Annotated in this window: 50 protein-coding genes (2 of these 50 only partly in view); 8 read left to right on the top strand and 42 right to left on the bottom strand. The window is 42.9% G+C overall.

The features are described from left to right. The 7 genes from rpmB to HMPREF8571_RS03960 all read right to left on the bottom strand — a co-directional run. Positions 1–27, bottom strand: the 5' end (the start) of a protein-coding gene (rpmB, locus tag HMPREF8571_RS03990) for a 50S ribosomal protein L28 (protein WP_001140948.1). The gene continues 162 nt to the left of window position 1, outside the view; only the first 27 of its 189 coding nucleotides appear in the window; its start codon is at positions 25–27; its stop codon lies beyond the left edge, outside the window. 104 nt (positions 28–131) lie between these two features. Then, on the bottom strand, positions 132–806 hold the full coding sequence (locus tag HMPREF8571_RS03985) for a LiaF transmembrane domain-containing protein (RefSeq protein WP_000725732.1): 675 nt from the start codon (positions 804–806) through the stop codon (positions 132–134). A 5-nt stretch (positions 807–811) separates the two neighbouring features. After that, entirely contained in the window at positions 812–1,258 is a 447-nt protein-coding gene (locus HMPREF8571_RS03980) for a LytTR family DNA-binding domain-containing protein (protein ID WP_000776575.1), read from the bottom strand. Between the two features lie 113 nt (positions 1,259–1,371). Beyond that, complete coding sequence (locus tag HMPREF8571_RS03975) at positions 1,372–1,875, bottom strand: phosphatase PAP2 family protein (RefSeq protein WP_000800916.1); 504 nt, start codon at positions 1,873–1,875, stop codon at positions 1,372–1,374. Positions 1,876–1,969: 94 nt separating this feature from the next. Continuing rightward, a complete protein-coding gene (locus HMPREF8571_RS03970) occupies positions 1,970–3,730 on the bottom strand; it encodes an ABC transporter ATP-binding protein (RefSeq protein WP_000428388.1) in 1,761 nt (586 codons plus the stop codon). Then, positions 3,720–5,489 carry an ABC transporter ATP-binding protein gene (locus HMPREF8571_RS03965; protein ID WP_000731789.1) on the bottom strand — a complete coding sequence of 590 codons (1,770 nt, stop codon included), beginning with the start codon at positions 5,487–5,489 and terminating at the stop codon, positions 3,720–3,722. Before HMPREF8571_RS03965 ends, HMPREF8571_RS03970 begins: the two co-directional genes overlap by 11 nt. Beyond that, positions 5,473–5,934, bottom strand: coding sequence for a MarR family winged helix-turn-helix transcriptional regulator (locus HMPREF8571_RS03960; RefSeq protein ID WP_000360428.1), 462 nt, complete (start codon positions 5,932–5,934; stop codon positions 5,473–5,475). Before HMPREF8571_RS03960 ends, HMPREF8571_RS03965 begins: the two co-directional genes overlap by 17 nt. 190 nt (positions 5,935–6,124) lie before the next feature. Here HMPREF8571_RS03960 and HMPREF8571_RS03955 point away from each other — a divergent pair, with 190 nt between their 5' ends. Beyond that, the gene (locus HMPREF8571_RS03955) at positions 6,125–6,829 is read left to right on the top strand and encodes a hypothetical protein (RefSeq protein ID WP_004239757.1); all 705 of its coding nucleotides are present in this window, start codon (positions 6,125–6,127) and stop codon (positions 6,827–6,829) included. Positions 6,830–6,876: 47 nt separating this feature from the next. On the opposite strand, the gene HMPREF8571_RS03950 is transcribed toward HMPREF8571_RS03955, so the two are convergent. Continuing rightward, the gene (locus HMPREF8571_RS03950) at positions 6,877–7,593 is read right to left on the bottom strand and encodes a YebC/PmpR family DNA-binding transcriptional regulator (protein ID WP_000532892.1); all 717 of its coding nucleotides are present in this window, start codon (positions 7,591–7,593) and stop codon (positions 6,877–6,879) included. 96 nt (positions 7,594–7,689) lie between these two features. Next, positions 7,690–9,060, bottom strand: coding sequence for an MATE family efflux transporter (locus tag HMPREF8571_RS03945; protein WP_004239755.1), 1,371 nt, complete (start codon positions 9,058–9,060; stop codon positions 7,690–7,692). A gap of 109 nt (positions 9,061–9,169) precedes the next feature. Here HMPREF8571_RS03945 and HMPREF8571_RS03940 point away from each other — a divergent pair, with 109 nt between their 5' ends. Continuing rightward, on the top strand, positions 9,170–9,724 hold the full coding sequence (locus tag HMPREF8571_RS03940) for a GNAT family N-acetyltransferase (protein WP_000060290.1): 555 nt from the start codon (positions 9,170–9,172) through the stop codon (positions 9,722–9,724). Between the two features lie 187 nt (positions 9,725–9,911). On the opposite strand, the gene HMPREF8571_RS03935 is transcribed toward HMPREF8571_RS03940, so the two are convergent. The 10 genes from HMPREF8571_RS03935 to rpoB all read right to left on the bottom strand — a co-directional run bounded on the left by HMPREF8571_RS03935 (position 9,912) and on the right by rpoB (position 23,480). Further along, positions 9,912–10,106, bottom strand: coding sequence for a PspC domain-containing protein (locus tag HMPREF8571_RS03935; RefSeq protein WP_000415526.1), 195 nt, complete (start codon positions 10,104–10,106; stop codon positions 9,912–9,914). A 163-nt stretch (positions 10,107–10,269) separates the two neighbouring features. Next, positions 10,270–11,418: a recombinase RecA gene (gene recA, locus HMPREF8571_RS03930; RefSeq protein WP_001085515.1), complete on the bottom strand. Its 1,149-nt coding sequence runs from the start codon at positions 11,416–11,418 to the stop codon at positions 10,270–10,272. A 54-nt stretch (positions 11,419–11,472) separates the two neighbouring features. Further along, positions 11,473–12,729 (bottom strand): competence/damage-inducible protein A, encoded by a 1,257-nt coding sequence (locus tag HMPREF8571_RS03925; RefSeq protein ID WP_000642724.1) that lies wholly within the window; start codon positions 12,727–12,729, stop codon positions 11,473–11,475. A gap of 71 nt (positions 12,730–12,800) precedes the next feature. After that, entirely contained in the window at positions 12,801–13,841 is a 1,041-nt protein-coding gene (gene brpA / locus HMPREF8571_RS03920; RefSeq protein ID WP_025168427.1) for a biofilm formation/cell division transcriptional regulator BrpA, read from the bottom strand. 4 nt (positions 13,842–13,845) lie between these two features. Next, positions 13,846–14,367, bottom strand: coding sequence for a GNAT family N-acetyltransferase (locus HMPREF8571_RS03915; RefSeq protein ID WP_000455509.1), 522 nt, complete (start codon positions 14,365–14,367; stop codon positions 13,846–13,848). Further along, positions 14,357–14,800, bottom strand: coding sequence for a tRNA (adenosine(37)-N6)-threonylcarbamoyltransferase complex ATPase subunit type 1 TsaE (gene tsaE, locus HMPREF8571_RS03910; protein ID WP_000556964.1), 444 nt, complete (start codon positions 14,798–14,800; stop codon positions 14,357–14,359). Before tsaE ends, HMPREF8571_RS03915 begins: the two co-directional genes overlap by 11 nt. A gap of 83 nt (positions 14,801–14,883) precedes the next feature. Continuing rightward, the gene (locus HMPREF8571_RS03905; protein ID WP_000240905.1) at positions 14,884–15,507 is read right to left on the bottom strand and encodes a hypothetical protein; all 624 of its coding nucleotides are present in this window, start codon (positions 15,505–15,507) and stop codon (positions 14,884–14,886) included. A 134-nt stretch (positions 15,508–15,641) separates the two neighbouring features. Beyond that, positions 15,642–16,061: a nucleoside-diphosphate kinase gene (ndk, locus tag HMPREF8571_RS03900; RefSeq protein ID WP_000438278.1), complete on the bottom strand. Its 420-nt coding sequence runs from the start codon at positions 16,059–16,061 to the stop codon at positions 15,642–15,644. Positions 16,062–16,170: 109 nt separating this feature from the next. Continuing rightward, complete coding sequence (gene rpoC, locus HMPREF8571_RS03895) at positions 16,171–19,836, bottom strand: DNA-directed RNA polymerase subunit beta' (protein WP_000228749.1); 3,666 nt, start codon at positions 19,834–19,836, stop codon at positions 16,171–16,173. Between the two features lie 32 nt (positions 19,837–19,868). Next, on the bottom strand, positions 19,869–23,480 hold the full coding sequence (gene rpoB, locus HMPREF8571_RS03890; RefSeq protein WP_000907179.1) for a DNA-directed RNA polymerase subunit beta: 3,612 nt from the start codon (positions 23,478–23,480) through the stop codon (positions 19,869–19,871). Between the two features lie 442 nt (positions 23,481–23,922). Between rpoB and HMPREF8571_RS03885 the strand changes: the two genes are divergently transcribed. Then, a complete protein-coding gene (locus HMPREF8571_RS03885) occupies positions 23,923–27,639 on the top strand; it encodes a pullulanase (protein ID WP_000723761.1) in 3,717 nt (1,238 codons plus the stop codon). 201 nt (positions 27,640–27,840) lie between these two features. Here HMPREF8571_RS03885 and HMPREF8571_RS03880 read toward each other — a convergent pair whose 3' ends face one another. From HMPREF8571_RS03880 to HMPREF8571_RS03850, 7 genes are read right to left on the bottom strand one after another with little or no spacing between them, the layout of a single operon-like run. Beyond that, positions 27,841–28,605, bottom strand: coding sequence for an amino acid ABC transporter ATP-binding protein (locus tag HMPREF8571_RS03880; protein ID WP_000942256.1), 765 nt, complete (start codon positions 28,603–28,605; stop codon positions 27,841–27,843). 9 nt (positions 28,606–28,614) lie between these two features. Continuing rightward, positions 28,615–29,337, bottom strand: coding sequence for an amino acid ABC transporter permease (locus tag HMPREF8571_RS03875; RefSeq protein WP_000350569.1), 723 nt, complete (start codon positions 29,335–29,337; stop codon positions 28,615–28,617). Positions 29,338–29,340: 3 nt separating this feature from the next. Beyond that, on the bottom strand, positions 29,341–30,033 hold the full coding sequence (locus HMPREF8571_RS03870) for an amino acid ABC transporter permease (RefSeq protein ID WP_000255464.1): 693 nt from the start codon (positions 30,031–30,033) through the stop codon (positions 29,341–29,343). A 32-nt stretch (positions 30,034–30,065) separates the two neighbouring features. After that, a complete protein-coding gene (locus tag HMPREF8571_RS03865) occupies positions 30,066–30,944 on the bottom strand; it encodes a transporter substrate-binding domain-containing protein (RefSeq protein WP_000036994.1) in 879 nt (292 codons plus the stop codon). Between the two features lie 11 nt (positions 30,945–30,955). Beyond that, a complete protein-coding gene (locus tag HMPREF8571_RS03860; RefSeq protein ID WP_001290982.1) occupies positions 30,956–31,954 on the bottom strand; it encodes a uroporphyrinogen decarboxylase family protein in 999 nt (332 codons plus the stop codon). Between the two features lie 2 nt (positions 31,955–31,956). Further along, positions 31,957–32,160, bottom strand: a complete 204-nt coding sequence (locus tag HMPREF8571_RS03855) for a hypothetical protein (protein WP_000837736.1) — start codon at positions 32,158–32,160, stop codon at positions 31,957–31,959. Between the two features lie 11 nt (positions 32,161–32,171). After that, positions 32,172–33,176, bottom strand: a complete 1,005-nt coding sequence (locus HMPREF8571_RS03850; protein WP_000157300.1) for a uroporphyrinogen decarboxylase family protein — start codon at positions 33,174–33,176, stop codon at positions 32,172–32,174. Between the two features lie 367 nt (positions 33,177–33,543). On the opposite strand from HMPREF8571_RS03850, the gene HMPREF8571_RS03845 reads away from it, so the two are divergent. Further along, positions 33,544–34,401 (top strand): 5'-nucleotidase, lipoprotein e(P4) family, encoded by an 858-nt coding sequence (locus tag HMPREF8571_RS03845; RefSeq protein ID WP_000703389.1) that lies wholly within the window; start codon positions 33,544–33,546, stop codon positions 34,399–34,401. Positions 34,402–34,632: 231 nt separating this feature from the next. Here HMPREF8571_RS03845 and HMPREF8571_RS03840 read toward each other — a convergent pair whose 3' ends face one another. Together HMPREF8571_RS03840 and glmS are read right to left on the bottom strand one after the other, a co-directional pair. Beyond that, positions 34,633–35,685 carry an LLM class flavin-dependent oxidoreductase gene (locus tag HMPREF8571_RS03840; protein WP_000229781.1) on the bottom strand — a complete coding sequence of 351 codons (1,053 nt, stop codon included), beginning with the start codon at positions 35,683–35,685 and terminating at the stop codon, positions 34,633–34,635. A gap of 110 nt (positions 35,686–35,795) precedes the next feature. Further along, positions 35,796–37,604, bottom strand: a complete 1,809-nt coding sequence (gene glmS / locus HMPREF8571_RS03835) for a glutamine--fructose-6-phosphate transaminase (isomerizing) (RefSeq protein ID WP_000334142.1) — start codon at positions 37,602–37,604, stop codon at positions 35,796–35,798. A gap of 215 nt (positions 37,605–37,819) precedes the next feature. Here glmS and HMPREF8571_RS03830 point away from each other — a divergent pair, with 215 nt between their 5' ends. After that, a complete protein-coding gene (locus HMPREF8571_RS03830; protein ID WP_000264208.1) occupies positions 37,820–38,233 on the top strand; it encodes an EamA family transporter in 414 nt (137 codons plus the stop codon). Positions 38,234–38,271: 38 nt separating this feature from the next. On the opposite strand, the gene HMPREF8571_RS03825 is transcribed toward HMPREF8571_RS03830, so the two are convergent. From HMPREF8571_RS03825 to leuS, 10 genes are all read right to left on the bottom strand, one after another. Then, positions 38,272–39,651, bottom strand: a complete 1,380-nt coding sequence (locus HMPREF8571_RS03825; RefSeq protein ID WP_000911351.1) for a glycoside hydrolase family 1 protein — start codon at positions 39,649–39,651, stop codon at positions 38,272–38,274. 98 nt (positions 39,652–39,749) lie between these two features. Beyond that, complete coding sequence (locus tag HMPREF8571_RS03820) at positions 39,750–41,603, bottom strand: proline--tRNA ligase (RefSeq protein ID WP_000814032.1); 1,854 nt, start codon at positions 41,601–41,603, stop codon at positions 39,750–39,752. 16 nt (positions 41,604–41,619) lie between these two features. Next, the gene (rseP, locus tag HMPREF8571_RS03815; protein WP_000579732.1) at positions 41,620–42,876 is read right to left on the bottom strand and encodes an RIP metalloprotease RseP; all 1,257 of its coding nucleotides are present in this window, start codon (positions 42,874–42,876) and stop codon (positions 41,620–41,622) included. Between the two features lie 15 nt (positions 42,877–42,891). Further along, the gene (locus HMPREF8571_RS03810; protein WP_000159123.1) at positions 42,892–43,695 is read right to left on the bottom strand and encodes a phosphatidate cytidylyltransferase; all 804 of its coding nucleotides are present in this window, start codon (positions 43,693–43,695) and stop codon (positions 42,892–42,894) included. Between the two features lie 8 nt (positions 43,696–43,703). Beyond that, positions 43,704–44,462, bottom strand: a complete 759-nt coding sequence (locus HMPREF8571_RS03805; RefSeq protein WP_000466705.1) for an isoprenyl transferase — start codon at positions 44,460–44,462, stop codon at positions 43,704–43,706. Between the two features lie 206 nt (positions 44,463–44,668). Further along, positions 44,669–45,253 (bottom strand): nucleotidyltransferase family protein, encoded by a 585-nt coding sequence (locus tag HMPREF8571_RS03800; RefSeq protein WP_000633745.1) that lies wholly within the window; start codon positions 45,251–45,253, stop codon positions 44,669–44,671. Further along, positions 45,234–46,232, bottom strand: coding sequence for a Holliday junction branch migration DNA helicase RuvB (ruvB, locus tag HMPREF8571_RS03795; RefSeq protein WP_004239743.1), 999 nt, complete (start codon positions 46,230–46,232; stop codon positions 45,234–45,236). The genes HMPREF8571_RS03800 and ruvB overlap by 20 nt, the downstream gene beginning before the upstream one ends. Positions 46,233–46,719: 487 nt before the next feature. Beyond that, a complete protein-coding gene (locus tag HMPREF8571_RS03790) occupies positions 46,720–47,136 on the bottom strand; it encodes a GNAT family N-acetyltransferase (RefSeq protein ID WP_000626621.1) in 417 nt (138 codons plus the stop codon). Positions 47,137–47,147: 11 nt separating this feature from the next. Next, the gene (locus HMPREF8571_RS03785; protein WP_001144934.1) at positions 47,148–47,843 is read right to left on the bottom strand and encodes a GNAT family N-acetyltransferase; all 696 of its coding nucleotides are present in this window, start codon (positions 47,841–47,843) and stop codon (positions 47,148–47,150) included. A 195-nt stretch (positions 47,844–48,038) separates the two neighbouring features. Then, a complete protein-coding gene (gene leuS, locus HMPREF8571_RS03780) occupies positions 48,039–50,540 on the bottom strand; it encodes a leucine--tRNA ligase (RefSeq protein ID WP_000011797.1) in 2,502 nt (833 codons plus the stop codon). Between the two features lie 314 nt (positions 50,541–50,854). Between leuS and HMPREF8571_RS03775 the strand changes: the two genes are divergently transcribed. From HMPREF8571_RS03775 to HMPREF8571_RS03765, 3 genes are read left to right on the top strand one after another with little or no spacing between them, the layout of a single operon-like run. Next, entirely contained in the window at positions 50,855–51,895 is a 1,041-nt protein-coding gene (locus HMPREF8571_RS03775) for an ABC transporter substrate-binding protein (RefSeq protein ID WP_000728113.1), read from the top strand. 12 nt (positions 51,896–51,907) lie between these two features. Beyond that, positions 51,908–52,999, top strand: coding sequence for an ABC transporter ATP-binding protein (locus HMPREF8571_RS03770; protein WP_001289676.1), 1,092 nt, complete (start codon positions 51,908–51,910; stop codon positions 52,997–52,999). Further along, positions 52,989–54,647, top strand: coding sequence for an ABC transporter permease (locus tag HMPREF8571_RS03765; RefSeq protein WP_000676643.1), 1,659 nt, complete (start codon positions 52,989–52,991; stop codon positions 54,645–54,647). Before HMPREF8571_RS03770 ends, HMPREF8571_RS03765 begins: the two co-directional genes overlap by 11 nt. A gap of 100 nt (positions 54,648–54,747) precedes the next feature. Here the strand turns inward: HMPREF8571_RS03765 and HMPREF8571_RS03760 are convergent, their stop codons facing one another. From HMPREF8571_RS03760 to rplQ, 4 genes are all read right to left on the bottom strand, one after another. Beyond that, complete coding sequence (locus HMPREF8571_RS03760; protein WP_000049293.1) at positions 54,748–55,440, bottom strand: histidine phosphatase family protein; 693 nt, start codon at positions 55,438–55,440, stop codon at positions 54,748–54,750. 236 nt (positions 55,441–55,676) lie between these two features. After that, the gene (locus HMPREF8571_RS03755) at positions 55,677–57,014 is read right to left on the bottom strand and encodes a PFL family protein (RefSeq protein WP_000354873.1); all 1,338 of its coding nucleotides are present in this window, start codon (positions 57,012–57,014) and stop codon (positions 55,677–55,679) included. A 9-nt stretch (positions 57,015–57,023) separates the two neighbouring features. Next, complete coding sequence (locus tag HMPREF8571_RS03750; protein ID WP_000644135.1) at positions 57,024–57,290, bottom strand: ACT domain-containing protein; 267 nt, start codon at positions 57,288–57,290, stop codon at positions 57,024–57,026. A gap of 263 nt (positions 57,291–57,553) precedes the next feature. Continuing rightward, a protein-coding gene (gene rplQ / locus HMPREF8571_RS03745; protein WP_000331493.1) for a 50S ribosomal protein L17 crosses the window boundary here: on the bottom strand, positions 57,554–57,671 show its 3' portion. It continues 269 nt past the right edge of the window; 118 of the gene's 387 nt are visible here — the last part of the coding sequence; its start codon lies off the right edge, out of view — the gene reads right to left on this strand; its stop codon occupies positions 57,554–57,556.

Below are 57,671 nucleotides of genomic sequence, written 5' to 3'. Positions count from 1 at the left end.
ACCTGTAAAGTAACATACTTTAGCCATTGTGTTTTCCTCCTATTAGATCTAATATAGCGGATGTGCTAGCACCACATACCGTACTATGTTATCACACTTTCTTGAATTTATCAAGGGCCTAAACTATTTTTTTATTTAACGTAAACAACTCCAAGTTTACCAAAGGCCACTTCTCCACGAATAATCAAAGTTTTACTAGTCGGTGCTATAGGAGCGTCCGCCTTGGCCGCACCAAAGGAGGTTTCAACTTTCAAGTCTACACGCCAGTGTTGTGGAACATAGACGGTTGCATTACCAAAAGCAACTTCGATATTCAAAGTAGCAAAATCACCTAACATCTCTGCGTTATCATAGTAGATTTTTGCATCTCCAAAAGCGACTTCAACTTGGTCATCTACAAGATCTTGATCTTGTTTATAAAAGGTTCCGCTACCAAAAGCGACTTCCTTATCTGTGACGACTGTTCGCTCACTGTTGTACCACCATTTTTTGCCGTACCAAAACTTACTTGAATGCGTCAGATAGCCAACTCCTAGCACTGCTAAGATACTAGCCCAAAACAAAGACTGGTTTGGAATAGGAAAAATGTTATAAAAATGATTCGCAATCATTAAGGCTACTAGAGCGGTAAAAACTGCTGATGTTAGATGACGACGAAGCAAAGCTTCAACTGATTGGTAAGCAAAAAAGGCGATACCAATTAAAGGCCATATTTTGCCATCCAAAGAAGGGATTCCAAAATTCCCTTGCAGCAAGATCCAGGCTGCCAATACTAACAATACAATTCCAAATGCTTTCTTTTTCATGTCTGTTACCTCATGTTTCTTAGATTTTCTTTTAGGAGGGACTGGTAATGCCGTGAGACATGAACCTCCTTATGAGTCTGATAAAAGGAAATAGTGCCCGTTCCTGAAAAGGACTTGTCCACTGAGTAAATCTGACGGATGTTTGCGATAGTTGACTTGGACACTCGGCTAAAATAGCGGGGCAAGATGGTCTCCAACTCATAGAGCTTGAGGCGAACCTCATAGGCTTCTTTTTGGGTATGGGCGTAGATCTTGCTACCATCCGTTTCAAAGAAGAGAATCTCTGACAGGTCTAGGTAATATTCGCCTGTCCCCTTGTAAAAAGTCAACCTCGGAGCCTTTGACTCTTGCAAGATCCGTTGCAAATCTGCAATTTCATCTGTCAAAGCAGGGGTCTTGATGAGAATTTCAGTTTCTTCTAAATTGTCGTCAATCTCAATTCGTAACTTCATCACATCTCCTTTCTGACTCTACTATATCAAAGCTAAGTTAGGAATACAAGGGCAAAAAAGCAAGTGGTCAATTTGAAGCAGTAAGTGGTTGTAGGACTAGCTTAACTTACATGTCAAAATAGGAAGAAAAGAAGCCCCCACATGAGACCACAAGCATAGCCAACCAAGACATCCTTGGGATAATGAACACCACCTAGTACTCGAACCAAGGCTAAGACTCCTGAGCAAATAAGCAAGATCGTTCCGATCAAAGTCCAAGCATGGAAACAGGCCATGGAGATGATAGTTGCCGAAAAGACATGTCGACTAGGCATCGACTGTCCCGAACTATCTTTTTCAAGCAGGGGGCAGATATCCCAAGTTTCATAAGGTCGCGGGTGGTTGATTTTCTTACGAAACAGGGACAAGATCACAAAACCTGTAGCGGGGACAAGCAAATAGACCCCGACTTGCTGACCAAGTCCTAGCTGCAGGTAAGTGGTGACTAGCAAGATCAGATAGACCAGGGGCATAGCTACTGTCATCAAACGATTGAAATTAAGCAATAGAAATAGAAGGGTGGGATGGTTGATGAGTTTGGAGCCGATATTTTGATACCATTCTTGATAATTTTTCATGTATACTTCTCATTATCATTTTATTTTTCCTCTAGGTGAGGCGCTTGTCTTCTAGTATAGTGCAGAAAAAGAAGGCCGTCAAGCCTTCTGAGGTTTATTCTTCTGCATCATCTTCTGTAAATTGACTATTATAGAGATCCGCGTAGAAGCCAGCTTGGGCCATCAGGTCATCATGATTCCCTTGCTCGATGATATTGCCATCTTTCATGACCAAGATCAAGTCTGCATTTCGAATGGTTGACAAGCGGTGGGCAATAACAAAGGAAGTTCTCCCTTCCATCAAACGGTCCATGGCTTTTTGAATCAACTCCTCTGTACGTGTGTCAACTGAGGATGTCGCCTCGTCCAGAATTAGGAGTGGCGCATCTTTCAACAAAGCACGAGCGATGGTCAAGAGCTGTTTCTGTCCAACAGACAAGGTCACACTGTCATCCAAAATAGTATCGTAGCCATCTGGCAAGGTCATGATAAAGTGGTGGATTCCCACAGCCTTGCTGGCTTCCATCATTCGTTCATCACTAATCCCTGTTTGATTATAGATGAGATTGTCTCGAATCGTTCCTTCAAAGAGCCAGGTATCCTGCAAGACCATTGAAAAGGCATCATGCACTTCTGAACGCGTCATAGCCTTGGTATCCACACCATCAATGCGAATACTTCCCTTATCAATCTCATAAAATTTCATCAAAAGATTAACAATGGTTGTCTTACCAGCCCCAGTCGGCCCAACAATCGCGACCTTCTGACCTGCATGAGCTGTCGCAGAAAAGTCATGGATGATGGTGCGCTCTGGTGTATAGCCAAATGACACCTGATCAAAGACTACTTCCCCTTTCATGTTGCTCAATTGTCTGTCCTTATGAGATTCATCCTGCATCTCAGCTTCAGCTAGAAATTCTAATACACGAGTCATGGCTGCACTCGCTTGCTGCAAGCTCGTAATCCCTTGGGCAATCTGCGATAGAGGTTGGGAGAAGGTCCGTACGTAAACCATAAAGGCTACAATAATCCCTATAGTGATATGTCCTTCTAACGCCAGCGCGGCCCCAACGATGATGACCAATACATAACTAAAATTCCCAACAAAAATCATGGCTGGCATCATGATACCAGAGATAAATTGAGATTTCCAGATACTCTCATGCAAGTTTTGGTTTAAACCTGCAAATCTCACTTTAGTTGAATCCACAGCATTGTAGCTCGTCACAACATTGTGTCCCGAATACATTTCTTCTACATAACCATTGACGGCTGCCAGATTATTCTGTTGGGCCTCAAAATGTCCTTGTGACTTAGCCATAATCACTGATATACCTGCAAAACCAACAAGCGTTGAAACAACTGTTACGAGAGCCAAAATCCAGTTCATCCCAAACATGGTCACTAAAACAGCAATCAGCAAGAAACTAGCTGAAAGAACGGTACCTAGACTTTGGTTGAGAGATTGTGCCGCCGTATCCACATCATTAGTCACACGCGAAAGGGTGTCTCCTTGTGAATGACGGTCAAAGTAGCCAAGTGGTAAACGATTAATCTTTTCAGCGATAGCCGTCCGCAAGCGTTTTGAAAAATGCTGAATGCTCGTTGAAAAGATATAGGCCTGTGTATAATTAAGGATAGCTCCAAACACATATAGGACAACCAAAAATCCAGCAATGTTTGACACAGCTACCAAGTCGATTTCTGTAGCCAAACCATCTGAAATCAAGTTAGTAATTTCTTTAATCTTAGTTGGTCCATAAACGGTAATGATACTTGAAATGACTGCAGCCACAACTGCTATTAGGAGAGGGAGTTGGAGGCCTGCCATATAAGGTTTGCACTGTTTCCAGACCGACACTTTTTTATTTTCCATGTTCCAATTCCTCCTTCGATAGTTGTGAGTAGGCAATTTCTTGGTAGACTTCGTTGGTGGCTAGAAGTTCCTTGTGGGTGCCTTGTCCCACGACTTTTCCTTGATCCAATACTAAGATCAAGTCTGCATCCATAATGGTAGAAATCCGCTGCGCTACGATGAGCTTGGTCATGGATTTTGTCTTCTCTGCTAGTTCTTGGCGCAGGACACGATCTGTCTTGTAGTCCAAGGCTGAGAAGGAGTCGTCAAAGATGAGGATTTCTGGCTTCCGAGCTAAGGCACGCGCAATGGATAAACGTTGTCTTTGCCCACCTGAGAAATTAGTCCCGCCTTGGGCAACTTCTGAAGTAAGACCTGCTTCCTTATCCTCGATGAAGCTTTTAGACTGAGCCAATTCCAGAGCTTGCCACATAGCAGCTTCGCTTAGAGGACTTTCTTGACTCTTACCAAAGTCTAAGTTTCCCTTAACATCTCCAGAAAAGAGCACAGCTTTTTGAGGAATATAGCCAACTTTATTGCGCAAATCTTCTAAGTCATAATCTTGCACATTGACACCATCCACTAGGATTTCTCCATCAGAAACGTCGTAAAAACGAGGCAAGAGGTTGACTAGAGTGGACTTACCTGATCCAGTCGATCCGATGAAGGCCACGGTTTGACCCGCTTCTGCTTTGAAAGTGACATGTTCCACGACTGCTTCAGAGTTTTTAGAGTAGCGGAAAGTCACATCACAAAATTCCACTCGTCCTTGAACTGAAGGATTCGCTGTCTGAGCATGACTAGGATTTTCAATAGAAGAATGCAGATCCAATACTTGATTGATACGTCCTGCCGAAACCAAGGTACGAGGAAGAACAATAAAGAGTGCTCCCATGAGAAGGAAGCCCATCACGACCTGCATAGCATAGGACATGAAGACAACCATATCGCTAAAGAGGGGCAGACGTTCTGTCAAACTTGCGTCGTTGATGATATAGGCACCAATCCAGTAAATAGCTAAACTCAATCCACTTGAAATCGCCATCATGATCGGGTTTATAATAGCCATCAAGCGATTGACAAAGAGATTGAGACGTGTTACCTCATCGTTGGCTGCTTCAAATTTTTCATCTTGGTAATCTTCCGCATTGTATGCACGAACAACTCGAATCCCAGTCAAACTTTCACGAGTGATGCTATTGAGTTTATCTGTCAATTTTTGGATGACCGATTGTTTTGGAAAGGCCAGAGTCATGAGAACAGTGGTCATCAAGACATTCACAATAACAGCCACAACCACTGCCCAGAGCCAGTATTCCGATTTTCCAAGGATTTTTCCAATGGCCCAGATAGCCATAATCGGCCCACGAGTAACCACTTGCAAGCCCATGGTAAAGAGCATCTGTACCTGGGTAATATCATTAGTCGTCCGAGTCAAAAGACTTGGGATTGAAAATCGCTTGATTTCTGTCTGCGAAAAATCTAAAACACGATGAAAAACATCTCTACGTAGATGGGTTGTATAAGATGCCGCAACGCGAGCAGCAAAGAAACCAACTATAACAGATGTAAAGAAAGCCAACAAAGACAAACCAATCATCTTCGCAGCTGGTAACCAGAGTTCACCCAACTGCGTTCCAGACGTTCCGAGTAACTCTGTAATTTGTGAAATGTAGGTCGGCACCTCTAACTCGAGATAAACCGAGAAACAAGTGAAAAGAATCGTAAGGGCGATCATTCCCCACTCTTTTCCTGTAATACGCTTAGCGAGTTTCTTCATTCTCTCCTCCTATTTTTTCTACATTTGCTTGCAGTTTATCAAGGACTTCTTCAAAGATTGCGAGATTCTCTTCAGAAATGCCTTCAAGTAAACTATGGTCAATTCGATCAAAGAATGATTTGATTTGATTTATTTGAGAGCGTGATTTTTCGGTCAAATGAACAAATTTCGCCCGTTTATCACTTGGACTGGTCTCCAACTCCACCAAACCATTTTGTACCATACGCTTGACCAAATTACTAGCAACAGATTTGGTAATATTGAGTTCCTGCTCGATATCCTTAATCAGGACCAGTTCCTCTTTTTGTTCACAATGATCTAAAAAACGCAGAACCTGCCCTTGCGGTCCACCCATAAATTCAATGCCACATCGCTTGGCTTCCTTTTGCACCATGAGGTGAACCTGATGCCCAAAACGTTTAAAGACCAAAATTGGTTTATCCATATCTGCTTCCTCTCAAATAAAAAATAGTTCTCTTGAGAACAATTAAGTTTTCATGAGAACTATTTTATCATTTTCAGAAAAGATGTCAAGAAAAAAGTTTCTATGAGAACTATCCTGGTCAGAATTGACATTAGCAGATATTTTCTCTATAATAAGCACTAACTACTGTGGATTGATATCCATTCACTCGATGAAGGGAGAAAACGTTCAAATGAAACCAGAAGAACAAAAAGTTTTAGGGATTTTGGCAACCATTTTTGGAGCCATTTCACTTTTAGGATCCTGGATCCCGTTTATTAACTATCCATTGTTGTTCATCGGCATCGTCGCTTTAATCCTAGGGATTATCGGCCTTATCGTTAACCTCAAAAAACGAAAAACAATGGCCATTATCGGAACAGCTCTATCAATTGCTTCTATTGTCCTTTTCTTTACAACCCAGATACTGTACGCTAATGTCTACAATGATTTTGTCAGGGAATTTAACCGCTCCTACAGAGAGGCCAGTGCCTCAATGGAACGCGAAGAAGAAAGTGACTTGACAGATGATAGCAGTGATTTCATCCCTGAAGAGGAGGAAGAGGATTCCTTCACTTGGACCCAAAAAGAGTTTGACGACTTAATCGAAGGTGACCTTGACAACAAAGGAAAAGGTGGCACCAACTACAAGGATATTATCAAAAAACACGGACTGCCAGACTCCGAGTTTGACTCCACTATTGGGGGTTACAATACGAGAAAAGTCACCTATATCTCCATTGGTGACAAAATTAAGACGGTTACCCTAACTTTTGCAAAAGATGACAATGGGCGACTCTTGCTCGTCCAAAAACATGCAGTCGGTCTAGGTCTAGGAAAAAACAAGCAACAAAACGATTCTGAAAGCAGAGTCTAAGTTCCAATATAAAAAGCGAACAGCTAGTAAAACTGTTCGTTTTTCTATTAGAATCCATCTACGTTTGTGTAGATCTTTTGTACGTCTTCGTCGTCCTCAAGAACACTGTAAAGTTTTTCAAAAGTTTCAAGGTCATCGCCTGACAATTCCACTTCTGACTGAGGAATCATCTCAAGTTCAGTCACTTGGAATTCTTGGATACCTGACTCACGAAGGGCAACGATAGCCTTGTGAAGGTCAGTTGGAGCTGTATAAACAGTGATTGTTCCTTCCTCTGCTTCTACATCATCCACATCCACATCTGCTTCTAGCAAGAGTTCAAAGATAGCATCCGCATCTTCACCAGCAAATACAATAACACCCTTGTTATCGAAAAGGTAAGAAACCGAACCTGAAGCACCCATGTTTCCACCGTTTTTACCAAAGGCTGCACGGACATTGGCTGCGGTACGGTTGACGTTTGAGGTCAAGGTATCCACAATCAACATAGAACCATTTGGTCCAAATCCTTCGTAACGTCCTTCTGTAAAGGTTTCGTCTGTATTTCCTTTTGCTTTATCAATCGCTTTATCGATAACGTGTTTTGGCACTTGGGCTTGTTTAGCACGGTCGATAACGAATTTCAAAGCAGTGTTTGATTCTGGATCCGGATCACCTTTTTTAGCTGCCACATAGATTTCTACACCAAATTTTGCATATACTTTAGAGTTAGCTCCATCTTTAGCCGTTTTCTTGGCTACGATATTGGCCCATTTACGTCCCATTAGGAATCTCCTTTTTTCACATTTTAATCTTTCTTATTATAACACAAGTCCATCTGATTTTCACTAGAGGAAATGGATTTTCTTTCGTAAATCCAGCTAGGATTGTCCTTTGGCTACCAAGATTGCCTTGCCTTCTTTTATCAGGGGATGGCGGAAAAGTGAAAAGTACAGTTGGATAGTCATAGCAACCCAGATAAGGGGTTCGCAAAGGATAACTCCCCTATAGCCTGCCCAAGGGATAATCAAGACCACAAAAACGATTTTGCCGATTAGTTCGATAAAACTAGATACCAGAGGCAGGATTTTTTGGCCCAAGCCCTGCAAGCAATTGCGATAAATCAACAGAAGACTTAAAATCGGATAAAAGGCTGAACTGATCTGTAAGTAGAGGCTACCATTTTCAACCAAGTAACCATCCGTTGAACTGGCCAAGAAGGAAATCAAAGTCGGACTAGCAAAAAAGAGAAGAATACAAACAAAACCTGCCCAAGACATGCTCAGGCGACTACCGATTCGAAGTCCTTGAACAATGCGGTTTGGTCGCTTAGCCCCAAGATTCTGAGAGGCAAAGGTCGTCATGGCAGAAGAAACAGCCGTCATGGGAAGCAGAGCAAAGGCCATAATGCGTCGCGCCGCTGTTTGCGCACTTATAATCACGGCTCCAAAAGTATTGACAGAAGACTGTAAAATCACACTACCAATAGACACAATCGAACTCATCAAGCCCATAGCTAAACCTTGCTCCAAGAGATCCGCGTACAAGCTCTTGTTCCATTTGAAATGCTTAAACTGTGGCAAGAGTTCTGGAACGCTCTTGCGGATATAATAAAAGCAAAGAACCGCTGATAACCCTTGTGAGATAATGGTAGCAAGCCCCGCAGATTGAACACCCAGTTGCAATTGCGTAATAAAATACAAATCTAGCACCACATTAACCAAGGCAGAAAAAATCAGAAAGCCAAGAGCTGCTAGACTATCACCAATAGACCGCAACAAGCCTGCAAAGAGATTATAGGCGAAGCTGACACCAACACAGGTCACTATCATAGAAATATATTGATAGGATTGGGGAAGGATTTCTGCAGGGGTATCCAGGTATTGCAAGAGTGGATACAGACCGACAAATCCCATCAGCATAACCACAATACTCAAAAGAGCACCTAAAATCCAAGTGGCTGCTACTGCTTCCTTGATTTTAGTGAAATTACGAGCCCCATAGTAGCGAGCAATGACGATTCCCATCCCATTGCCAACACCAAGCGTAAAGCCTATAATCAAGTCAAAAATGGCCGTTGTCGCCCCTACGGCAGCCAAGGAATCTTGACCAAGAAAACGCCCAACAATCAAGACGTCAGCAGTATTATAGAGTTGCTGAAAGATATTAGAAAGCAAGATTGGAAAGGCAAAGCTTAACAGCGCAGGAAGAATAGGACCATGTATCAAGTCCACGGATCGTTTCTTATTCATAAAGCTATTATATCAGCTTTCTAAAGGAGCGACAAGGCTCTATCACTAAGTTTGAAATCAATTGCTTACAGAGAAACAATTTGCTATAATCAAGAAAAGGAGGTCATTTATGAGTTTGACCAGTCAATTAATAACCGAGGCATTTCCAGATCTTGATAAGGTTGAAAAGCTCAACAATGAAGCTTTTCCCGAAGAGGAACGCGTGCCTTTATCCGAATTTTTACGCTACCAGGACCGAGATGACACCCACTTCTTTGCCTTTTATAACGAAGAAGAGTTTGTTGGTTTTGCTTTTGCCATCTCCAATCAAAAAGCCTTTTATATCAGCTTTTTTGCCATCATGCCCCACTTGCGAAGCCACGGTTACGGAAAGGAAATTATCGAAAAGCTGACTGATTTTTACCAGCGAACCATGTTGCTTGAAGTCGAGCGATTAGATGAAGAATGCGATAACTTGGAGCAAAGGAAGGCTAGAATGGACTTCTATCGGCAAAATGACTTTAAAACAGCCAACGCTTTCCTTGAGTACGATGGTTTGAGTTTTGAAATCCTCTATTGTGGCGATCACTTTGACGAAGAAGCCTATCGTGACATCTTCCAGAAGTTGCAAGATGAACATTACTTTGACTTTCATATCAAATACAGACGCTTTAGTGATCATTAGACGAAAATCATCTGTTTACTTAACAGTTCAAACCCTCAGTGTTCCCTAAATTACTTTATGAGATTCTTTATTTTCGTACAGTAATCAGAGAAATTTATGATAGATTTAAAAATGCACGCCCTCAAAAGAGGACATGCATTTTTTCATTTTCAACTGTTATGAATAATCTTTTAATTCTCTATATTGCTTAGGCTTCTGCATTGCCTTCTGGAAGAAGGAAGTAAAGAATAGCATAAGCTAGAATTCCCGAACCACCAAGTAGAGTGAAGATAATCCAAAGTGCACGGACAAGTGTGTGGTCCATGTTAAAGTAGTCTCCAAGACCAGCACAAATACCAGCAATCTTTTTATCTTGTACGTTACGAACAAGGCGTTTTTCCATTATTTTAATCTCCTTTTTTTAAAAAACTAATTTAATTTTAACATCAAATTAAATATATTGCAACGATTTTTTAATTAAATACTCTTTTGCCTCAATCCTTAAATCCCCCAAACCCTTGGAAACATTAAAGAAAAAAGCGGAGAGAGATTCTCCACTTTTATTTTTATTCTTCAATTTCGATTCCAAGATCATCGCCAAGGTCAAGCGTTACTTCTTGGTTAGAAGTCGCCTCCGCTACTGGACTATGATCAGAAGCTTCTTCATCTTCAATCAAGCCATATTGAACACGGACTTGGTGGTCAATGGCGTCAAAGATTTCCGGATGATCTGCCAAGTATTTCTTAGCATTTTCAGATCCTTGCCCGATTTTTTCACCCTTGTAAGAGTACCAAGCTCCTGCTTTTTGGATGATATCAAGGTCACTTGCAATCTTCAAGAGCTCACCAGTCTTAGAAATCCCTTCTCCATACATGATTTCAACAAAGGCTTCCTTGAAGGGTGGAGCCACCTTATTTTTAACAACCTTGATCTTGGTTTCCTTACCGACATTGGTGTCTTTTTGGTCACCAGTTCCCTTAATCTGTGTACTTCCACGAACATCCAAACGCACTGAAGCATAAAATTTCAGAGCACGTCCACCAGGAGTTGTTTCAGGATTTCCAAACATGACCCCAACTTTTTCACGCAATTGGTTGATAAAGATAGCAATTGTTTTGGTCTTATTGATCGAAGCACCAAGTTTTCGCATGGCCTGGCTCATCATACGAGCTTGAAGACCTACGTGGCTGTCTCCGATATCCCCATCGATTTCTGCACGAGGTACAAGGGCCGCAACTGAGTCGATAACGACTAGGTCAACTGCACCTGAGTCAATCAATTTCCCTGCAATTTCAAGACCTTGCTCACCTGAGTCTGGTTGTGATAAGAGCAATTCGTCAATATTCACACCAAGGGCTGCTGCATAGGCTGGATCAAGGGCATGTTCCGCGTCGATAAAGGCAGCGATACCGCCTTCTTTTTGAGCTTGCGCAACAGCGTGAAGGGCAACGGTTGTTTTACCAGATGATTCTGGTCCATAGATTTCGATGATACGTCCCTTAGGATAACCACCTGAACCAAGAGCAATATCCAGAGCCAATGAACCTGAACTCATCACTTGAACTTTTTGCTCTGCACGCTCGCCCAAGCGCATGATTGAGCCTTTACCAAAGTCTTTCTCAATCAATTTAAGAGCATCGTTCAAGGCTTTTTCACGATCAGCTCCAAATTTTTTTCCGATTTCATCTAATTTTTTTGTTGGTTTTTTCGCCATTTTGTTCTCCTATATTCTACTGGTCCTTATACCTGTCTTTTATTATACCAAAATTTAGTCACTTAATAAAGCCTTGCGAACTAGGTTAAAGGCATGCATAACCGCAATATGACGAACATCTGCACGGCTCCGTCCTGCGATATTAGCCTTGATAACTTCTGTTCCTTTTGCATGCGCCAAGCCGATAAAGACGGTTCCAGCTGGATGCCCCTCTAGGCTATCTGGTCCTGCCACACCCGTCAAACTAACTCCGTAGTCAGACTGAGTCTTGAGACGTGCCTGCTCTGCCATTTTTCGAGCGGTAAACTCAGAAACGACACCCTGTTCTTTTAGCTCTTGCTCGGAAATATCCAGCATTTTGGACTTTTCCTCTAGGCTGTAGGTGACAAACCCTCCATTAAAGATAGCTGACACACCTGAAAAATCTGCTAAAGTAGCCTGAAAGAGGCCTGCCGTCAAACTCTCTGCAGCAGTAATGCTTTTCTGTCTCTTCTTAAGCTCTTCTACAACGACACTTGCGAGGCTGGTTTCTTCCCCATATCCATAACAGATGTCTCGTAGAGAAATTCCCTCGAAAGTTTGGCGACCCAAGATTTCATTTTCTAGGACGTCCAGTGCTTGGTCAGCCTTTTCTTGACTAACTGCTTTTGTAGACAAGCGCAAGGTCACTTCTCCCGTTTTGGCATAAGGAGCCAAGGTTGGATCAGTTTGTTGGTCAATCAAGTCCGCCAAAATAGTCACCAACTGACTTTCACCAATCCCAAAGAAACGGAGCACTCGGGAATAGAGCTTAGCACCAGTCATTAACTTGGGTAAGAGCTGATTTAGGACCATGGGTTTCAACTCACTAGGAGGTCCTGGAAGAACCACGTAAGTCACGCCGTCAGCTTCCGACACTCCTCCGACAGCTAAGCCTGTCTCATTTGGCAATGGGGTTGCTCCTTCCACAATTTGAGCTTGCCTCTCATTATTGGGGGTTCGCGCATAGTCTGGTCTTCGAGCAAAAAAGTGATCGAGTTTTTCCTGGGCTTGAGGATCAAACACCAAGGCTTCTCCCAAAAATTTTGCCAACGTTTGTTTGGTCAAATCATCTTCAGTTGGCCCCAAGCCTCCTGTCAAAATCACAAGATTGCTACGCAAACTCGCAATTTCTAGCAAGGACATCAGGCGCGCTTCATTATCTCCGACAGCTGTTTGGAAATAAACATCTACTCCAGTTTCTGCTAGCTTTTCTGATAAGAACTGGGCGTTGGTATTGACAATCTGCCCTGTCAAAATTTCCGTTCCTACAGCAATAATTTCTGCTTTCATTTTTCCTCCTACCTATCTATTCGGATTCTTTTTGAAAAAATCGCAGGAACTTTCCCACGATTTAATCTTTTTTATTCTGTTTCTTCGCTTGAAGCACTAGTACTTGATGAAGGTCCAGGTCGACCAAATGCCGTCTCGTAAAGAACAACATTGGTTTCCAACTCAGTCACTTCCTCTTTACCTAGTGAACGACGTAAAAGATTTTGCATTTCGAGCATATGTTCTGAGGTGACAATTTGATAAGAAATCCCCTGCAACTCGGCATCTTCTCCACGTAATTGATGGGTTTCAATATTCTTGAAGGAATCTTGATAGCCGAGCAATTGTGGAATGCTCTTGGCTGAAAGATCGACGTTGGTCTGCATATTGTTGCTCAAAGCTTTGAGAATGCCTTGATAGTGGCTCACACTATTTAGACTCAAAACCTTCTCTACGATTTTTTGAATAACTTCCCGTTGACGTTTTTGACGACCGTAATCTCCTTCTGGGTCTTGGTAACGCATCCGTGAATAAACCAGCGCTTCCTCTCCATTCAAGGTTTGTTCTCCAACACCGATGGAAATCTTATTAAACTCTTCTTGGTCAGCAATCGAAATCGGGAAACCAAGTGTATTGTTGACGGTGATTCCACCAACTGCATCCACCAATTGTTGAAGACCTTGCATATTGACCATGACATAGCGGTCTATATGGATATTCATCATCTTTTGAATAGTAGAAATCGCCAGTTCCGCACCGCCATTGGCATAGGCAGCATTGAGTTTGGCTTCCTGAACTTGGCCGTCTCCAAGGTCAATCTTGGTTAAAATATCCCGTTCCAAACTCATCATAGTGGTTTTCTTGGTCTTCGGATTAACGGTCAGGAGAATCATGGAATCACTATTCCCCACCCATGGATCTGTCCGTTCCACATTTCCCGTATCTACCCCCATCAAGAGGATGGTCAGAGGCTCAGTCGCCTCGATAACGTTGGTTTCTTCACCAATCTTTTTATAAGTCTTTTCACTCAAGGTTGCTGTTCCTTGTTGGAAAATGGTGTAACCATAAACCGCTACACCTACAACTGTTACTGCTAGAAAAGCTAGCACCATTCCAATTAATTTTTTGATCATCTCGTTATTCATCTATCAGTCTGCCCATAAGGCAAACATCTAAAAATGTCCCTTCTGCTAAATAGGCTCCTCTTTCTTGCAAGCCTTCTGTGATAAATCCCATTTTTGAATAGAGGTGGATAGCGGCCTCGTTTCGTTTTTGCACACTTAGTTGTAAGCGACGCAAAACAGCACTCGATTTAGCCCACTCAATACCTTCTTCTAGAAGTATGGTAGCCAAACCTTGGTTCCAAAATTTCTTTTGAATCGCCAAAAAAACATCTCCAATATGCCGAACCCTTACATGCTGATCAGCAGTGATATTCAAAACACCTGCAAGCTCATCATTCAGCAAGGCGAGGAGAGTGATTTGATTTTCTGAAGCAGCTTGTTTTTCGATGAAAAGAGCCATTTCAGACGCAGTCATCCCTATGCCATGTTCATCCAAGCTGGTAAAATCTGTCTCTCGACCGACTTGATTTAAAAATGCAACCAAAGCTGCGGCATCTGAAATCTCAGCCTCACGAATACACAATTCATACTCCATCCTGAAGCTCCTTGATGAGTTGTTCAGCCCGAGAGCCATGAGCTATAAATTGAAGGCAACGACCATCGGCTTCTTTCAAAATTTCCAACTCCAAGTAGGAATCTGGTAAATCCTCACCCAAAAGATGCCCCCACTCGATAACAGTCACACCACCACCAAAGAGAAACTCATCCAAGTCAATAGAATCAGTATTACCTTCGATACGGTAGACATCCAAGTGGTAAAGTGGCAAACGCCCTTCGTACTCTCTGACAATGGTATAGGTCGGGCTTTTAATCATCTGACGGATATCCAAACCCTTGGCAAGGCCTTTTGTAAAGGTTGTTTTACCCGCGCCCAACTCACCCGTCAAGATCAGAACATCGTCTTTTTGCAGGATACGACCTAATCTTTCTCCGAGAGCTAGAAGCTCTTCTTCATTTTTTGTGTGCATGCTACTATTATACCAAAAAGTTTCCTTTTGTGTGAATTTTCTTTACAAACTTACTATAATGATTTTAAAGAATTATCCTCTACTTAAAAGAATAGAAGAATCGCAAAAACAAACAAGATATCTCGAATCAGATGGCTATAAAAGGAAATTTCTCTGTGAAGGCATTTGGGAAAAAGGAAACGTGCACATAGAAATCCGATACCGACATACAAGAGAATCGAGGAAATAACAAAAGGATTTCTCAGGAAAAACACAGTAGCTAAAACGGAAATGACGACTGTTTTCTTTTTATTGAGGTAATTTTCTATATCTCGAAAAATTTTATCAAAAGGTAAGAAAATCAATAAATCTACTCCTAGCAAGAAAAAGAAGGAGGGTAAAAAGAGGTCAACCAGTTCCTGCTGCATCTTGCTAGTGGTTTGGATGCTTTCTGAGAGAAGCAAACAGGTTGCCAGAAGATTGACTGCTATAAGGAGACCATAAATAAGACTCACTTTCTTTTGAACATGTAAAATACTGTGCTTTGACTGGTCTGCTGTATGAAAATAATTTATCACAGCACAAAAAATAGAAATTCCTACAATCAAAATCAAAAAATAAGCATTGGTCTGCTTCAACGATAAAAAGGATTCTTTCCATAATAGGCAACTAGCAAAACTAATCTGGATGACCGTAGCCAACAATAATAGGCGAATTGATTTTACCATTTCTTATCCCTCCATATAAGGGATTATACCCTGTAAGGAATGTGAAATGAAGAATGCCCTCTCAAGTGTTCTTTTTTTGTGCTCAACTGACCAAAAAACAGCTCTGTTGTGCACAGAACTGTTCTTTTACCAGTCTAATCCTTAAACCAGAGAGCAATTTCTCGTTTGGCAGAAGCTTCAGAATCAGATCCGTGAACCACATTTTGAATGGCTTGATTGTCTCCTGCAGCCTTGGCAAAATCTCCTCGGATAGTTCCTGGTAGAGCTTCTTCTGGACGAGTAGCCCCCATCATAGTCCGCCAAGTTTCAATCACTTTCGGACCTGATAGAATGCCAACCACTACTGGTCCTGAGCTCATAAACTGACGGATAGGAGGATAAAAACTTTTTTCAACCAAGTCTTGATAGTGTTGGTCAATCAAAGCTTCTGAAACTGTTGAACGCAACTCTAATTTTTCGATTTTGAAACCGCGCTCCTCAATTCTTTTCAGAACCTGACCAATCAGCCCTCTTTTCACACCATCTGGCTTAATGATAAAGAATGTTTGTTCCATATGGACACCTCCTTGGCATTTTAGTTCTTCTATTCTACCATACTTTATGAAAAAGTGGGAAAATTTTCTGAAACAAAGCAAAGAGAACCCAAAGGTTCTCTTTTTGCTTTTATTCTACTGTTTCTTCAACTTGGATTTCCACAGCTTCCTCTACTGGAGCAAGTTCTGTCTCTTCTTGTTCTGGAGCCAGATAGGCTGCTTCATTGATAGCTTGTGGTTCAAGGTTACGGTAGCGAGCCATACCAGTACCTGCTGGGATGATCTTACCGATGATAACATTTTCCTTGAGTCCAAGGAGATGGTCTTTCTTACCACGGATGGCCGCATCAGTAAGGACACGGGTTGTTTCCTGGAAGGAAGCCGCTGACAAGAAACTGTTAGTTTCAAGTGAGGCTTTGGTGATTCCCATAAGAACTGGGCGACCAGTCGCTGGAACTCCACCTGCGATAAGAACATCCTTGTTAGCATCTGTAAAGTCGTTGATGTCCATGAGGGTACCCATAAGAAGGTCGGTGTCACCTGGATCCATGACACGAACTTTACGGATCATTTGACGAACCATTACCTCGATGTGTTTGTCACCGATTTCTACCCCTTGGCTACGGTAAACTTTTTGTACTTCACCGAGAAGGTAAGTTTCAACTGACAAGACATCACGAACAGCAAGGAGACGTTTTGGTTGGATAGAACCTTCTGTCAATGCTGCACCGCGAGAGACTTGGTCACCAACTTCGACACGCATACGTGCTGTAAATGGTACCACGTATTCGCCTTCTCCAGTTTCACCCTTAACGAAGACTTTCTTAGTACGAGTTGAAGCGTCTTCTTCAATAGCAGTAACTTGTCCTTTAACCTCTGTGATGACCGCTTCCCCTTTAGGATTGCGGGCTTCAAAGATTTCTTGGACACGAGGAAGACCCTGAGTGATATCGGTATTTGAGGCAACCCCACCCGTGTGGAAGGTACGCATTGTAAGCTGTGTACCAGGTTCCCCGATAGATTGGGCAGCGATTGTACCAACTGCTTCACCAACTTCAACCGCATCACCTGTCGCCAAGTTGATACCGTAACAGTGACGGCAGACACCATGACGAGTGTTACATGTAAATACAGAGCGGATAGTAACTTCTTCCACACCAGCATTGACAATTTCACGCGCCTTGTCTTCTGTAATCAACTCATTTGGACCGATGATTACTGCACCAGTTTCTGGATGTTTAACAGTTTTCTTAGTGTAACGACCATTGAGACGCTCTTCGAGAGACTCGATCATCTCTTTTCCTTCTGCGATAGAACGGATCAAGAGACCACGGTCAGTTCCACAGTCGTCCTCACGGATGATAACGTCTTGGGCAACGTCAACCAAACGACGAGTCAAGTAACCTGAGTCAGCTGTTTTAAGGGCTGTATCGGTCATACCTTTACGAGCACCGTGAGTTGAGAAGAACATTTCAAGTACTGACAAACCTTCGCGGAAGTTTGAAAGGATTGGCAATTCCATGATACGTCCATTCGGAGCAGCCATCAGACCACGCATACCGGCAAGCTGTGAGAAGTTTGAGATGTTACCACGGGCTCCAGAGTCCATCATCATAACGATAGGGTTCTTAGGATCTTGGTTGGCAACCAAACGTTTCTCCAATTTTTCACGGGCTGCACGCCATTCAGCTGTAACAGCGTTGTAGCGCTCGTCGTCTGTGATCATACCACGACGGAATTGTTTGGTGATTTGTTCTACACGTTTGTGTGATTCTTCGATGATTTCAGCCTTGTCTTCAACGACTGGGATATCGGCAATACCCACTGTCAAACCTGCAAGAGTTGAGTGGTGGTAACCGAGGTTCTTCATGCGGTCAAGTAGGGCAGAAGTTTCTGTCGTACGGAAACGTTTGAAGATTTCAGCGATGATATTCCCAAGATTTTTCTTCTTGAATGGAGGGTTGAGTTCAAGATTGCGAATAGCTTCCTTGATATCTCCACCAAGTGGCAAGAAGTATTTAGCTGGAACACCTTCTGTTAAGTTGGCATTTGTTGGTTCTTGCAAGTAAGGCAGACCTTCTGGCATGATGTCATTGAAGAGGATTTTACCAACTGTCGTCAGCAAGACTTTGTGTTTTTGCTCTTCTGTCCATGGTTTGTTGAGGCTGTCTGTCGCAATACCAACACGAGAGTGGAGGTGAACATAACCATTGCGGTAAGCCATAACAGCTTCGTCACGGTCTTTGAAGACCATTCCTTCACCTTCACGACCAGCTTCTTCCATGGTCAAATAGTAGTTACCCAAAACCATGTCCTGAGATGGAGTAACAACTGGTTTACCATCTTTCGGGTTCAAGATATGCTCAGCAGCAAGCATGAGGATACGAGCCTCTGCCTGAGCTTCTTCTGAAAGTGGTACGTGGATAGCCATTTGGTCCCCGTCAAAGTCGGCATTGTAGGCTTCACAGACAAGCGGGTGCAAGCGAAGAGCTTTCCCGTCAATCAAGACTGGCTCGAAAGCTTGGATACCCAAACGGTGAAGGGTCGGTGCGCGGTTCAAAAGCACTGGATGTTCTTTAATAACTTCTTCGAGGATATCCCAGATACGCTCATCTCCGCGTTCCACCAAGCGTTTAGCTGCTTTCACGTTTTGCACGATGTCACGAGCGACAATTTCACGCATAACGAATGGTTTAAAGAGTTCAATCGCCATTTCACGTGGCACACCACATTGGTACATCTTAAGAGTTGGACCAACGGCGATAACGGAACGTCCTGAGAAGTCGACACGTTTACCGAGCAAGTTTTGACGGAAGCGTCCTTGTTTACCTTTGAGCATGTGGCTCAATGATTTGAGTGGACGGCTACCTGGTCCTGTAATCGGACGACCACGACGACCATTGTCAATCAATGCGTCAACCGCTTCTTGAAGCATACGCTTCTCATTTTGAACGATGATACCTGGTGCATTCAACTCAAGCAAACGAGCCAAGCGGTTGTTACGGTTGATAACACGGCGGTAAAGGTCGTTCAAGTCAGATGAGGCAAAACGCCCACCATCCAACTGCAACATTGGACGAAGGTCTGGTGGAATAACCGGAAGGATGTTGAGAATCATCCATTCAGGTTTGTTTCCAGACTTGTAAAAGGCATCCAAAACATCCAAACGACGGATGGCTTTGACACGTTTTTGTCCAGTAGCTGTTTTCAACTCTTCTTTGAGTTCCGCAATTTCTTTTTCAAGATCTACTTGTTTCAAGAGGTCTTGGATAGCTTCGGCACCCATCTTGGCAACGAATGATCCATAACCATACTCACGCAAACGCTCACGGTATTCGCGCTCTGTCATGATAGACTTGTGCTCAAGTGGTGTATCCTTAGGATCAATCACCACGTAAGCCGCAAAGTAGATAACTTCCTCGAGGGCACGAGGACTCATATCAAGGGTCAAGCCCATACGGCTTGGAATCCCCTTGAAATACCAGATGTGAGATACAGGAGCTTTCAACTCGATGTGCCCCATACGCTCACGACGAACTTTTGTACGCGTTACTTCAACCCCACAGCGGTCACAAACAATCCCTCTGTAACGAATGCGTTTGTACTTCCCACAAGCACATTCCCAGTCTTTTGTAGGACCAAAGATAACTTCATCAAAGAGTCCTTCACGTTCTGGTTTCAAGGTACGGTAATTGATTGTTTCAGGTTTTTTGACTTCTCCATAAGACCATGAACGGACTTTACTTGGAGAAGCTAGGGTGATTTGCATACTTTTAAAACGATTTACATCAACCACTATTTCTTCCCTTTCTATTCTAAGTGAACTGCTTATTCTTGTTCAGCAGCTTCTTCTGTTGCTTCCGCTTTTGTTGCTTTCTCAGCTTCTTCAGCTTCAAAAGCTGCTTTAGCCTCTTGGGCTGCTTTTTCGCGGGCTTTTTCAAGGTCATCTACGTGGATGACATCTTCGTCCATTCCTTCATCCAAGTCGCGAAGTTCCACTTCTTGGTCATCTTCGTCAAGGACACGCATGTCAAGACCAAGAGATTGCAATTCTTTGACAAGAACTCGGAAGGATTCTGGAACACCTGGTTTTGGAATTGGTTTTCCTTTTGTAATAGCTTCATAAGCTTTCAAACGTCCGTTGATATCGTCAGACTTGTAAGTCAAGATTTCTTGAAGGACATTTGACGCACCGTAGGCTTCAAGAGCCCAAACCTCCATCTCACCGAAACGTTGTCCACCAAACTGAGCTTTACCTCCGAGTGGTTGTTGGGTAACGGTTGAGTATGGTCCGACTGAACGCGCGTGCAATTTATCATCAACCATGTGGTGGAGTTTGATCATGTACATAACTCCGACAGAAACACGGTTATCAAACGGTTCCCCAGTACGTCCATCGTAAAGGATTGTTTTGGCATCGCTATCCATACCAGCTTCTTTAACAGTTGACCAAAGGTCTTCAGAACTTGCTCCGTCAAAGACTGGTGTTGCGATGTGAATACCAAGAGTACGAGCTGCCATACCAAGGTGGAGTTCCATAACCTGACCGATATTCATACGTGATGGCACCCCAAGTGGGTTCAACATGATATCGACTGGAGTTCCGTCTGGAAGGTAAGGCATGTCTTCTACAGGAACGATACGAGAGACAACCCCTTTGTTTCCGTGACGTCCAGCCATCTTATCTCCGACCTTGATCTTACGTTTTTGAGCGATGTAGACGCGAACCAGCATGTTAACACCTGATTGCAACTCATCTCCATTTGCACGTGTAAAGATCTTAACATCACGAACGACACCATCGGCACCGTGTGGTACACGAAGAGAAGTATCACGCACTTCACGAGACTTGTCTCCGAAGATAGCGTGCAAGAGACGTTCTTCAGCTGAAAGGTCTTTCTCTCCCTTAGGTGTGACTTTACCTACAAGGATATCGCCTTCTTTAACCTCAGCACCGATACGGATAATACCCATCTCGTCAAGGTCTTTAAGGGCATCTTCACCAACGTTTGGAATTTCACGAGTAATTTCTTCAGGCCCAAGCTTTGTATCGCGGGTTTCTGATTCGTATTCTTCAAGGTGGACAGATGTGTAGACATCGTCTTTGACCAAGCGTTCGCTCATGATAACGGCATCCTCGAAGTTGTAACCTTCCCATGTCATGTAGGCAACGATTGGGTTTTGTCCAAGCGCCATTTCCCCTTTTTCCATAGAAGGTCCGTCAGCGATAAAATCGCCTTTTTCAACGACATCGCCAACTTTAACGAGAGTGCGTTGGTTGTATGCAGTACCTGAGTTAGAACGACGGAATTTTTGGATGTGGTAAACATCCAATGAACCATCTTCACGACGTACTTCTACCTTGTCAGCATCTGCGTATGTAACTTTACCATCATACTGAGCAATAACAGCAGCACCAGAGTCATGAGCTGCTTGGTATTCCATACCAGTACCAACGTAAGGTGCTTTTGGATCAATCAAAGGCACAGCCTGACGTTGCATGTTGGCACCCATGAGGGCACGGTTGGAGTCATCGTTTTCCAAGAAAGGAATACATGCTGTCGCAACGGCAACTACCTGTTTTGGTGACACGTCCATGTAGTCAACCACTTCTGCTGGATACTCCTGGTTGACCCCTTGGTGACGTCCCATGACAACTTTCTCAGCAAAAGTACCGTCTTCGTTGAGGCGAGAGTTAGCCTGCGCTACAGTAAATTCATCTTCTTCATCGGCTGTCAACCAAACGATTTCGTTTGTGACTACACCTGTTTCACGGTCAACCTTACGGTATGGTGTTTGAACAAAGCCATACTTATTCAAGTGTCCGTAAGATGACAAGTTATTGATCAAACCGATGTTAGGTCCTTCAGGTGTCTCGATTGGACACATACGACCATAGTGAGTGTAGTGCACGTCACGAACTTCATATCCAGCACGGTCACGAGTCAAACCACCAGGCCCCAAGGCTGACAAACGGCGTTTGTGAGACAACTCAGAAAGTGGGTTGTGTTGGTCCATGAACTGTGACAACTGTGACGAACCAAAGAATTCTTTAACCGCAGCTGTGACAGGACGGATGTTGATGATTTGTTGTGGTGTTAAAACTTCATTGTCCTGAACAGACATACGTTCACGGACATTACGTTCCATACGAGAAAGTCCAAGACGTACTTGGTTTGCAAGCAATTCACCAACTGCACGGATACGACGGTTCCCAAGGTGGTCGATATCATCCACACGTCCGATACCTTCTGCCAAGTTAAGGAAGTAGCTCATCTCTGCAAGGATATCCGCAGGAGTTACAACACGAACCTTGTCGTCAGGATTAGCATTTCCGATGATGGTTACAACACGGTCTGGGTCCGTTGGGGCAACAACCTTGAATTTTTGAAGGACAACTGGTTCTGTCAGAACAGCTGCATCGTTTGGAATATAAACGATCTTGTTCAAGTCGCCATCCAAATGGCTTTCAATACTTTCAATCACGCTACGAGTCATGATTGTACCAGCTTCTACCAAGATTTCTCCTGTTTCAGGATCTACCAATGGCTCCGCAATAGTTTGGTTGAGCAAGCGTGTTTTGATGTTGAGTTTTTTATTGATCTTGTAACGACCAACGGCTGCCAAATCGTAGCGACGTGGGTCGAAGAAACGTGCCACAAGTAAGCTACGTGAGCTTTCAGCAGTCTTAGGCTCACCTGGACGAAGGCGTTCGTAGATTTCTTTCAAGGCTTCGTCTGTACGAGAGTCCATTGGATTCTTGTGGATATCTTTTTCAACGGTATTGCGAACCAATTCGCTGTCTCCAAAGATATCAAAAATTTCATCATCACCAGAGAAACCAAGCGCACGAACCAAGGTCGTAAACGGAATTTTACGGGTACGGTCAATACGAGTGTAGGCGATATCTTTAGAGTCACTTTCCAGTTCCAACCAAGCTCCACGGTTAGGGATAACAGTTGAACCGTAGCCAACTTTACCGTTCTTATCTACTTTATCATTAAAGTAAACACCAGGAGAACGAACCAACTGAGATACGATGATACGTTCACCACCGTTGATGATGAAGGTACCCATCTCTGTCATGATTGGGAAATCTCCAAAGAAGACTTCTTGGGTCTTGATTTCGCCAGTTTCCTTGTTGATCAAGCGGAAAGTTACAAAAATAGGTGCTGAGTAGCTAGCATCATGGATACGAGCTTCTTCTAGCGTGTATTTGGGTTCCTTGATCTCATAGCCAACAAACTCCAACTCCATAGTTTCTGTGAAGTTTGAAATTGGCAATACATCTTCAAAAACTTCCTTAAGACCGTGGTCTAGGAAATCCTTGAATGAATCAGTTTGAATTTCAATCAAATTTGGTAAGTCAAGAACTTCTTTGATTCTTGAAAAACTACGACGGGTACGATGTTTCCCGTATTGAACGTCATGTCCTGCCAAGATGATTCTCCTTTGTAAATAAAATTCCAAGCCTGCTTCATCAGGCTATTGATTATCGTCAAATGGTTGTAAAACCCCTATCACCATGTCCTTTTAGATAATTTTCAGAATTTTTAAATTTCTGTTACAAAGACTCAAAAAACCGAAAAAAGCACAAAAAGAGCAGCTAAATCTGACTTTTTCAGAAGATTTAACTGCTGTGAGTCCTGTCTGGACAATATTTCAGACAAAACCTACGACAAATGATTATTCTTATTATACCTTATTGGCCAAGATTTTTCAAGGTTTTTTTACCATTTTTCAAACAATCTTTTCCTATAAAATGCTTTAACTTTTCAAAAGAATGAAGCATAAAATTTTCTTTCAAAAACTAGGAAAACGCTTGCATAAATGTTTACCTCATGCTATACTGATAGGGAATAACTACACAAGGAGAAATGTGATGAAAAAGATCCCATCTCAAACTGAGAAAAAAATGGTTTACGGTATTCGTTCCTTGAAAAATGGAACAGGCTCTGTCCTTATCGGTGCCAGCATTGTCCTACTTTCTGCTGCAATGCCAACCATTTCGGCTAACGAAAACCTTCCTCAAGCTCAGGAAAATACTAGTGCTGTGGCTAAGGCTCCTACCGAGACTGAAGCAAGTCAAACACAAGACCAAAGCCCCATTTCTGAACAAAAGAATGCAAACGCTTCCCTTGACACTAAAAAGGAAGCCCCCGCAACTGACGCTGCTCTAGCAGCTGAAACACCTAAAACAGAAGATGCTACTACAAGCCAGGCTAACAGCAAGGAAGAGAAAGTAGATACTGGCACTTCGACGCCAAATTCTGATCAAAAACCACAAGCAGACACTAGTTCTGAAGAACCCATCGCAGACAACCACTTCCGCATCCATGTGAAAAAACTCCCTGAGGAAAACAAGGATTCCCAAGGTCTTTGGACTTGGGACGATGTTGAAAAACCTTCTGAAAACTGGCCCAATGGAGCCAAGTCCTTCAAGGATGCCAAGAAAGATGACTACGGCTATTATCTCGATGTCAAACTCAAAAATGAGCAAGCCAAGAAAGTCAGCTTCCTCATCAACAATACTAAAGGGGATAACCTGACAGGGGACCGTTCGGTAGAGCGCCTCTCTCCAAAAATGAACGAGGCCTGGCTAGATGAAAACTATAAGGTATACAACTACCGTCCTCAGCCAGCGGGAACAGTCCGTGTCAACTACTACCGTACCGACGGAAACTATGACAAAAAATCTCTCTGGTATTGGGGCGATGTCAAGAATCCAAGTAGCGGAGAATGGCCTGATGGGACAGACTTTACTGCAACTGGAAAATATGGCCGTTACATTGACATTCCACTCAATGAAGCTGCAAGAGAATTTGGATTCTTATTACTAGACGAAAGCAAGAAAGGCGATGATGTGAAAATCAGAAAAGAAGATTATAAATTTACTGATCTAAAAAATCACAGTCAGATCTTCCTCAAGGATGATGACGAAACCATCTACACCAACCCCTACTACGTGCACGACATCCGCATGACTGGTGCTCAACACGTAGCTAAATCTCGTATCGAAAGCAGCTTTTCTACCCTAGTCGGAGCTAAGAAAGACGATATCCTCAAACACTCCAGCATCACTGATCATAAAGGGAATAAAGTAGCCATCACAGATGTGGAAGTAGATGAAGCTGGTAAGAAAGTGACCTACATCGGCGACTTCTCTGATACCCAACACCCTTACACTGTCAGCTACAATTCAGACCGTTTTACCACACGTTCAAGCTGGCGCCTCAAGGATGAGTCCTACAGTTACGATGGGCCACTCGGCGCAACTCTGAAAGAAGATGGCAAGCGTGTTGACCTCACCCTCTGGTCTCCAAGTGCTGATAAGGTTTCCGTTGTTGTCTATGACAAGAAAGACCCTGAAAAGGTAGTTGGAACTGTCCCCCTTGAAAAAGGAGAAAAAGGAACCTGGAAACAAACTCTGGATGCAAACTCTGGTCTCGGTATCAGCAACTACACTGGCTACTACTACCACTACCAAATCGAGCGCCAAGGTAAAACTGTCCTCGTTCTTGACCCTTATGCCAAATCATTAGCGGCTTGGAACAGTGACCTAGCAAAAACAGATGCCGCTCATAAGGTCGCTAAAGCTGCCTTTGTGGACCCATCTAAACTAGGCCCACAAGATTTGACCTACGGTAAGATTCGCAATTTCAAATCGCGCGAAGATGCTGTCATCTATGAAGCCCATGTTCGTGACTTCACCTCAGATCCTGCCATCGCAAAAGACTTGACCAAGCCATTTGGTACCTTTGAAGCCTTTATCGAAAAACTGGACTATCTCAAAGACTTGGGTGTGACCCACATCCAGCTCCTTCCAGTCTTGTCTTACTACTTTGTCAATGAATTGAAAAACCATGAACGTTTGTCTGCCTACGCTTCAAGCAACAGCAACTACAACTGGGGATATGACCCTCAAAACTACTTCTCCTTGACTGGCATGTACTCAAGCGATCCTAAGGATCCAGAAAAACGTATCGCAGAATTCAAAAACCTCATCAACGAAATCCACAAACGTGGCATGGGGGCTATCTTGGATGTGGTCTACAACCATACTGCCAATGTTGATATTTTTGAGGATATTGAGCCAAACTACTACCACTTTATGGATGCAGACGGAACTCCTCGTACCAGCTTTGGAGGTGGCCGTTTGGGAACTACCCACTACATGTCTAAACGTGTCTTGGTAGACTCCATCAAGTATCTGGTTGAAACCTACAAAGTAGATGGTTTCCGCTTCGATATGATGGGTGACCACGATGCAGCTTCTATCGAAGAAGCGTACAAAGCTGCACGCGCCCTCAATCCAAATCTTATCATGCTAGGTGAAGGCTGGAGAACCTATACTGGTGATGAAAATACGCCTGTACAACCTGCTGACCAAGATTGGATGAAGAAAACAGATACTGTTGCTGTCTTTTCAGACGACATCCGTAACAACCTCAAGTCTGGCTATCCAAACGAAGGTCAACCTGCCTTTATCACAGGTGGCAAACGCGATATCAATACCATCTTTAAAAATCTCATTGCCCAACCAACCAACTTTGAAGCAGACAACCCTGGAGATGTTATCCAGTATATCGCGGCCCATGATAACTTGACCCTCTTTGACATTATTGCTCAGTCTATCAAAAAAGACCCAAGCAAGGCTGAAAACTACGCTGAGATTCATCGTCGTTTGCGACTTGGAAACCTCATGGTCTTGACCGCTCAAGGAACTCCGTTTATCCACTCTGGTCAGGAATACGGACGTACCAAACAATTCCTTGATCCAGCCTATAAGAATCCTGTCTCAGAGGATAAGGTTCCAAACAAGTCTCACTTGTTGCGCGACAAGGACGGCAAGCCATTTGTCTATCCTTACTTTATCCATGACTCTTACGACTCTAGTGATGCTGTCAACAAGTTTGATTGGACCAAGGCAACAGATGGCAAAGCATATCCTGAAAATGTCAAGAGCCGTAACTACATGAAAGGATTGATCGCCCTTCGTCAATCGACAGATGCCTTCCGACTCAAGAGTCTGCAAGACATCAAAGAGCGCGTCCACCTCATTACTGTTCCAGGACAAAATGGCGTTGAAAAAGAAGATGTGACCATCGGCTACCAAATCACCGCTCCAAATGGAGATATCTACGCTGTCTTTGTCAATGCGGATGATAAGGCTCGTGAATTTACTCTAGGAACTGCCTTTGCTCACTTGAGAAAGGCCGAAGTTCTCGCAGATGAAAACCAAGCAGGACCAGTAGGAATTGCTAACCCTCAAGGTCTCGAATGGACTGAAAAAGGCTTGAAATTGAACGCTCTCACTGCTGTCGTTCTCCGCTTGTCTCAAGGTGGTGCCATTGTCGCTCCAGCTGTGGAAGAAAAACCAGAATTTGACCTTTCTAGCTTGGAAGTCGAACCAGAACAAGGTCAAGCTCAAAACCTAGCAGCCAATCCTGAAACTCAAGAAACTGCTGCAGAGGCTCACTCTCAGAACCTCCTTCCAAACACAGGAACTGAGAGCAAATCCCTCCTTGCCCTTGCTGGATTCAGCATCCTTGCCCTTCTCGGACTTGGATGGTTGATAAAGAACAAGAAAAAGAAATAACACTCAATGAAAATCAAAGAGTAAACTAGGAAGCTAATCGCAGGCTACTCAAAGCACAGCTTTGAGCTTGTAGATAAGGCGAAGCTGACGAGGTTTAAAGAGATTTTCGAAGAGTATAACCTAGCCCTCCTATAGAAAAACACCCTATGATTAGAAGAATCTTCTAGTCATGGGGTGTTGTTTTTATGATACACTTAGCTATCAAATCATATATTCTACACTATAGCTAGCGTCTGATAAGATACGAGCCAGGAACTGCTTGGTTCGTTCTTCTTGTGGACGACTAAAGAAATCGTGGGGATTGTTCTCCTCTACGATACGGCCTCCATCCATGAAAATAACGTGGTTGGCGACATCTCTAGCAAATCCCATCTCATGCGTGACGACCACCATGGTCACACCTTCTCCCGCCAACTGTTTCAGAACATCCAAAACATCTCCAACCAACTCAGGGTCTAGTGCTGATGTTGGTTCATCTAGCAAAATGACCTCGGGTTTGACGGCAATAGCACGCGCAATTCCTATTCGTTGTTGTTGCCCTCCAGATAGTTGTGAAGGGTAGTAGTCTTTGTAGGCCAGTAAACCAACTTTTTCCAAGGCAGATTCTGCACGTTTGAGCGCTTCTTCCTTGGGAACTTTACGAGCCACTATTAGGCCTTCTAGAATATTTTCCAGAGCAGTTTTGTTTGCAAAGAGATTGTAGTGTTGGAAAACAAAGGCTGTTTTTTGGCGAATTTCTAGAATGTCTTTCTTGCTCAATTTGGATAAGTCATAGGTCTTTCCTGCCAAGGTCAAACGGCCACTGTCAGCTTTTTCTAAGTGATTAAGACAACGGAGAAAGGTCGTTTTCCCCGAACCTGATGGTCCTAAAATAACGACGACATCCCCTTGGTTAACCTGAAGATTGACATCCTCCAAGACCTGCCTCTCACCAAATGTTTTTGCGATATGTTCTACTTGTAACATCCTGTCCTCCTATACGAAACGCGCGCTAGATGCTTTTGCACTTTTTTCTTTTTTCACATAGCCTTTTTCCAGTAGGGAGAAGCCCCACTGAATCAAACCACAGATCAAAATATACTGCAAAAAGATCACAAAATAAGACTCAAAATACTGGTAACCGTAGGACGCTTCTACACGAGCAATAGCGGTGATGTCCTTGATGGTCATGACAAAGACCAGGGAGGTCCCTTTGACGATATTGATCACCAGATTGGCCAAGTTAGGCAAGGCTGAGCGCAAGGCTTGAGGAAAAACAATCCTTAGATAGGCCTGGGTCGTAGTCAAGCCAATCGCATGCGCTGCCTCTAGTTGTCCCTTGTCCACCGTCAAGATGGCTGAACGCAAAATCTCCGACAAACTCCCGACTGTCATCAAACTATAAATGATAAAGGCATAGTAGAGAGGATCAAGCTTGAAAATATCAAGGTCACTTCCTATGCTTTTGAGAAATTGATTCAGCAGGCTTGGAAACAAACTATAAAAGAAGAGAATCAATAAAATCGGAGGAGTCGCTCGGATAAACGCCAGATAGACCAGAGAAAAACTCCTCACACCTCGAACCTTGTAAATCTGCCCCAAGGCTAAAAATAGAGCCGGTAAAAAGCTTAAGACCATAGCCACAATCATGATAATCAAGGTGATTGGCACACCCTTCAAGGTCTCCAGAAAGGTCTTTACAATATAGTCTATATCCATTTCTTACCTCCCTTTTGTTTCCAAAGACTTCTCAAGCAAACGACTCAAGCTAGAAATAACCAAGGCAATCCCCCAGTAAAGAAGCGCAACTGCCGTATAGGTTTCCAGAGAGTAGTTCCCTAAATTGCGACTAATCAAGAGATTCCCCGCTCCCATAACATCAACGAAACCAATCGTATAAGCCAAGGCAGCATCCCGCATGAGATTGAGAATAGCGGTCGTTATATTGGGAAGAGCAACTTGAAAAGCTTGAGGAAAAATGATTCTCCAAAAAGTCTGACTTGGAGTCAAACCAATACTAAGCCCGGCCTCTGTCTGCCCCTTTGGAATAGCTTGATAGGCCGCCTTGAAGACCTCGGCAACAATAGCCGCAAACAAGAGAATCATCGTCAGGAGAACAAAAATAGTTTTAGACCAGTTGTTGATATCCAAACCAAGCCACCATTTCAGAAATTCTGGCAAGCCATAAAAGACTAGAAAAAGCAAGACAATCGGCGGTGTACAACGAAGGGTAAAGATATAGCTTTTGGAAATCGCTGCAAAACTCTTGTCTTCTCCTACTTGTGCCCAGGCCAAGAGACCTCCAAAAAGGGAACCAAGAAGAGTGGTAAAAAAGAGAATGGACAAGGTCATAGGAAGTGCCTGCCATAAGGTCGGCAAAAACTGAAAGACCTTGGAAAAATCATAAGAAACCATGCAAAACCCTTTCTAGTCTTGGAATTTCTGGTCTAGTCTTTGTCTACGTAACTAAAGACATCTTCTTTAAAGTATTGCTGAGATAGCTTAGCAAGCGTGCCATCTTCTTTCAACTCTTTGATTGCTTTTTCATATTCTTTAGCGAATTTCTCACCCTTTTCATCACGGTGAATCAAGGGATAAGTTGGAATGCCCTTGTATGGGAACCAGCTGAGTTTATCCGCATATTGGTGGTAAGGGCCATCTTCTGCTGTAACTGCTTTTTCAAAGGACAGTTTGATATCAAAGAAGGCGTCATAACGTCCTTCTAAAACCCAGGCATAGGCATCTGCCACTTTAAAAGATTCAGCTGCTGTTAGCTCAATCGGTGCATCCTGATGTTTTTCATTGTAGCTAGTGATGACATTCCATTGAGCATTCTGTGGAGAGATGGGAACCAATTTCCCTTTATTCTTAGCAAAGTCATCAATGGTTTTGTATTTCTGTTCATCTTCTTTTCTGACAGTAAATCCGATGATACTCGCTCCGACTGGTTCAGATGGAATGACAAACTTTTTAGCTCGTTCATCTGTGTACCAAGCTCCCTTGGTTCCGATGTCATACTTGCCTGATTCCAGACCAATCAAGAGGTCGTCATCACTGGTACCCGTATATTCAAATTGATAGTTTGCCAACTTCTCATCAACAGCCTTCAAAACAGCTACTTCATAACCATCTGATTCCCCTTTTTCATTGACAAAGTCATAAGGTACATAGTTTTGTGTATGGGCAACCTTCAAGGTTATAACTTCAGCAGACGAAGCCGTTTCTCCATCCTTGGCTGGAGCGCCAGCTAAACTTCTCCCGATAATCGTCGCCCCAATTAATGCAACAACTGCTACACCACCGATAATCCATGCTTTTTTACTCATCTTTTTCTCCTTTAGTTTTCAAGCGCTTCTCTCACCCACTGGATACGTTCAACTGCGATATCACTTGGAATGGTACAATCTGCCCCAAGTACCAAGCCCTGTTCCCCAGCCTCTGCAACTAGTTTCTTTGCCTCAGCCTGAATGGCATCCTTGCTACCAGTATACAGCAAGCCTGTCTTGCCATTTTCAAATCCTCCAAGAACCGTACGTCCCTTGAAAATCTCACGACCTTCCTTGAGAGTGATTCCCTCTGGTCCTACAGCCCAGTTAAAGACTTGGGCTGGATAGTCTGCAAAAAGGTGAATATCATTTCGCGCTCCCTCGTATCCACAGATATGAAGAACAGTGACGCCACCAACAGCACTAGCTGCTTCCAGAACCGTTATCTCGCTAGGGGCAATGACGGCTTGATAATCTGCTGCCGACACTCGTTGATCTTGGATACTCTGCACGCTGAGGTAGATTCCGTCAGCACCAGCCTCTTCGATGACAGCTCGGCTTAGACTCGCAATATCTTCTGCAATCACATCCAACACCTTCTTGAGGGCTTCAGGGTCTTCCACCAGAAAGTCCGCGATAAGGTCATCCCCACCAGACACTTCCCCCAGTAGCCACTTGAGATAGGTCACAGGAGCAAAAATATTGTAAATCGCAACGATATCTTCTGTAAACTCTTGCTTGATTTTCTTAACCAAGTCCACCTGCTCTTTTATCCAAGCATGATCTGGCCCGAGTGGTTGAATGGTCGCCAATTCTTGAAGTGATTTGCCTTTGGCAATCGCTGGATTTGGATAAGCAAAGTAGCCATCACTCATGAGTTTGATAAAGTCTGGCTGAACTTCTCGGATAAAGCGCTTGTGGCCCTCGATATTCTTCTCGATAATGGCTGGATTTGAGAAACCGTGTAGCCATTCGTCTTCGGATGTGAAATGGTGCCAAAAACCAACTGGCACACGATCAACCTTTTCACCTCTAAATGCTTTTAAAACCCATTCTTTTTTTTCTGACATTCTTATTCTCCATTTCTTACTTTTTCAACTAATAAACTGCTTGCGATATCATTCGAGCGTAGAAAGGGGAGACTGGACTTGGAAAAATCCTGAACTCCATGACATCTCTCTCCATTTTTGCAGTGCCCATTTTTTACGACGCTTATGGCAACCAAAGCCAGCAAACCGACAACTGCAATGAAGATGCCCCATCTTTTACTTTTCATAGTTTCTCCTTTTAGAGAACAGCTGCCTGCCGAATCCAGTCCAACCTCTCTAAGTCAAAGTCATCTGGAACAGTACAGTCAGCTCCCAGAAGAACGCCTTTACTACCCGCTTCAGCCAGCAACCGTCTTGTTTCATCTTGCAATTCCGCCTTGGAACCTTGATAAAGCAAGCTTTTCTTGCCATTTTCAAATCCACCTAAAACGGCCTTGCCCGGAAACAACTCTTGACCCTGTGTCAAACTAACACCCTCATGGTGGGTCGCCCAGTTGACCACTTGAGCTGGATAGTCCTTAAATATCGTCACATCATTGCTCGCACCTTCAAAACCACAGATATGGAGGATATTGGTCCCACCCACCTGATTAGCTGCCTCCAAAATCGCTATATTGCTCGGTTCGATATAGGTTTGGTAGAGTGCTGGTGTGATGCGCTCATCTTGAATTTCCTGGGTGCTGAGGTAAATCCCGTCAACACCGCCTTGCTGGATGATTTTCTGAGTTAGGATAGCAATATCTCCTGCAATCACATCTAGAATAGCTCTGAATTGCTCAGGATTTTCAAGCAATAGATCAGCCACTTCCTTATCACCTCGCGAAGTTTCTGTACGGAACCAGCGCTTGAGGTAGGAGATCGGTGAAAAGATATTGTAGAAAGAAGCAATCTCTTCGGTAAAGGTCTCTCGAATCGCTTGTACCACTTCCACCTGTTGCTGAATCCATGGATGTTCCTCACCAATCGACTCAATAGAAGTCAGCTCCTGAATGCTTGCAATCTTAGGATTATAGACATTACTTGGATAAAGGAAAAAACCGTCGCTCATAATTTTGACAAAATCAGGGAGAATCCTTTCCACATAGTTGCGATGCCCATCAACACTCTTTTGAAAGATACGTAGATTATTTAATCCTTGCCCCTTTTCTTCGAATGTTACAAAATGAAACCAAAATCCCACAGGAACTCTTTCCACTTCATCGCCTCGAATCGCTCTAAAGACTAAATCTCTTTTACTTGCCATACCTTACTCCTTCCATTTGGATTGAAACCATCTTACCACTCCTTTTCCCCTTTTCCCAATATATATTGACTATCAACTCGATTGGAAATTTTTATATCGATAAAGAAAAAAATCCCTGAAAAGCTTGATGTTACTAGCCTTTCAAAGATTCACTTTATTTTCATCTATTTTCCAAAAAGAAGCTGATATAGATTTTCTATCAAGCCGATTGAATTTTTTTATATCCATCTTCATTCCAAAATTAAGTACATAATTTTATCCTAATACCAAATTACTACTGAAAAATTTCTTTTCTCTCGATATTTCCTTGCACAAATCCCATGAAAACGCTACAATATTAATAGACTATTATTAGGAGGATGGGATTATGAAAATATCCAAAGTTACCATTACAATTGCTTCTACACTTACTTCCGTCATTTTACTGACTGGCTGTGGCACAAATTCGGCAAATTCACAGACAACACAAAGTAGTACATCTGATAATCAGGTTACCATGACCTATGATCAGTTGCGTTCAAGAGAGAACACTATGTCAACTCTTTGGTATCAAAAAGCAGCTGAAACCAAGGCACTCTATCTACAAGGTTACAATGTCGCTACTAATCGTTTGAAAGAACTACTAAAAACACAGACAGATAAACCCTACTCTATCGTTTTGGACTTGGACGAAACCGTATTAGACAATAGCCCTTATCAAGCGCAAAATGTCAAAGATGGAACAGCATTTACCCCAGAAAACTGGGATGTCTGGGTAAAAAAAGCCGCAGCCAAGGCTGTACCAGGTGCTAAAGACTTTCTCCAATTTGCAGACCAAAACGGTGTCCAAATTTACTATGTATCTGACCGCACGATAGATCAGGTAGATGATACGATCAAAAACCTAGAAAATGAAGGAATTCCTGTACAAAGCCGCGATCATCTCATGTTCTTAGAAAAAGGCGTCAAATCTAAAGAAGGTCGTAGACAAGCAGTCCAAGAAAAAACCAACTTAGTCATGCTACTAGGAGACAATCTTGTGGACTTTGCAGAGTTTTCAAAGATCTCTGAAACTGAGCGCGACCAAAAATTAGAGGAATTACAAAAAGAGTTTGGTGAGAAATTCATCATTTTCCCTAACCCAATGTACGGATCATGGGAAAGCACTGTTTACAATGGTAATAAATTGGATGCCAAGGGTCAAACTGAAGAGCGCCAAAAAAACTTACAAGGTTTTGATAAATAAAATAAGGGAGCTATCTACCAGTTTACACCAACCACAAGATATCGTATTTGCGAGAATAGCGAAAAAAAGACGACTTCCAAGCGGAAATCGTCTTTTTTACTATTTTATCTTGTACTTGGTATAAACTAGTATATATTCCACTAGATAGTATGCTCTATCGCTTGTACCACTTCCACCTGTTGCTGAATCCTTGGGTGTTCCTCACCAATCGACTCAACCGATTGAATTTTTTTATATCCTCTCTTTCATGGCAAAGTAAGCACGTATTTTGGGTGCCACTTGTGTGCCGAAGAGTTCAATAGCTCTCAGAACTTGATCATGAGGCATGGAACCAAGCGGTAGATGGAGCATAAAGCGGTCTAAACCTAAACCCTCAATCATGCGAATCAATTTTTCTGCCACCTGGTCAGGATTTCCCACAAACATGGCACCATTTGGTCCAACTTGCTCCAAATATTGCTCATAGGTCAACTCCTGCCAGTGTAGACGGTCCTTGGAAATCGCATCCACCACTTGCTTGGTCGGATGGAAATAATCTTTTACTGCCTGCTCGCTATCTTCCGCAATCCAACCCCAAGAATGAGCGCCCACTTTCAGGTTTTTATCTGCATGACCGGCATCCCTTCCAATCTCACGATAAGCTTGAATCAGCTTTTTAAAATAACGCGGATTACCACCGATAATGGCATAGACAATCGGCAACCCCGCCCGAGCAATCTTCACTGTTGACTCTACATGACCACCTGTCGCCACCCACAATGGCAATTTTTCCTGAACAGGACGGGGATAGACTTCTTTTCCAGCAATGCTTTGAGTCAATTGCCCCTGCCAGTTCACTTTGGTGTTTTCATTTGCCAACTGAAGCAGATCTAACTTTTCATCAAAGAGAGCTTCATAGTCTTTCAAGTCATAACCAAACAGTGGGAAAGACTCGGTGAATGAACCACGCCCAGCCATAATCTCCGCACGGCCATTTGACACCGCATCGATGGTAGCATATTGTTGGAACAAGCGAATCGGATCCATACTCGAGAGAATGCTGACCGCACTAGTCAAACGAATCTTTTTGGTATTCACTGCCCCAGCTGCAAGAATAATCTCTGGCGCCGATACCGCAAAGTCCTCCCGATGATGCTCCCCAATCCCGTACACATCCAAACCAACCTTATCAGCCAGCTCAATTTCTGCCACCAACTGACGAATGCGTTCATCATGACTGTAAATCTGTCCAGTCGCCTCCAGAGCTGTTGTTTCACCAAATGTTGAAATTCCTAATTCTACCATCCCGTTTCCTCGCTATCTCTTTTAGCTTTAGGGTATTTTATCACTAATTAGTTTTATTTTCAATAAATTTGCTCATTAGAAAAAGCCTAGATGAACTAGACTTTCTTTGCTTATTCTACTGTTACTGACTTAGCAAGGTTACGTGGTTTGTCCACATCGAGTCCACGGTGGAGTGTTGCAAAGTAAGCGACCAATTGCGTTGGTACGACCATTGAGATTGGTGAAAGGTATGGGTGTACAGTCGTAAGGACGATATCGTCTGTGTCTTTAGCAACATTTTCCTCTGCGATAGTGAGAACCTTGGCACCACGGGCTGCGACCTCTTGGATATTTCCACGAGTATGGTTAGCAAGGACTGGATCTGACAAGAGGGCCAAGACAGGCGTTCCTTCTTCAATCAAGGCAATGGTTCCGTGCTTGAGTTCTCCTGCCGCAAAACCTTCACACTGGATGTAAGAAATCTCTTTGAGTTTGAGACTGGCTTCCATAGCTACATAGTAGTCTTGACCACGTCCGATATAAAAGGCGTTACGGGTTGTTCCAAGAAGGTCACGAACCTTGGCATCAATGGTTTCTTTTTCTGAAAGGGTTGATTCGATAGACTGAGCTACGATTGACAACTCATGAACCAGGTCAAAGGCTTGCGCTTTAGCATTGCCGTTTGCTTGACCGACTGCTTTTGCAAGGAAGGCAAGGGCTGCGATTTGCGCTGTATAGGCCTTGGTTGAGGCCACAGCGATTTCAGGTCCTGCGTGAAGGAGCATGGTATGGTTGGCTTCACGTGAAAGAGTTGAACCTGGGACGTTTGTCACTGTCAAGCTTGGAATTCCCATTTCATTAGCCTTGACCAAAACCTGACGGCTATCCGCGGTTTCACCAGACTGGCTGATAAAGATGAAGAGCGGTTTCTTGCTGAGAAGTGGCATACCGTAGCCCCACTCAGATGAGATTCCAAGTTCTACTGGTGTATCTGTCAATTCTTCCAACATCTTCTTAGAAGCAAATCCTGCGTGGTACGATGTTCCAGCTGCAAGGATGTAGATGCGATCTGCGTCTTGAACAGCCTTGATGATAGCTGGATTTACAACAACTTGACCTGCCTCATCTGTGTAGGCTTGGATGAGTTTACGCATCACCGTTGGTTGCTCATCAATTTCCTTGAGCATGTAGTAAGGATAAGTCCCCTTACCGATATCTGACAAGTCGAGCTCAGCAGTATAGCTAGCACGCTCACGGCGATTACCATCATAGTCTTGAACTTCAACACTATCAGCCTTGACGATTACCAACTCTTGGTCATGAATTTCCATGTATTGGTTGGTTTCACGAATCATAGCCATGGCATCTGAACAGACCATGTTATAGCCTTCCCCAAGACCAATCAAAAGTGGAGATTTGTTCTTAGCGACATAGATGACATCTGGATTTTCAGAGTCAATCAAGGCAAAGGCATAAGAACCACGGATGATGTGAAGAGCTTTTTTGAAGGCTTCAAGAACTGAAAGACCATCTTCTTCTGCAAATTTTCCAATCAGGTGAACGGCAATTTCTGTATCGGTTTGCCCCTTGAAGTGGTGACCTGCAAGGTATTCTTCCTTGATTTCGAGATAGTTTTCAATCACCCCATTGTGCACCAAGACAAAACGTCCTGTCTCAGAGCGGTGTGGGTGAGCATTGTCCTCAGTTGGTTTTCCGTGAGTCGCCCAACGCGTATGTCCGATACCAGTTGTCCCCTCAACACCTGCTGTCTTGGCAGACAATTCTGCGATACGACCGACAGCCTTGACTAGATGGTTTTCAGCACCACCTAGGACAAAAATCCCCGCAGAATCATAACCACGGTATTCGAGCTTTTCAAGCCCTTGAATCAAAATATCAGTTGCATTTGTGTTTCCAACAGCACCAACAATTCCACACATAGTATATACGACACAGACCAGCTGTGCTTTCTCCTTAAATTGGTATAGTCTGATTTTCCTTTTACAGAATCAGCAAAAACAGTATATACTTGTTTTTCTCACTTGTCAAGGATAAAAATTGGTATAGTTTTTCTATCTGGTATTTTATCAAGATTTCACTTGATACCTGACAAGTCGGCATCAATTACTTATAATGAATAGAGGAGGTATTTGCCATGTGGTTTTTCTTCGCACTTTTATCAGCTATCTTTGCAGCCTTAACGTCAATTTTAGCCAAGATTGGGATTGAGGGAGTTCCATCCAATCTAGCAACCGCTATTCGTACGGTCGTTGTCATTCTTATGGCTTGGGCCATGGTTTTCTTGACCAATAGTCAGACCGAAATTGTCAACATCAGTAGAAAAAGTTGGCTCTTTCTCATCTTATCAGGCTTAGCCACTGGCGCCTCCTGGCTCTGCTACTACAAGGCACTACAGATGGGCAATGCGACTGAGGTATCTGCTGTCGATAAATTCAGTCTCGTCATTACCCTCGTTCTAGCCTTTTTCTTCCTACAGGATGTCCTGACGTTTAAAACAATTATTGGCTGTATCCTGATTACGATTGGGACCTTGGTGATGATATTGTAATAAAGAGTGAGATGAACGCCATCTCACTCTTTTTATTCTTAAAATCCATTATTATCACTTAGTTCCTTGAACCAGTGGCCTGATTTCTTCAGACGGCGTTCTTGTGTTTCCAAGTCTAATTCAACCAAACCATAGCGGTTTTTATAGCTATTCAGCCATGACCAGCAATCAATAAAGGTCCAGATTAGGTAACCCTTACAATTGGCTCCGTCTTCAATGGCACGGTGAAGTTCACGCAGATGTCCTTTGACAAAGTCGATACGATAGTCGTCCTGAATCATACCATTCACACGGAATTTATCTTCACCTTCAACACCCATGCCATTCTCTGTCAACATCCACTCAATATTACCATAGTTTTCCTTGATATTTTGGGCGATATCATAAATCCCTTGCTCATAAATTTCCCAACCACGGTGGGGATTGATTTTACGGCCAGGCATAATATAAGGCTCGTAAAAATGTTCTGGCAAGAGTGGACTGTCTAGATGCTTAGCAAAACGTGGCGCCATAACGCGCAAAGGTTGGTAGTAGTTGACTCCAAGGAAATCAACTGTATTCTCGCGAATGAGCTCCAACTCTTCAACAGTGTACTCTGGCAGCAAATCATGTTCAGCTAAAATTTCCACCAATTCCTCTGGATAAGCTCCCAAGACAGACGGATCTAGGAAAGATTGGGCTTGGAAGAGATCGGCAATGCGAGCTGCCTTGACATCAGCAGGATGCTGGCTGCGTGGATAAGCCGGTGTCAAGTTAAGGACAATCCCAATCTTGGAATCAGGCAAAACCTCATGACAGGCCTTAACCGCAAGACTACTAGCCAGTTGCGTATGATAGGCAACCTTAACCGCCGCTTTGGCATCTACCTTGTGAGGATAATGGGCATCATAAAAATAACCAAATTCTACGGGTACGATGGGTTCATTGAATGTAATCCATTGGTCCACCAAGTCGCCGTAAGTTTCAAAACAAAAACGAGCATAGTCTTCATAAGCCTTGACAGTTGCCTTATTTTCCCAACCATCGCCGTCTTCTTGGAGGGCAAAAGGCAGGTCGAAGTGATAGAGATTGACTAAGAGACGAATCCCCTTGGCCTTAATAGCCTCAAAAACCTGACGGTAGAAAGCCACCCCTTGAGGATTGACTTCTCCACGGCCTTGTGGGAAAATACGAGACCACTGGATAGAAGTTCGGAAGGCTGTATGCCCAGTCTCTACCAAAAGCTCAATATCCTTTTCCCAGTTTTCGTAAAAAGTCGATGTTTTATCAGGTCCAATTCCATTATAGTAACGATTTGGCTCTACTTGGAACCAATAATCCCAGAGATTGTCCCCCTTGCCGTCACCAGGCACGCGCCCTTCAGTTTGCGGTCCAGAAGTGGAGGAACCCCAAACAAAATCCTTTGGAAATTTTAGCATAGCTTTACCTCTTCATTTACTCATTTTCCCCATTATATAGAAAAAACAAGGTAAAAACTAGTTACATTTTTGCCTTGTTTTTCTTCTGATTATAGTTTTTATTTCTTGCTGAGGATTTCAAGCGTTTCAAGCAAGTTGTCTGCATGAACTTCGATGGTGTCACCAGTCGCCTTAATCTTAACTTCTACGATGCCATCGGCTGCTTTCTTCCCAACAGTAATACGGATTGGCAACCCAATCAAGTCGCTATCGCTAAATTTAACCCCGACACGTTCGTTACGGTCGTCTGTCAAGACTTCGTAACCAGCTCCCATCAAGTTTGCTTCAAGTTTCTCTGTCAAGGCTTGCGCTTCTTCATCTTTGGCATTGACAGTGATCAAGTGCACATCAAATGGTGCCAATTCTTTAGGGAAGTTAACTCCCCAAGCATAACGGTATTCCCCTTTAGGCGTTTTGTTAACAAAGAGGCGAGCGTGTTGCTCCATAACTGCTGAGAGAAGACGGCTAACACCAATACCGTAACATCCCATGATAATTGGCACAGCACGACCATTTTCATCCAAAACATCTGCACCCATGCTTGCTGAGTAGCGAGTTCCGAGTTTGAAAATATGACCAATCTCGATACCACGGGCAAAGTTAAGAACACCTTGTCCGTCTGGTGAAATTTCACCCTCACGAACTTCGCGAATATCTACGTATTCTGCAGTAAAATCACGACCTGGGTTCACACCCGTCAAGTGGTAGCCATCTTCGTTAGCCCCCACAACAGCATTGCGAACATCTTGTACCTTACGGTCTGCAATGATTTTCACATTTTCTGGCAAACCAACTGGGCCAAGCGAACCAAAGCCAGCTGAGATAACATTTGCTACTTCTTCCTCGCTCGCAACATCAAAGAAATCTGCTCCCAAGTGATTTTTCAACTTAACTTCATTGAGTTGGTCATTTCCAACTAGAAGGGCTGCAACAAGCTCTCCATCTGCCATGTAGAAGAGGGTTTTGATCGTTTGCTCTTCTGGCACGTTTAGGAAGGCTGCCACTTCATCAATTGATTTAACATCTGGTGTTGCGACACGAGTCACTTCTTCTTCCGCAACGACACGGTTGCTTGGTTTGTACTCGTTTGTTGCCATTTCTAAGTTAGCCGCATAACTAGACTCACTTGAGTAGGCGATGGTATCTTCACCAGAAACCATCCATTTAAGTAATTCTGCCTTGATTTCTTCTTGCACTTCTTCAGGAATTTCATCAAATGAGGCAACTGACTTGTCTAAGACAACCCAGCGGTCGAGGTCTGTACGAGCTGGTGTGATGGCCATAAATTCTTGGCTGTCCTTACCACCCATGGCGCCACCATCACCGATGATGGCTTTAAAGTCCAAGCCACTACGAGTAAAGATACGTTCATAGGCCGCTTTGTACTCGTCATAAGTCACATCCAAACTATCGTAATTAGCATGGAAACTATAGCCGTCTTTCATGATAAATTCACGCGTACGGAGAAGCCCGTTACGTGGACGTTTTTCATCACGGTATTTCGGTTGAATTTGGTAGAGATTGAGTGGCAATTGCTTGTAAGACTTAACAGAATCACGGACAATAGCTGTAAAAGTCTCTTCGTGGGTCGGACCTAGAATAAAGTCTGACTTTTCACGGTTTTTCAGTTTATAAAGGTCTTCACCATAAGTTTCATAACGACCTGATTCACGCCAAAGATCGGCACTGAGAAGGGCAGGAGCCAACATCTCCACCGCACCAATCTTATCAAACTCTTGGCGCATGATATTCTTAGCCTTTTCAATCACACGGTTAGCGAGTGGTAGGTAAGAATATACACCGGCAGAAACTTGACGAACATAACCAGCACGCAACATAAGGGCGTGGCTGATAACTTGAGCATCGCTTGGCATTTCGCGAAGCGTTGGGATTAGCATTTTACTTTGTTTCATAATATTCCTCGATTATCTAAAAGAAGAGTCGCATAATGTCATTCCAGGTTACAGCTAGCATCAAGACAACCATGATAACTACACCAGCCATGGTGACATAGGTTTCAATTTCTTGTTTAAGGGGTTTCCGGCGGATAGCCTCTAGGATATTGAGCACAATCTTTCCACCATCCAAAGCCGGGATAGGAATCAAGTTAAAAATCCCGATATTGATGGAAATTATAGCTAGGAAATAGAGGACATTCTCAAGACCATTTTTAGCAGCATCGCTACTTGCCTTAAAAATGGCAACGGGACCACCGAGTTTGTTCAAATCTGGATGGAAAATCAAGTTTTTCAGAGCCGAAAGGATGCGAAGTCCTGAGTCAGCAGCGGTTGTAAAGCCACCAACAAACATGGATAGAAAGTCTGACTTGACCCCCGGTTGAACCCCGAGAATGTAACGTCCTTGATTTTCTTCTGGCGTCACAGTAACTTGCTTTTCACTACCATTTTCAGAAATGGTCACATCCAAGGTCGGGGCTGTCTTGTCCTTAGTATCTGCTTCCACAGCCTGAGTCAAGTCTTGCCAATTCTTAACCTCATGCGAGCCGACCTTGGTAATTTGAGCGGTCTCAGCTACGCCTACCTTAGCCAAAGCGCCCTCTGGCATGACGTGAAAGAGATTGGTCTGAGCATCTCTAACACCGCCCTGCAAAAAGATCAAGATCCAAAAAACAACAACACCTAAGATAAAGTTATTCATAGGACCTGCAAAGTTGGTGATGAGCTTGCCCCAGATAGAAGCATTTTGATACTGTACATCCAAAGGAGCTATGCGCACTTCGGTTCCGTCTTCTTCAACAACCGTTGCATCGTGATCCACTGCAAAGGTCTTTTCTTCTTCCAAGACCAAGCCCTTGATAAAGAGCTTGTCTTCAAAGTCAAACTGAGTTACCTGCATAGGGAGAGCTGTTTGATCCAGTTTCTTCCCAGATAGATTGATTCGTTTGACCTTACCATCTTCGGCAAGTGTTAAACTGACCGGAGTTCCTGTCTTGATCTCCGTCGCATCATCACCCCAACCAGCCATACGAACATACCCTCCTAAAGGAAGGATCCGAATGGTATAAGCAGTTCCGTCCTTACCGATATGGGCAAAAATCTTGGGGCCCATACCAATAGCAAACTCACGGACTAAAATGCCTGATTTCTTAGCAAAATAAAAATGTCCAAACTCATGCACCACCACGATAATCCCAAAAACGAGGATAAAGGTTAGCAATCCAATCATTCAATATTCCTTTCTTTAAAACAGGCCAAATAAGTGCATCATTGGAAATACAATCAGCATGCTGTCAAAGCGATCCAACACACCGCCATGTCCAGGGATAAATTTTCCAGAATCCTTGACACCGAAATGACGTTTCATAGCACTCTCAATCAAGTCACCAAACTGACCTGCCACACTGAAGAAGACGGCAAAGAGACTCATTCTGTACATCCCATAAGGGAGAGCAACTGTACTGTCTACAAGCATGAAGATTGCGGTTACTAGTACCGCACCCAAAATACCACCGATAAAGCCCTCAATGCTCTTATTGGGAGAAACTCTCGGAGCCAACTTATGCTTGCCAAAATTCATCCCTATCAAGTAAGCTGCGCTATCTGTCGCCCAGACGATAAAGAGGGCCAGAAGCACCTTGTCAAAACCTGCCACCCGAGCATCTAGTAAGGCATTGAAGCCAAAACCAACATAAAAACTCACAGCAATTGGAAAAGCAGCATCTTCAATGGTATAGCTTTTACTGAAAACGGTGGTCCCTAGCATAATCGTAATTAAAACGCTGTAGGCAACCACATTCCCATCAACTGGCAAAAAAGTTAGGTAATTTTCTAAGGGGATTGTAAGGGCAAAGGTCGCAAAGAGGGTCAAGGCGCCCTCGATGGTCATAGTCTTTAGCCCCTTCATGTGCAAGAGTTCATGGACAGCTAGCATGGCTAACAAACCAATTCCTATCTGCAACAAGAGTCCTCCCACAAACAAGACTGGAAGGAAAATGGCCAGGGCCAATACCGCAAACAATGTTCTCTTTTGTAAATCCTTGGTCATATCTTCTCCTAAACTCCTCCAAATCGGCGATTGCGATGATTAAAGGCAGCAATCGCTTCCTGCAAGGCAGCTTCATCAAAATCGGGCCACAAGGTATCCGTAAAATAAAGCTCGCTATAGGCTGCTTGCCATGGCAAGAAATTACTCAAACGCAACTCACCACTCGTACGGATAATCAAATCTGGATCTCGCAAATCCTTTGGCAGGTGTTGCGTGAAAAGATAGTCCCCAATCATGTCTTCTGTGATGTCACCAGGGTTTATTTTAGCATCTAGAACATCTTGAGCCAAGCCCTTAAGAGCCTGCGTAATTTCAGCACGACCACCATAATTAAGGGCAAAATTGAGAATCAAGCCCGTATTGTTCTTAGTCAACTCCTCTGCTTTTTTCAAAGCTTCAAAAGTCGGCTTAGGCAAACGGTCTGTCTCCCCAATCATCTGAATCTTAACATTATTTGCATGTAATTCGGGGACGTAGTTATCATAAAACTCGACTGGCAAGTTCATGATAAACTTGACTTCTTGATCTGGGCGCGTCCAATTTTCCGTTGAAAAGGCATAGACTGTGATAACCTTAACTCCCATCTTGTTAGCTGCCTTGGTCACCTTTTGGAGGGCTTCCATCCCCGCCTTATGACCAAAAACCCGTGGTTGCATCCGTTTTTTAGCCCAACGACCATTCCCATCCATGATGATGCCAATATGAGCAGGAACCTGTGTTGGAACCTCAACTTCTACAGCTTTATCTTTCTTAAAAAATCCAAACATGTTCTTATTCCTATTCAAAAATCTATCGTTTCATTATACCATATTTCCCTATTTTCTTCTATTGGTAAGTTATTAGCTCTCCGTACAGACAAAAAATAAGCCGCCTGATTGGGCGACTTAATTTTATAGGGAGATTATTATGAAAAAGTTTTAGGAGTTTAAGTTAAGTTCCTCTTAACTTATGAACCTAGTATACCGTCCCTAACTTAAATTTTTCTTAAGTTTTTTGAGAAAGTCAGATTTTTCCATTTTTCTTGCCAATTTTTCTTGGACAAGCGTTCTTGATAGAGCTTCATCCGGTCCTCATTCTCTAAAAAATGAGGTGTTGGGCGAACTTGAAAGTTCAAAATATCCTCGAGACCATAGGGAGCAAAGAGCTCTAAAGTTGCATCGGCATGCAAGCGGAGTCCTATCGCCGTACATCGTTCCGGATATTTACTCATGGCATCACGAGAACTCGTGTAAGGCGCTGTGTGGGGACTGTGCAGATGCATATAGACCTGATTTTTCAACTCCCACTGATATTGAGGGAAATCTTCTCTCAGCTTTTTCTCTAGGGATACTGTTTCCTCATAAGAAACATCTGGATCAAAGAAAATCACATCCACATCCGTCTCACTATCAAAAGGCGATTTGTCTGACAAGAGATTCCAGATGAAATTCCTGACAGAACCTGCCGCCAACCACGAATCTTTCAGACCAAGGTCACGAATGATGGTCAGAATAGTCATCATATCTGGATCTTTTCTAAAAACCTCTAGAATATCTTGCTCATTTTTCACTGTAATCATAACCTAAATGCTCATATGCCTTAGCAGTTGCCACCCGTCCAGAACGAGTTCGCATGATAAAGCCTTTCTGAATCAGGTAAGGTTCGTACATATCTTCGACTGTCTCACGCTCTTCAGCGATATTAACCGAAAGGGTACCTAGACCGACAGGACCACCACCATACATCTCAATCATGGTCCGAAGGATTTTTTGGTCCACATAGTCCAAACCTTCATGGTCTACATCTAGCATGGTCAAAGCCTTATCTGTAATAACATCATCAATTAAGCCATCTCCCATAATCTGGGCAAAGTCGCGCACGCGCTTGAGAAGACGATTGGCAATACGAGGAGTTCCTCGACTGCGTAAGGCCAACTCCGAAGCTGCCTCATGAGTGATTTCCATCTCAAAAATATCTGCTGTCCGCTCAACAATCTCTGTCAAGTCAGCGTGGGCATAGTATTCCATATGACCTGTAATTCCAAAACGTGCCCGCAGAGGATTTGAGAGCATCCCCGCACGTGTCGTTGCACCAATCAAGGTGAATGGTGGCAAGTCCAAATGGACACTGCGACTGCCTTCACCAGCCCCAATCATGATATCAATGTAGAAGTCTTCCATGGCACTATAAAGCACCTCTTCCACCGACATGGGCAAGCGATGAATCTCGTCAATAAAGAGAACGTCTCCAGGCTCTAAATCATTCAAAATCGCTACCAGATCCCCCGCTTTTTCAATGACAGGACCAGACGTTTGCTTGAGATTGACTCCCAGTTCATTGGCAATAACAAAGGCCATGGTTGTTTTCCCGAGACCTGGAGGACCAAACAAAAGAACATGGTCCAGTGCCTCATCCCGCATTTTGGCAGCCTCGATAAAGATTTGCAGCTGGTCCTTGACCTTATCCTGCCCAATATATTCACGTAAATACTGGGGACGGAGGGTACGTTCTACCAACTCCTCATCCCCCATGATTTCATTATCTAAAATTCTACTCATGGCTCTATTATATCAAAAATCCAAGCCACAAACAAAAAAGCCACCTGATTGGGTGGCTTCTTTAGGGAGATTATTATGAAAAAGAAAAGTTTAGGATTTCATTAAATAAAGTTAGGAGGTCTTTATTTAATGATTATATAATACAAGATGAAACTTAAAACTAACTTAACTTTTTCTCTGATTTATTATTTTTTTAAATTTTTTTCCAAATGAAATTTTCTTTTTCAAGCAACAAAAAAGCCACCTGATTGGGTGGCTTCTTTAGGAGATTATGATGAAAAAGAAAAGTTTGGGATTTCATTAAATAAAGGGTACTCAATGAAAATCGAAATCAGACTAGGCAGATAGACGCAAGCATAACGATAGTTAGCTAAGTCTACTCTAACGAAGGCTGGTGAGATTTTCGAAGAGTATTAGGAGGTCTTTATCTAATAACTATATAATACACGAGGAGACTTAAACTTTACTTAATAAAAAATAATTATTTTTATTTTTTTCGATCTAGCCAAATCATCCCTGTACAATCAAAAGTAGATAAGGTTTCAAAGCCCAAGGAACGATAAAATCCCAAGGTTTTCTCTGTTTGGTCTGTCACCAGTTGAACTTGATAGGCATCTTTGAAATCCCCTAAAGCCTCTTTCATCAAGGCGCCGCCAATCCCTTGACGCTGATAGCTAGGCAAAACAATCAAATCCTGGACAAAAACCGATGAAAAACCATCTCCGACCAAACGAACCAAGCCCACAACAGCATCGCCATCAAGTGCCATATAAATCGCTAATGAGTGAGACAAGGCCTGCTCCAGCATTTGGGGTTGATGTGTATAATTTGTCCATCCAACTGCCTGATAGAGATGCAAAACATCTTCTAACTTGACAACTTCTTGCTTTCTCACGCTAATCATGTCATCACCTCTTAGAGTTCTCTCAAGCTCTTGTACTGCCGTCCATCTTTATCAAAGTTTTCGGGAGCCAGCCATGCTTCCAAACGAGCTTTAACTTGAGGCCAGTCCTTATCAATCATAGAGAGCCAATCCGTATCCCTCGTACGCCCCTTATAAATGACTGCCTGGCGGAAGGTTCCTTCATAGACAAAGCCCAAACGTTCTGCTGCTCGTCTGGATGGCAGATTTAGAGAATCACATTTCCATTCATAGCGACGATAGTTAAGCTCCTCAAACACATAGCGCGCCAAGAGATACTGGGCTTCTGTCCCTATTCGTGTTCCCCTGAGCTCTGGAGAAAAGATAACAGTCCCAACTTCAACTACACGATTATTTTGGTCGATGCGCATAAGCGAAAAGGTTCCCAAGACCTTACCCGTCTCCCTATCCAAGATAGCATAGAAAAAACGGTCCTTACGAGCCAACATCTGGTTTAAAAGGCTGACTAGTTCCTCCCTATCTGCCACCGGCTCCTGAAAGAGGTAGGTCCACATCTCCCGAGGAGTATCTGGGCCATAAACAGCTAGTAAATCTTCCGCGTGCTTTTCTACCGAAAGAGCCTCGATTCGAGCATAACGCCCTTCTAAAAAATTGATAGCAGGTAATTTACCAGACGTGTGTCCGACTACAGACTCACCAATCATCTGACCGTATTCATTTACTGGCATCGTTTTTCTCCTTGTTTTACTTTTCAAACTTTATAATTGTACATAGTATATCATATTTTCATGAAAACATTCAAAAAATCCCCCAGATTCTACTCTGAAGGATTCCTATCTTATTTCACAACGATATTAACCAATTTAGTTGGCTTCAATAGTCCACTGGACTATTGAAGGTGGTAGATAGAGCTAATAAACTCGTTATTTAACGACGATATTAACGAGTTTGTTAGGTACCGCAATCACCTTGACGATTTCCTTACCGTCAATTTCTGCTTTGACTTTGTCATCAGCCAGAGCTACTTCTTGTAATTCTTCGCGTGACAGGTCTTTAGCGACCATGAGTTTGGCACGAACTTTACCTTTGATTTGGACAACGATTTCGATTTCGTCTTCAACCAATTTACTTTCGTCCCATGTTGGCCAAGCTACATAAGAGATAGACTCACCTGTTACTGCAACTGTTTGCCAGAGTTCTTCTGCCAAGTGAGGTGCAAATGGGGCGATCAATTGGATAAAGCCTTTTGCATAGTCCACATAGAGCTTGTCTTCCTTGTTAGCCGCGTTGACAAAGACCATAAGTTGAGCAATGGCTGTGTTGAATTTCATAGACTCGATCTGCTCTGTTACAGACTTGACGGTTTCGTTATAAACCTTGTCAAGAGCACCATTGTTTTCCGCAACGATTTCCTTACTTGTGATCAAACGGTAAACACGGTCGAGGAACTTACGGCTTCCTTCCAGACCTTCTTCTGACCAAGCGATCGAAGCATCGAGTGGCCCCATAAACATTTCATAGACACGAAGGGTATCGGCACCGTATTGTTCCACCACTTCGTCTGGGTTGACCACGTTTTTGAGGGATTTAGACATCTTAGCTGGTGCTTGCTCCAACTCTTCTCCAGTTTCCACATGGAAGAAGGAACCATCACGTTTTTCAACCTTATCAGTTGCCACAAGAGCCCCACGGTGGTCACGGTAGCTCGTTCCCAAAATCATCCCTTGGTTAAAGAGTTTTTGGAATGGTTCTTTAGTTGGAACGACACCTAAGTCATAGAGGAATTTGTGCCAGAAACGAGCGTAAAGCAAGTGAAGAACAGCATGCTCTGCACCACCCACATAGATATCTACTGGCAACCATTGTTTGAGAAGGTCCTCATCAGCCAATTTCTCAGTATTGTGCGGGTCGATATAGCGGAGATAGTACCAACTTGAACCTGCCCATTGTGGCATAGTGTTGGTCTCACGACGACCTTTGACGCTATCTTCACGAGTCACTTCTAGCCAGTCAGTCAAGTTAGCCAATGGGCTTTCACCAGTACCTGAAGGGCGGATGTCCTTGGTTACTGGCAAGACAAGTGGCAATTCATTTTCAGGAACAGCCGTTGAAGTCCCATCTTCCCAATGAATAATCGGAATTGGTTCACCCCAGTAACGTTGACGGCTAAAGAGCCAGTCGCGGAGACGGTAAGTCACCTTCTCTTGACCACATTCTTTTTCTTCCAACCAAGCGACAATCTTGGCAATAGCATCTTCCTTATTCAATCCATCTAGGAAGTCTGAATTAACGTGAAGACCATCCTCTGTGTAGGCAGCTTCTTCAACGTTTCCACCTTCCAGCACTTCTACGATTGGAAGACCAAACTGTTTGGCAAATTCCCAGTCACGTTGGTCATGGGCTGGCACAGCCATGACAGCACCTGTTCCATAGCTCGCAAGAACATAGTCCGCAATCCAGATTGGAATTTCCTTGCCATTGACAGGGTTGATGGCATAAGCACCGGTCCAAACACCAGTTTTTTCCTTGGCAAGGTCGGTACGAGCCAAGTCTGACTTGAGGCTGGCTTGATGTTTATAGTCTGCTACGGCTTCAGCTTGTTCTGGACTGACGATAGCATCTACCAAATCATGCTCAGGTGCAAGAACGGTAAAGGTCGCACCGAAAAGGGTGTCCGGACGAGTGGTAAAGACAGTGAATTCCTTGTCTGTTCCTTTTACTTTAAAGGTTACATTGGCACCAGTTGATTTCCCTATCCAGTTGCGTTGCATATCCTTGATAGACTCTGGCCAGTCTAGCTCATCCAAATCATTGAGCAAGCGCTCTGCATAGGCCGTGATTTTGAGCATCCATTGGCGCATTGGTTTGCGGACAACTGGATAGCCACCACGCTCAGATGTTCCATCTGGAAGAACTTCTTCGTTGGCAATGGCTGTTCCCAATTCTTCCACCCAGTTTACTGGCACTTCCGCTTCATAGGCCAAGCCTTTTTCGTAAAGCTTGGTGAAGATCCATTGCGTCCACTTGTAGTAGTTTGGATCTGTCGTATTGACTTCACGGTCCCAGTCGTAAGAGAAGCCAAGCGCATTGATTTGACGTTTGAAGTTAGCAATATTCTCTGCTGTAAATTCTGCTGGGTCATTACCTGTATCCATAGCGTATTGCTCTGCAGGCAAACCAAAGGCATCCCAACCCATTGGGTGAAGAACATTGTAGCCTTGCGCACGTTTGTAACGGCTGAGAATATCCGTTGCTGTGTAACCTTCTGGGTGTCCTACGTGCAATCCAGCTCCTGAAGGATATGGGAACATGTCCAGAGCATAGAACTTCGGTTTTGAAGCATCTGTTCCTGTCTTAAATGTATGATGTTTCGCCCAGTAGCCTTGCCACTTGGGCTCGATTTCCTTATGATTGTAAAAACTCATGCTATTTCTCCAATTTTATGATGTTACTATTATACCATTTTTGGGGGAATTTGAAAGATGAGAAAGAATCTTTTCCCCTCCATTGTCAAGAAAGATTGGATATCACCCCCACTTCATTTTTCTATCAAAAAGAGAATAACACCGGATTAGATATAGAACAAATGTGAATTACCATCGATTGTTCCCATAATTTCCTTAACACATAATTCCCATTTTAGATTTCTTTAAGGTTTTTATTATATGATGTAGAACTCTGTAATTAAAAACATTAGATGAACAAACAGAGAATAATGTTCGTAAAAAGGAGAAAAAATATGAAAAAAAAACTATCACTTCTCTCTTTCAGCTGGATATTTCTACTTTTGTCAGGATGTTCTTCAACAACAGAAGCTGAAACTAGCATTGAAAATGATACGGATAAGACTTTAGTTGTTTATTCGCCTAACCCTGAAGATCTTATTGAAGAAACAATCCCAGCCTTCGAAGAAAAATATGGCATCAAGGTTGATTTAGTCCAAGCTAGTACTGGTGAATTATTCAAGAAAGCAGAGGCTGAGAAAGAAGCTCCTGTAGCCGATGTCATTTTCGGAGGTTCCTACGCACTCTTCTCTTCTAACGAAAAACTCTTTGAGCCCTATACCTCCCCAGAAAACGACCAAATTATCCCAGAATATCAGAATAAAACAGGATTCTACACTCCATACACTCTTGATGTCAGTGTTCTGATTGTCAATTCAGCTTTAACTAAAGATATTAAAATTGAAGGCTATGATGATTTACTTAATCCTAAATTAAAAGGAAAGATTGCTACTGCTGATCCAAGTAATTCTTCTAGTGCCTTTGCTCAATTAACAAACATGCTTGTGGATCAAGGCGGCTATGAAAATGAGCAAGCTTGGACATATGTGAAAAATCTATTTAGCTTAGTAGATGGGAAAATTGCTTCTAGTTCTTCAAATGTCTACAAATCAGTCGCTGACGGAGAAATGGCTGTCGGACTCACCTATGAAGATCCTGCATTGAAACTCTTAAACGATGGTGTTGATGTGAAAGTCATTTATCCAAAAGAAGGAACCGTCTTTTTGCCTGGTAACGCAGCTATTATCAAAAACGCCAAACACATGGAAAACGCTAAAAAATTTATCGATTTCCTTCTTTCTCAAGACATTCAGGATAAACTAGGAACTGAAACAACCATCAGACCCATTCGAAAAAATGCTAAAACCAATAAAAATATGAAATCAATGGCAGAAATCAATATCGCCACTGAAGATTCAGATTATGTCATCCAAAATAAACCAGCTATTCTTAAAAAGTACAATGATATTTTCACCAATATTCAATCGAAACAGTAAAAGAGGTTCACTATGAGTGAAATCAAAATTATTAACGCAAAAAAAATCTACCACGACATTCCTGTCATTGAGAATTTAAACGTTACGATTCCAAAAGGAAGTCTTTTCACCATTCTTGGACCTTCAGGTTGTGGAAAAACGACCCTTCTTCGAATGATTGCTGGCTTCAACAGTATCGAAGGAGGAGAATTTTACTTCGATGATACTAAAATCAATAATATAGAACCCAACAAACGCAACATCGGGATGGTTTTCCAAAACTACGCTATTTTTCCACATTTGACTGTCCGTGATAATGTTGCTTTTGGTCTTAGACAAAAAAAGGTTCCAAAAGAGGAATTAATTCAACAAACCAATAAATATCTGGAGCTAATGCAAATTGATCAATACGCAGATCGAAAGCCCGATAAACTCAGTGGTGGACAACAACAACGTGTCGCCTTGGCGCGTGCCTTAGCTGTTAATCCAAGTGTTCTCCTCATGGATGAGCCACTTAGTAACCTGGATGCGAAACTTCGCTTAGATATGCGCCAAGTTATTCGAGAAATTCAACACGAGGTGGGAATTACAACTGTATATGTGACCCACGACCAAGAAGAAGCGATGGCTATTTCAGACCAGATTGCTGTTATGAAAGATGGGGTCATCCAACAAGTCGGACGCCCAAAAGAGCTCTACCATAAACCAGCTAATGAGTTTGTGGCAACCTTTATCGGACGCACAAATCTCATCCCAGCTAAACTAAAAAAACGGAGCGACGGTGCTTATATCGTCTTTTCAGATGGTTATGCCCTCCCTATGCCAGCTCTTGATCAGGCTCAAGAACAAGCTATTCTTGTAAGTATCCGTCCCGAAGAGTTTATCAAAGATGAATCTGGTGATATTGAGGGAATCATTTCAGATAGTGTTTATCTTGGACTCACCACTGAATATTTCGTAGAGACTGTATTTTCTTCAAAAATACAGGTGAGCGAAGAATCAACTTTTGAAGAAGATCTTCAAAAAGGGGATCGAATTCGTCTACGAATCAATACTCAAAAGTTAAATGTCTTTTCTGCAGATGGTTCCCAAAATCTTATTACAGGAGTTGGCTATGAAAGGTAAAAAACTAAACATCTGGACTGCTTCTTCCTTCTTCATCTTTCTTACCTATCTTATTTTTCTTGTTTATCCTATCGTTATTGTACTCAAGCAAGCACTCATACATGAAGGTAAATTCTCACTAGCTAATTTTGAGGATTTCTTTAGTAAATCCTATTACTCTGAGACACTAGTAAACAGTTTTAACGTCTCCATTACTTCTACTGTAACTTCTCTGATTTTAGGGACCTTATTGGCTTATCTCTTTTCTATATATGACTTCAAAGGAAAGAAATTTTTACAGATATTGATTATCATTGCTTCCATGTCAGCTCCTTTCGTAGGGGCATACTCCTGGATTCTCTTGTTGGGACGAAATGGTGTCATCACTAAATTCTTGACAAATGTCCTTCATCTTCCAGCTATTGATATTTATGGCTTCAAAGGAATTGTACTTGTATTTACACTTCAGCTATTCCCATTAGTTTTTCTATACGTAGCTGGAGCAATGAAAAGAATTGACCATTCCCTTCTTGAAGCTGCTGAAAGTATGGGGGTAATCGGATTGAAACGTATGATAACAGTTATTTTGCCCCTTTTAGTTCCAACTTTACTTGCTGCTGCCCTACTTGTATTTATGAGAGCATTCTCCGACTTCGGAACTCCCATGTTAATTGGTGAAGGATATCGGACTTTCCCTGTTTTAATTTATAATCAATTCATTAGTGAGGTGGGCGGAAATTCTGCATTTGCATCGGCTTTAGCAATCATGGCGATTATCATTGCTTTAACAATCTTCCTCATCCAAAAATATATTTCAAATCGCTATAGTTTCAGCATGAATTCACTCCATCCAATTGAGCCGAAAAAAACTACAAAAGGAAAAATGGCAGCTATTTATGCAACGGTTTACGGAACTATCTTGTTCTCTATTCTACCTCAGGTCTACTTGATTTATACTTCTTTCCTAAAAACATCAGGTATGGTATTTGTCAAAGGCTATTCTCTAAACAGTTACAAGGTAGCTTTCAATCGCATGGGATCTGCTATTTTTAATACCATTCGCATTCCTTTGATTGCTTTGATTCTAGTTGTTTTATTTGCAACAGTTATCTCCTACCTAGCCGTTAGAAAACGAAATTTGTTTACAAACTTAATTGATAGCCTTAGTATGGTACCTTATATCGTACCAGGAACAGTTCTCGGTATTGCCTTTATCTCTTCATTCAATACAGGTATCTTCGGAAGTGGCTTCCTTATGATTACAGGAACAGCCTTCATCTTGATTATCTCCTTATCTGTAAGAAGACTCCCTTATATAATCCGCTCATCTGTTGCTAGCTTACAACAAATAGCACCTAGTATTGAAGAAGCCGCTGAAAGTTTAGGAAGTAGCCGTCTCAATACTTTCAGTAAAATTACTGTTCCAATGATGTTACCCGGTATTATTTCTGGATCTATTCTATCATGGGTAACAATGATTTCAGAACTATCTACTTCTATCCTGCTATATAATGCCAAAACAAAAACTATGACCGTAGCAATCTATACAGAGGTTCTCAGAGGAAATTATGGTGTAGCCGCAGCTTTATCCACGATTTTATCTATCCTAACAGTCGCTTCCTTACTGTTATTCATGAAAATCTCTAAAAATAATAACATTACACTCTAATTTTTCCCTATCAAAAACAGCCGAAAGGATGAGCCTAGGCTGTTTTTCTAATCTCTTATCAAAATACATGACCCGAAGTTCTGATGAACATATTTACTGATTAAATAGAATTTTCTTCCATCTTCTCACGTCCCAGTTCCCGATAGCTACGGTCACCAACGACATCGACTGTAAACTGGCCGTTCTCGTATTCTAGAATGGTCACACTACCATTATCTAGACCATGCGGATGCATGCCATTGATGAGATAAACCATCGTACCAATGGTCATCCCGTGGCTGACAACAAGGGCATTCCTGCCACCGTGTTCTTCCATTTCTTTGGCAATCGACTCAAAGCCTTCCTTGATTCGGCTACTAAGTTTTTCCCAACCTTCAGCCCAACCAGCAGTATCAACCTCCACCAAGCCTTCTGCTAACTCGGCATAGGATAACTGATGAACATGATCCACCTTGAAAACACGCGGAATGACCCCCATAAAGAGATCCCCATCATAGGCCCCATCAAAACTACCAAAGCACCACTCACGGATTCGCTTATCCATACGGTAAGGGATTTTCCCCTGCAAGCCTAGTTCTTCTAGGACAATTCCCATAGTCTGAATCGTACGACCAGAGTCACTAGAATAAGCTCGGTCAAACTGCAAACCAGACTCTCTCAAGCCAATTCCCAGTTCATGGATTCCCAACACACCTTCTGCGGTTAGAGGCGTATCACTCCATCCTTGAGCACGTCCAATCGTGTTAAACATCGTTTTCCCATGACGGACCAAGTATAATCTTACTTTAGACATTTTCTATCCTCCATTTTCTTCTATTATATCATGGATCAAAGAAATATTCGGCTTTCAAAAGCAAAGCCAACATTTGTAAATTACCCAAAAGAAAAGCTACCCTCATGGTAGCTTCCCTAGGAGATTATTATGAAAAAGTTTAGGATTTCTATTAAATAAAGTTAGGAGGTCTTTATTTAATGATTATAGTATACACAGTCATCCTTAAACTCAACTTAAATCCTCTCGCTTTTTTATTAATTTTTAAAACTATGGATTGGAGCTGGGATTTGCCCACCGCGAGAAATGAAATCAACAGACGAAGCACCGTTGACCTTCATCACTGGAGCTGTCCCTAGCAAACCACCAAACTCAATCATATCGCCTTCTTTGCCCTTTGGAATAATACGAACAGCCGTTGTTTTCATGTTAATCACACCAATGGCCGCCTCATCCGCAATCATAGCTGCAATGGTTTCAGCAGGCGTATCTTCCGGAATGGCAATCATATCCAGCCCAACTGAACAGATAGCAGTCATGGCTTCTAGTTTCTCTAAATTCAGAGAGCCATCTTGCACCGCAGCAATCATCCCCTCATCTTCAGAAACGGGGATAAAAGCACCTGACAAGCCACCGACTTGGTTACAAGCCATCACTCCGCCCTTCTTAACTTGGTCATTCAAAAGAGCGAGGGCAGCCGTCGTCCCATGCGTACCAACTGTTTCTAGGCCCATTTCCTCAAGGACACGTGCCACAGAATCACCTACCGCAGGAGTAGGTGCCAAGCTTAGGTCGACAATTCCAAAGTCAACACCAAGGCGTTCACTCGCCATTTGCCCGACCAATTGACCGATACGAGTAATCTTAAAGGCCGTTTTCTTGACCGTCTCGGCTACTACATCAAAGCTCTGTCCACGAACCTTTTCCAAGGCACGCTTGACCACACCAGGACCCGAAACCCCGACATTGATGATAACATCTGCTTCACCGACACCATGGAAAGCCCCTGCCATAAAAGGATTGTCCTCAACAGCGTTAGCAAATACGACTAATTTGGCAGCTCCCATATCTGATAAGTTTGCTGTTGCCTTGATGATACGTCCCATATCTGCAACTGCAGTCATGTTGATACCTGACTTGGTTGAACCAATATTGACAGACGAACAGACCTTGTCTGTCTCAGCTAGAGCACGGGGGATAGAATTGATAAGAATCTCATCTCCTTTTTGGTAGCCTTTTTGTACCAAGGCCGAAAAACCTCCGATAAAGTCAACACCAATCTCCTTGGCAGCCTTGTCAAGTGCCTTTGCCAATACGACATAGTCCGTCGCATCTGTCGCTGCTCCAATCAAGGAAATCGGAGTCACCGATACTCGTTTATTAACAATAGGAATCCCAAGTTCTGCAGCAATTTCATCTCCTACAGCCACTAGATTTGCAGCTTTAGTTGTGATTTTTTGGTAAATTTTTTCAGCAGCACGTTCGATGTCTGGATCGATACAGTCCAAAAGGGAAATGCCCATGGTGATAGTTCTGATATCGAAGTTCTGCTCTTCGATCATGGCAATGGTTTCCGTAACTTGTCTAATATCCATGATGACCTCCTAGATATTATACATGGCGTCAAAAATCGCTGCACTTTGAATATTGATTTTAACATTCAAGGTCTGACCGAACGTTTCAAACTCATTTCGCAGATAAGTGAAATCCTGCTTTTCATCACTAGATACGACTGCCATCATGGTAAAATATTCATCCAACACCGTCTGAGAAATATCGTCAATATTCAAACCCAACTCTGCAATCTTAGTAGACACGCCAGCAACAATACCCGTCTTGTCCTTGCCAACCACTGTAATAATAGCCTTCATCTTTAGACTCCCATTCTACGATTATTAGAAAACCTGAACGTTTTTGATTTTCTTTTTCCTTAGTATAGCATATTTCCGTAAAAAATACTAAAAAACGCCTGCTTACGAAGTTGTTCTTAAACAAAAAACAATTTCGTAAACAAGCGTCTACCCTATCAAATGATGATGAGTGTTCCCGCTAGGACCGAAGTCCCAGCGGTAGACCAGAGCTAGACTAAGAGCACAAGACTCCATCATCATAACACTCAACAAAATTGATGATTTTATACTAATTCGATGATCGCCATTGGCGCAGCATCACCACGACGTGGTTCAGTTTTAAGGATACGAGTGTATCCACCGTTACGTTCAGCATAACGAGGTGCGATTTCTGAGAACAAT

The sequence above is a fragment of the Streptococcus mitis ATCC 6249 genome, assembly GCF_000146585.1.
In the GTDB taxonomy this organism is placed as follows: domain Bacteria; phylum Bacillota; class Bacilli; order Lactobacillales; family Streptococcaceae; genus Streptococcus; species Streptococcus mitis_AZ.
The sequence above is the reverse complement of the archived record's forward strand: the minus strand, read 5'-3'. Positions and strand labels throughout refer to the sequence as shown.

Excerpts from the sequence above, each read along its gene's own strand:
- HMPREF8571_RS03985 (WP_000725732.1), bottom strand. The coding sequence starts at position 806 with ATGAAAAAGAAAGCATTTGGAATTGTATTGTTAGTATTGGCAGCCTGG.
- HMPREF8571_RS03980 (WP_000776575.1), bottom strand. The coding sequence starts at position 1,258 with ATGAAGTTACGAATTGAGATTGACGACAATTTAGAAGAAACTGAAATT.
- HMPREF8571_RS03975 (WP_000800916.1), bottom strand. The coding sequence starts at position 1,875 with ATGAAAAATTATCAAGAATGGTATCAAAATATCGGCTCCAAACTCATC.
- HMPREF8571_RS03970 (WP_000428388.1), bottom strand. The coding sequence starts at position 3,730 with ATGGAAAATAAAAAAGTGTCGGTCTGGAAACAGTGCAAACCTTATATG.
- HMPREF8571_RS03965 (WP_000731789.1), bottom strand. The coding sequence starts at position 5,489 with ATGAAGAAACTCGCTAAGCGTATTACAGGAAAAGAGTGGGGAATGATC.
- HMPREF8571_RS03960 (WP_000360428.1), bottom strand. The coding sequence starts at position 5,934 with ATGGATAAACCAATTTTGGTCTTTAAACGTTTTGGGCATCAGGTTCAC.
- HMPREF8571_RS03955 (WP_004239757.1), top strand. The coding sequence starts at position 6,125 with ATGAAGGGAGAAAACGTTCAAATGAAACCAGAAGAACAAAAAGTTTTA.
- HMPREF8571_RS03950 (WP_000532892.1), bottom strand. The coding sequence starts at position 7,593 with ATGGGACGTAAATGGGCCAATATCGTAGCCAAGAAAACGGCTAAAGAT.
- HMPREF8571_RS03945 (WP_004239755.1), bottom strand. The coding sequence starts at position 9,060 with ATGAATAAGAAACGATCCGTGGACTTGATACATGGTCCTATTCTTCCT.
- HMPREF8571_RS03940 (WP_000060290.1), top strand. The coding sequence starts at position 9,170 with ATGAGTTTGACCAGTCAATTAATAACCGAGGCATTTCCAGATCTTGAT.
- HMPREF8571_RS03935 (WP_000415526.1), bottom strand. The coding sequence starts at position 10,106 with ATGGAAAAACGCCTTGTTCGTAACGTACAAGATAAAAAGATTGCTGGT.
- recA (WP_001085515.1), bottom strand. The coding sequence starts at position 11,418 with ATGGCGAAAAAACCAACAAAAAAATTAGATGAAATCGGAAAAAAATTT.
- HMPREF8571_RS03925 (WP_000642724.1), bottom strand. The coding sequence starts at position 12,729 with ATGAAAGCAGAAATTATTGCTGTAGGAACGGAAATTTTGACAGGGCAG.
- brpA (WP_025168427.1), bottom strand. The coding sequence starts at position 13,841 with ATGATCAAAAAATTAATTGGAATGGTGCTAGCTTTTCTAGCAGTAACA.
- HMPREF8571_RS03915 (WP_000455509.1), bottom strand. The coding sequence starts at position 14,367 with ATGGAGTATGAATTGTGTATTCGTGAGGCTGAGATTTCAGATGCCGCA.
- tsaE (WP_000556964.1), bottom strand. The coding sequence starts at position 14,800 with ATGCACACAAAAAATGAAGAAGAGCTTCTAGCTCTCGGAGAAAGATTA.
- HMPREF8571_RS03905 (WP_000240905.1), bottom strand. The coding sequence starts at position 15,507 with ATGGTAAAATCAATTCGCCTATTATTGTTGGCTACGGTCATCCAGATT.
- ndk (WP_000438278.1), bottom strand. The coding sequence starts at position 16,061 with ATGGAACAAACATTCTTTATCATTAAGCCAGATGGTGTGAAAAGAGGG.
- HMPREF8571_RS03885 (WP_000723761.1), top strand. The coding sequence starts at position 23,923 with ATGAAAAAGATCCCATCTCAAACTGAGAAAAAAATGGTTTACGGTATT.
- HMPREF8571_RS03880 (WP_000942256.1), bottom strand. The coding sequence starts at position 28,605 with ATGTTACAAGTAGAACATATCGCAAAAACATTTGGTGAGAGGCAGGTC.
- HMPREF8571_RS03875 (WP_000350569.1), bottom strand. The coding sequence starts at position 29,337 with ATGGATATAGACTATATTGTAAAGACCTTTCTGGAGACCTTGAAGGGT.
- HMPREF8571_RS03870 (WP_000255464.1), bottom strand. The coding sequence starts at position 30,033 with ATGGTTTCTTATGATTTTTCCAAGGTCTTTCAGTTTTTGCCGACCTTA.
- HMPREF8571_RS03865 (WP_000036994.1), bottom strand. The coding sequence starts at position 30,944 with ATGAGTAAAAAAGCATGGATTATCGGTGGTGTAGCAGTTGTTGCATTA.
- HMPREF8571_RS03860 (WP_001290982.1), bottom strand. The coding sequence starts at position 31,954 with ATGTCAGAAAAAAAAGAATGGGTTTTAAAAGCATTTAGAGGTGAAAAG.
- HMPREF8571_RS03855 (WP_000837736.1), bottom strand. The coding sequence starts at position 32,160 with ATGAAAAGTAAAAGATGGGGCATCTTCATTGCAGTTGTCGGTTTGCTG.
- HMPREF8571_RS03850 (WP_000157300.1), bottom strand. The coding sequence starts at position 33,176 with ATGGCAAGTAAAAGAGATTTAGTCTTTAGAGCGATTCGAGGCGATGAA.
- HMPREF8571_RS03845 (WP_000703389.1), top strand. The coding sequence starts at position 33,544 with ATGAAAATATCCAAAGTTACCATTACAATTGCTTCTACACTTACTTCC.
- HMPREF8571_RS03840 (WP_000229781.1), bottom strand. The coding sequence starts at position 35,685 with ATGGTAGAATTAGGAATTTCAACATTTGGTGAAACAACAGCTCTGGAG.
- glmS (WP_000334142.1), bottom strand. The coding sequence starts at position 37,604 with ATGTGTGGAATTGTTGGTGCTGTTGGAAACACAAATGCAACTGATATT.
- HMPREF8571_RS03830 (WP_000264208.1), top strand. The coding sequence starts at position 37,820 with ATGTGGTTTTTCTTCGCACTTTTATCAGCTATCTTTGCAGCCTTAACG.
- HMPREF8571_RS03825 (WP_000911351.1), bottom strand. The coding sequence starts at position 39,651 with ATGCTAAAATTTCCAAAGGATTTTGTTTGGGGTTCCTCCACTTCTGGA.
- HMPREF8571_RS03820 (WP_000814032.1), bottom strand. The coding sequence starts at position 41,603 with ATGAAACAAAGTAAAATGCTAATCCCAACGCTTCGCGAAATGCCAAGC.
- rseP (WP_000579732.1), bottom strand. The coding sequence starts at position 42,876 with ATGATTGGATTGCTAACCTTTATCCTCGTTTTTGGGATTATCGTGGTG.
- HMPREF8571_RS03810 (WP_000159123.1), bottom strand. The coding sequence starts at position 43,695 with ATGACCAAGGATTTACAAAAGAGAACATTGTTTGCGGTATTGGCCCTG.
- HMPREF8571_RS03805 (WP_000466705.1), bottom strand. The coding sequence starts at position 44,462 with ATGTTTGGATTTTTTAAGAAAGATAAAGCTGTAGAAGTTGAGGTTCCA.
- HMPREF8571_RS03800 (WP_000633745.1), bottom strand. The coding sequence starts at position 45,253 with ATGATTACAGTGAAAAATGAGCAAGATATTCTAGAGGTTTTTAGAAAA.
- ruvB (WP_004239743.1), bottom strand. The coding sequence starts at position 46,232 with ATGAGTAGAATTTTAGATAATGAAATCATGGGGGATGAGGAGTTGGTA.
- HMPREF8571_RS03790 (WP_000626621.1), bottom strand. The coding sequence starts at position 47,136 with ATGATTAGCGTGAGAAAGCAAGAAGTTGTCAAGTTAGAAGATGTTTTG.
- HMPREF8571_RS03785 (WP_001144934.1), bottom strand. The coding sequence starts at position 47,843 with ATGCCAGTAAATGAATACGGTCAGATGATTGGTGAGTCTGTAGTCGGA.
- leuS (WP_000011797.1), bottom strand. The coding sequence starts at position 50,540 with ATGAGTTTTTACAATCATAAGGAAATCGAGCCCAAGTGGCAAGGCTAC.
- HMPREF8571_RS03775 (WP_000728113.1), top strand. The coding sequence starts at position 50,855 with ATGAAAAAAAAACTATCACTTCTCTCTTTCAGCTGGATATTTCTACTT.
- HMPREF8571_RS03770 (WP_001289676.1), top strand. The coding sequence starts at position 51,908 with ATGAGTGAAATCAAAATTATTAACGCAAAAAAAATCTACCACGACATT.
- HMPREF8571_RS03765 (WP_000676643.1), top strand. The coding sequence starts at position 52,989 with ATGAAAGGTAAAAAACTAAACATCTGGACTGCTTCTTCCTTCTTCATC.
- HMPREF8571_RS03760 (WP_000049293.1), bottom strand. The coding sequence starts at position 55,440 with ATGTCTAAAGTAAGATTATACTTGGTCCGTCATGGGAAAACGATGTTT.
- HMPREF8571_RS03755 (WP_000354873.1), bottom strand. The coding sequence starts at position 57,014 with ATGGATATTAGACAAGTTACGGAAACCATTGCCATGATCGAAGAGCAG.
- HMPREF8571_RS03750 (WP_000644135.1), bottom strand. The coding sequence starts at position 57,290 with ATGAAGGCTATTATTACAGTGGTTGGCAAGGACAAGACGGGTATTGTT.